Annotated in this window: 55 protein-coding genes and 1 pseudogene (2 of these 56 cut by a window edge); 21 read left to right on the top strand and 35 right to left on the bottom strand. The window is 59.2% G+C overall.

The features are described 5' to 3' along the window. A protein-coding gene (gene rlmM, locus BW686_RS15465) for a 23S rRNA (cytidine(2498)-2'-O)-methyltransferase RlmM (RefSeq protein ID WP_084918304.1) crosses the window boundary here: on the bottom strand, positions 1-2 show a 2-nt sliver of it. Its footprint begins 1072 nt before the window's first position; just 2 of its 1074 coding nucleotides fall inside the window; the start codon is cut by the window's left edge — 2 of its three bases fall inside, at positions 1-2; the stop codon falls past the left edge of the window. A 190-nt stretch (positions 3-192) separates the two neighbouring features. Here rlmM and acnA point away from each other — a divergent pair, with 190 nt between their 5' ends. From acnA to BW686_RS15445, 4 genes are all read left to right on the top strand, one after another. Beyond that, positions 193-2937 carry an aconitate hydratase AcnA gene (gene acnA, locus BW686_RS15460; RefSeq protein ID WP_084918302.1) on the top strand — a complete coding sequence of 915 codons (2745 nt, stop codon included), beginning with the start codon at positions 193-195 and terminating at the stop codon, positions 2935-2937. Between the two features lie 165 nt (positions 2938-3102). Then, positions 3103-4668 carry a methyl-accepting chemotaxis protein gene (locus BW686_RS15455; RefSeq protein WP_084918300.1) on the top strand — a complete coding sequence of 522 codons (1566 nt, stop codon included), beginning with the start codon at positions 3103-3105 and terminating at the stop codon, positions 4666-4668. A gap of 330 nt (positions 4669-4998) precedes the next feature. Then, positions 4999-5253: a hypothetical protein gene (locus BW686_RS15450; RefSeq protein WP_143514194.1), complete on the top strand. Its 255-nt coding sequence runs from the start codon at positions 4999-5001 to the stop codon at positions 5251-5253. A gap of 428 nt (positions 5254-5681) precedes the next feature. Beyond that, positions 5682-6215 carry a hypothetical protein gene (locus BW686_RS15445; protein WP_179149277.1) on the top strand — a complete coding sequence of 178 codons (534 nt, stop codon included), beginning with the start codon at positions 5682-5684 and terminating at the stop codon, positions 6213-6215. A gap of 65 nt (positions 6216-6280) precedes the next feature. On the opposite strand, the gene BW686_RS15440 is transcribed toward BW686_RS15445, so the two are convergent. Continuing rightward, positions 6281-8581 (bottom strand): autotransporter outer membrane beta-barrel domain-containing protein, encoded by a 2301-nt coding sequence (locus BW686_RS15440; protein ID WP_218775753.1) that lies wholly within the window; start codon positions 8579-8581, stop codon positions 6281-6283. A 321-nt stretch (positions 8582-8902) separates the two neighbouring features. Between BW686_RS15440 and BW686_RS15435 the strand changes: the two genes are divergently transcribed. From BW686_RS15435 to BW686_RS15425, 3 genes are all read left to right on the top strand, one after another. After that, positions 8903-10783: a hypothetical protein gene (locus tag BW686_RS15435; RefSeq protein ID WP_084918296.1), complete on the top strand. Its 1881-nt coding sequence runs from the start codon at positions 8903-8905 to the stop codon at positions 10781-10783. 51 nt (positions 10784-10834) lie between these two features. Beyond that, positions 10835-12739: an Ig-like domain-containing protein gene (locus BW686_RS15430; RefSeq protein WP_084918294.1), complete on the top strand. Its 1905-nt coding sequence runs from the start codon at positions 10835-10837 to the stop codon at positions 12737-12739. Positions 12740-12915: 176 nt separating this feature from the next. After that, positions 12916-13317, top strand: a complete 402-nt coding sequence (locus BW686_RS15425) for a hypothetical protein (protein WP_373271025.1) — start codon at positions 12916-12918, stop codon at positions 13315-13317. 1 nt (position 13318) lies between these two features. Here the strand turns inward: BW686_RS15425 and BW686_RS15420 are convergent, their stop codons facing one another. Beyond that, entirely contained in the window at positions 13319-14008 is a 690-nt protein-coding gene (locus tag BW686_RS15420) for an alpha/beta family hydrolase (protein ID WP_102048016.1), read from the bottom strand. A 671-nt stretch (positions 14009-14679) separates the two neighbouring features. Here BW686_RS15420 and ccoN point away from each other — a divergent pair. The 12 genes and pseudogenes from ccoN to hemN all read left to right on the top strand — a co-directional run bounded on the left by ccoN (position 14680) and on the right by hemN (position 25572). Further along, the gene (gene ccoN, locus BW686_RS15415) at positions 14680-16125 is read left to right on the top strand and encodes a cytochrome-c oxidase, cbb3-type subunit I (protein WP_084918288.1); all 1446 of its coding nucleotides are present in this window, start codon (positions 14680-14682) and stop codon (positions 16123-16125) included. Continuing rightward, a complete protein-coding gene (gene ccoO / locus BW686_RS15410; protein ID WP_084918286.1) occupies positions 16122-16730 on the top strand; it encodes a cytochrome-c oxidase, cbb3-type subunit II in 609 nt (202 codons plus the stop codon). The genes ccoN and ccoO overlap by 4 nt, the downstream gene beginning before the upstream one ends. Before the next feature lie 5 nt (positions 16731-16735). Then, complete coding sequence (locus tag BW686_RS15405) at positions 16736-16927, top strand: cbb3-type cytochrome oxidase subunit 3 (RefSeq protein ID WP_084918556.1); 192 nt, start codon at positions 16736-16738, stop codon at positions 16925-16927. Further along, a complete protein-coding gene (ccoP, locus tag BW686_RS15400; RefSeq protein ID WP_084918283.1) occupies positions 16924-17907 on the top strand; it encodes a cytochrome-c oxidase, cbb3-type subunit III in 984 nt (327 codons plus the stop codon). Before BW686_RS15405 ends, ccoP begins: the two co-directional genes overlap by 4 nt. A 137-nt stretch (positions 17908-18044) precedes the next feature. Beyond that, positions 18045-18296, top strand: a complete 252-nt coding sequence (locus BW686_RS15395; RefSeq protein ID WP_084918280.1) for a type II toxin-antitoxin system Phd/YefM family antitoxin — start codon at positions 18045-18047, stop codon at positions 18294-18296. After that, on the top strand, positions 18296-18748 hold the full coding sequence (locus tag BW686_RS15390; protein WP_084918278.1) for a type II toxin-antitoxin system VapC family toxin: 453 nt from the start codon (positions 18296-18298) through the stop codon (positions 18746-18748). Before BW686_RS15395 ends, BW686_RS15390 begins: the two co-directional genes overlap by 1 nt. Positions 18749-18812: 64 nt before the next feature. Further along, on the top strand, positions 18813-20228 hold the full coding sequence (gene ccoG, locus BW686_RS15385; RefSeq protein WP_084918275.1) for a cytochrome c oxidase accessory protein CcoG: 1416 nt from the start codon (positions 18813-18815) through the stop codon (positions 20226-20228). Positions 20229-20238: 10 nt separating this feature from the next. Next, the gene (locus BW686_RS15380) at positions 20239-20775 is read left to right on the top strand and encodes a FixH family protein (protein ID WP_084918273.1); all 537 of its coding nucleotides are present in this window, start codon (positions 20239-20241) and stop codon (positions 20773-20775) included. Further along, a pseudogene (locus BW686_RS15375) lies at positions 20768-23243 on the top strand (heavy metal translocating P-type ATPase). Before BW686_RS15380 ends, BW686_RS15375 begins: the two are co-directional and overlap by 8 nt. After that, positions 23222-23419 carry a cbb3-type cytochrome oxidase assembly protein CcoS gene (ccoS, locus tag BW686_RS27150; RefSeq protein WP_084918270.1) on the top strand — a complete coding sequence of 66 codons (198 nt, stop codon included), beginning with the start codon at positions 23222-23224 and terminating at the stop codon, positions 23417-23419. The pseudogene BW686_RS15375 and the gene ccoS overlap by 22 nt, the downstream one beginning before the upstream one ends. After that, on the top strand, positions 23412-24101 hold the full coding sequence (locus BW686_RS15365; protein WP_084918268.1) for a sulfite exporter TauE/SafE family protein: 690 nt from the start codon (positions 23412-23414) through the stop codon (positions 24099-24101). Before ccoS ends, BW686_RS15365 begins: the two co-directional genes overlap by 8 nt. Before the next feature lie 88 nt (positions 24102-24189). Continuing rightward, entirely contained in the window at positions 24190-25572 is a 1383-nt protein-coding gene (hemN, locus tag BW686_RS15360) for an oxygen-independent coproporphyrinogen III oxidase (RefSeq protein ID WP_084918265.1), read from the top strand. Positions 25573-25587: 15 nt separating this feature from the next. Here the strand turns inward: hemN and BW686_RS15355 are convergent, their stop codons facing one another. Next, positions 25588-26055: a chemotaxis protein gene (locus tag BW686_RS15355; RefSeq protein WP_084918263.1), complete on the bottom strand. Its 468-nt coding sequence runs from the start codon at positions 26053-26055 to the stop codon at positions 25588-25590. 151 nt (positions 26056-26206) lie between these two features. Here BW686_RS15355 and fnr point away from each other — a divergent pair, with 151 nt between their 5' ends. Together fnr and BW686_RS15345 are read left to right on the top strand one after the other, a co-directional pair. Further along, positions 26207-26938, top strand: coding sequence for a fumarate/nitrate reduction transcriptional regulator Fnr (gene fnr / locus BW686_RS15350; protein WP_084918261.1), 732 nt, complete (start codon positions 26207-26209; stop codon positions 26936-26938). Positions 26939-26999: 61 nt separating this feature from the next. Continuing rightward, complete coding sequence (locus tag BW686_RS15345) at positions 27000-27548, top strand: adenine phosphoribosyltransferase (protein ID WP_084918259.1); 549 nt, start codon at positions 27000-27002, stop codon at positions 27546-27548. A 174-nt stretch (positions 27549-27722) separates the two neighbouring features. Here BW686_RS15345 and BW686_RS15340 read toward each other — a convergent pair whose 3' ends face one another. The 31 genes from BW686_RS15340 to fliF form a co-directional block, all read right to left on the bottom strand. Then, on the bottom strand, positions 27723-28124 hold the full coding sequence (locus tag BW686_RS15340; protein WP_084918257.1) for a DUF2802 domain-containing protein: 402 nt from the start codon (positions 28122-28124) through the stop codon (positions 27723-27725). Then, positions 28125-28604, bottom strand: a complete 480-nt coding sequence (locus BW686_RS15335) for a chemotaxis protein CheW (RefSeq protein WP_002554262.1) — start codon at positions 28602-28604, stop codon at positions 28125-28127. It lies immediately after the preceding gene. Positions 28605-28661: 57 nt separating this feature from the next. Continuing rightward, complete coding sequence (locus tag BW686_RS15330; RefSeq protein WP_084918255.1) at positions 28662-29576, bottom strand: CheW domain-containing protein; 915 nt, start codon at positions 29574-29576, stop codon at positions 28662-28664. Between the two features lie 75 nt (positions 29577-29651). Next, positions 29652-30440 (bottom strand): ParA family protein, encoded by a 789-nt coding sequence (locus BW686_RS15325; protein WP_084918253.1) that lies wholly within the window; start codon positions 30438-30440, stop codon positions 29652-29654. A gap of 42 nt (positions 30441-30482) precedes the next feature. Further along, positions 30483-31373 (bottom strand): flagellar motor protein MotD, encoded by an 891-nt coding sequence (gene motD, locus BW686_RS15320; RefSeq protein ID WP_084918251.1) that lies wholly within the window; start codon positions 31371-31373, stop codon positions 30483-30485. A 6-nt stretch (positions 31374-31379) separates the two neighbouring features. Further along, a complete protein-coding gene (locus BW686_RS15315; protein ID WP_084918249.1) occupies positions 31380-32120 on the bottom strand; it encodes a flagellar motor protein in 741 nt (246 codons plus the stop codon). Continuing rightward, positions 32120-33304 (bottom strand): protein-glutamate methylesterase/protein-glutamine glutaminase, encoded by a 1185-nt coding sequence (locus BW686_RS15310; RefSeq protein ID WP_084918247.1) that lies wholly within the window; start codon positions 33302-33304, stop codon positions 32120-32122. The genes BW686_RS15315 and BW686_RS15310 overlap by 1 nt, the downstream gene beginning before the upstream one ends. A gap of 50 nt (positions 33305-33354) precedes the next feature. Then, entirely contained in the window at positions 33355-35637 is a 2283-nt protein-coding gene (locus BW686_RS15305; RefSeq protein ID WP_084918244.1) for a chemotaxis protein CheA, read from the bottom strand. Positions 35638-35669: 32 nt separating this feature from the next. After that, positions 35670-36455 (bottom strand): protein phosphatase CheZ, encoded by a 786-nt coding sequence (locus BW686_RS15300; RefSeq protein WP_084918242.1) that lies wholly within the window; start codon positions 36453-36455, stop codon positions 35670-35672. A 19-nt stretch (positions 36456-36474) separates the two neighbouring features. After that, on the bottom strand, positions 36475-36849 hold the full coding sequence (locus BW686_RS15295; protein WP_162234937.1) for a chemotaxis response regulator CheY: 375 nt from the start codon (positions 36847-36849) through the stop codon (positions 36475-36477). A 254-nt stretch (positions 36850-37103) separates the two neighbouring features. Continuing rightward, a complete protein-coding gene (fliA, locus tag BW686_RS15290) occupies positions 37104-37844 on the bottom strand; it encodes an RNA polymerase sigma factor FliA (protein ID WP_003378731.1) in 741 nt (246 codons plus the stop codon). Then, positions 37841-38674, bottom strand: coding sequence for a flagellar synthesis regulator FleN (gene fleN / locus BW686_RS15285; protein WP_003412391.1), 834 nt, complete (start codon positions 38672-38674; stop codon positions 37841-37843). Before fleN ends, fliA begins: the two co-directional genes overlap by 4 nt. 115 nt (positions 38675-38789) lie before the next feature. After that, on the bottom strand, positions 38790-40118 hold the full coding sequence (gene flhF / locus BW686_RS15280; RefSeq protein WP_084918239.1) for a flagellar biosynthesis protein FlhF: 1329 nt from the start codon (positions 40116-40118) through the stop codon (positions 38790-38792). A gap of 11 nt (positions 40119-40129) precedes the next feature. Then, a complete protein-coding gene (gene flhA, locus BW686_RS15275; RefSeq protein WP_084918236.1) occupies positions 40130-42259 on the bottom strand; it encodes a flagellar biosynthesis protein FlhA in 2130 nt (709 codons plus the stop codon). Positions 42260-42687: 428 nt separating this feature from the next. After that, entirely contained in the window at positions 42688-43824 is a 1137-nt protein-coding gene (gene flhB, locus BW686_RS15270; protein WP_084918233.1) for a flagellar biosynthesis protein FlhB, read from the bottom strand. 1 nt (position 43825) lies between these two features. Then, positions 43826-44611, bottom strand: a complete 786-nt coding sequence (fliR, locus tag BW686_RS15265; protein WP_084918230.1) for a flagellar biosynthetic protein FliR — start codon at positions 44609-44611, stop codon at positions 43826-43828. A gap of 6 nt (positions 44612-44617) precedes the next feature. Then, positions 44618-44887, bottom strand: coding sequence for a flagellar biosynthetic protein FliQ (locus BW686_RS15260; RefSeq protein WP_002554277.1), 270 nt, complete (start codon positions 44885-44887; stop codon positions 44618-44620). A 25-nt stretch (positions 44888-44912) separates the two neighbouring features. Beyond that, positions 44913-45665, bottom strand: a complete 753-nt coding sequence (fliP, locus tag BW686_RS15255; RefSeq protein ID WP_005890114.1) for a flagellar type III secretion system pore protein FliP — start codon at positions 45663-45665, stop codon at positions 44913-44915. Then, complete coding sequence (gene fliO / locus BW686_RS15250) at positions 45665-46105, bottom strand: flagellar biosynthetic protein FliO (RefSeq protein WP_084918228.1); 441 nt, start codon at positions 46103-46105, stop codon at positions 45665-45667. The genes fliP and fliO overlap by 1 nt, the downstream gene beginning before the upstream one ends. Next, a complete protein-coding gene (gene fliN, locus BW686_RS15245) occupies positions 46106-46567 on the bottom strand; it encodes a flagellar motor switch protein FliN (protein ID WP_084918225.1) in 462 nt (153 codons plus the stop codon). A 60-nt stretch (positions 46568-46627) separates the two neighbouring features. Further along, positions 46628-47596 (bottom strand): flagellar motor switch protein FliM, encoded by a 969-nt coding sequence (gene fliM, locus BW686_RS15240; protein ID WP_084918222.1) that lies wholly within the window; start codon positions 47594-47596, stop codon positions 46628-46630. Positions 47597-47605: 9 nt separating this feature from the next. Continuing rightward, positions 47606-48106: a flagellar basal body-associated protein FliL gene (gene fliL / locus BW686_RS15235; RefSeq protein WP_084918220.1), complete on the bottom strand. Its 501-nt coding sequence runs from the start codon at positions 48104-48106 to the stop codon at positions 47606-47608. An 878-nt stretch (positions 48107-48984) separates the two neighbouring features. Then, a complete protein-coding gene (locus tag BW686_RS15225) occupies positions 48985-50385 on the bottom strand; it encodes a flagellar hook-length control protein FliK (RefSeq protein ID WP_084918218.1) in 1401 nt (466 codons plus the stop codon). A 132-nt stretch (positions 50386-50517) separates the two neighbouring features. Next, positions 50518-50874, bottom strand: coding sequence for an Hpt domain-containing protein (locus tag BW686_RS15220; RefSeq protein WP_084918215.1), 357 nt, complete (start codon positions 50872-50874; stop codon positions 50518-50520). 33 nt (positions 50875-50907) lie between these two features. Then, a complete protein-coding gene (locus tag BW686_RS15215; RefSeq protein WP_084918213.1) occupies positions 50908-52614 on the bottom strand; it encodes a fused response regulator/phosphatase in 1707 nt (568 codons plus the stop codon). Between the two features lie 4 nt (positions 52615-52618). Continuing rightward, entirely contained in the window at positions 52619-52921 is a 303-nt protein-coding gene (locus tag BW686_RS15210) for an STAS domain-containing protein (protein ID WP_084918210.1), read from the bottom strand. A gap of 83 nt (positions 52922-53004) precedes the next feature. After that, positions 53005-53454, bottom strand: a complete 450-nt coding sequence (fliJ, locus tag BW686_RS15205; protein WP_084918207.1) for a flagellar export protein FliJ — start codon at positions 53452-53454, stop codon at positions 53005-53007. A gap of 6 nt (positions 53455-53460) precedes the next feature. Further along, positions 53461-54819: a flagellar protein export ATPase FliI gene (gene fliI / locus BW686_RS15200; protein ID WP_084918204.1), complete on the bottom strand. Its 1359-nt coding sequence runs from the start codon at positions 54817-54819 to the stop codon at positions 53461-53463. Then, on the bottom strand, positions 54809-55627 hold the full coding sequence (gene fliH / locus BW686_RS15195) for a flagellar assembly protein FliH (protein ID WP_084918202.1): 819 nt from the start codon (positions 55625-55627) through the stop codon (positions 54809-54811). The genes fliI and fliH overlap by 11 nt, the downstream gene beginning before the upstream one ends. Before the next feature lie 15 nt (positions 55628-55642). Continuing rightward, positions 55643-56659 (bottom strand): flagellar motor switch protein FliG, encoded by a 1017-nt coding sequence (fliG, locus tag BW686_RS15190; protein ID WP_005890098.1) that lies wholly within the window; start codon positions 56657-56659, stop codon positions 55643-55645. Beyond that, positions 56652-57671, bottom strand: the 3' portion of a protein-coding gene (gene fliF, locus BW686_RS15185) for a flagellar basal-body MS-ring/collar protein FliF (protein ID WP_084918199.1). The gene runs 768 nt beyond the window's last position; 1020 of the gene's 1788 nt are visible here — the last part of the coding sequence; the start codon falls outside the window, past its right edge — the gene reads right to left on this strand; it ends in the stop codon at positions 56652-56654. The genes fliG and fliF overlap by 8 nt, the downstream gene beginning before the upstream one ends.

The following is a 57671-nucleotide window of genomic DNA, read 5'->3' as shown; positions in this document are numbered from 1 at the left end:
ATGGGTCATTCCTGGGCAATGGGCGCTCGGGCGTAACCCCGCAGACTTGAAAGCCGCGCATGATAGCCCAATCAGGAACCACTGACGCTGCCCGACAGTCCACAGAACCTGAAGCCTGTTGCGGCGCTCCCGACCTGAAGCACATGGAGCCCGCCATCAGAAGTGTGGAGAACATTCCAAAAGGAGACATTCATGCCCTCCCTCGATAGCCTGAAGAGCCTGAAAACGCTCGAAATCGACAACAAGACCTACCACTATTTCAGCCTGCCCGACGCCGCCCGATCACTTGGCAATCTGGACAAGCTGCCCATGTCGCTCAAGGTGCTGCTGGAAAACCTGCTGCGCTGGGAAGACAACAAGACCGTCACCGGCAATGACCTCAAGGCCATCGCCGACTGGCTGACCGAGCGCCGCTCGGACAGGGAAATTCAGTACCGCCCTGCCCGCGTGCTGATGCAGGACTTCACCGGCGTGCCGGCGGTGGTCGATCTGGCCGCCATGCGCGCGGCAGTGGCCAAGGCGGGTGGCGATCCGCAACGCATCAACCCGCTCTCGCCGGTTGATCTGGTGATCGACCACTCGGTGATGGTCGACAAGTTCGGCGACCCCGACGCGTTCGGTGAAAACGTCGACATCGAAATGCAGCGCAACGGTGAGCGCTACGCCTTTTTGCGCTGGGGCCAGAGCGCCTTCGATAACTTCAGCGTGGTGCCGCCCGGCACCGGCATTTGCCATCAGGTGAATCTGGAGTACCTGGGCCGTACGGTCTGGACCAAAGAAGAAGACGGTCGCACGTACGCCTTCCCTGACACGCTGGTCGGCACCGACTCGCACACCACCATGATCAACGGCCTGGGCGTACTCGGCTGGGGTGTCGGCGGGATCGAAGCCGAAGCCGCGATGCTTGGCCAGCCGGTGTCGATGCTGATCCCTGAAGTCATCGGTTTCAAACTGACCGGCAAATTGAAAGAAGGCATTACTGCTACCGACCTGGTGCTGACCGTCACGCAGATGCTGCGCAAGAAAGGCGTGGTCGGCAAATTCGTCGAGTTCTACGGCGACGGCCTGGCCGATCTGCCGCTGGCTGACCGCGCGACCATTGCCAACATGGCGCCGGAGTATGGCGCGACCTGCGGGTTCTTCCCGGTTGATGAAGTGACGCTGGACTATCTGCGCCTGTCCGGTCGGCCCGATGAAACCGTGAAACTGGTCGAGGCCTACTGCAAGGCACAAGGCCTGTGGCGTCTTTCAGGTCAGGAACCGGTGTTCACCGACAGCCTGGAACTGGACATGAGCACGGTGGAAGCCAGTCTGGCCGGCCCCAAACGCCCGCAAGACCGCGTAGCATTGCCGAATGTGTCCAAGGCGTTCACTGATTTTCTCGGTTTGCAGGTCAAGCCAGCCAAGGCCGATGAAGGTCGTCTGGAAAGCGAAGGCGGTGGCGGTGTCGCGGTGGGCAACGAGGCCCAGGTCAGTGGCGAAACGCAGTATGAATACAACGGGCAGACCTATCACCTGAGAGACGGCGCCGTGGTGATCGCAGCGATCACCTCCTGCACCAATACCTCCAACCCCAGCGTCATGATGGCGGCCGGGCTGGTTGCGAAAAAAGCGGTTGAGAAAGGCCTGCAGCGCAAACCGTGGGTGAAAAGCTCCCTGGCACCCGGCTCCAAGGTCGTCACCGATTACTACGACGCCGCCGGTCTGACCCCGTATCTGGAAACGCTTGGCTTCAATCTGGTGGGCTATGGCTGTACCACTTGCATCGGCAACTCCGGGCCATTGCTGGAGCCTATCGAGAAAGCCATTCAGCAGTCCGACCTGACCGTCGCGTCCGTGCTGTCGGGCAACCGCAATTTCGAGGGACGCGTCCATCCGCTGGTCAAGACCAACTGGCTGGCCTCGCCACCGCTGGTCGTTGCCTACGCGCTGGCGGGCTCGGTACGCATCGACATCAGCAGCGAACCACTGGGCGAAGGCTCGGACGGCAAACCGGTGTATCTGCGTGACATCTGGCCGACTCAGAAGGAAATCGCCGACGCGGTCGCCAATGTGAACACCGGCATGTTTCACAAGGAATACGCCGAAGTCTTCGCCGGTGACGAACAGTGGCAGGCCATTGAAGTCCCGCAGGCTGCCACTTATGTCTGGCAGGATGACTCCACCTACATCCAGCACCCGCCCTTCTTCGAAGGCATCGGCGGTCCGTTGCCGGTGATCGAAGACGTGCAAGACGCGCGCATCCTGGCGTTGCTGGGTGACTCGGTGACCACAGACCACATCTCCCCTGCGGGCAATATCAAGGCTGACAGTCCGGCCGGGCGCTACCTGCAGGAAAAAGGCGTCAAGTCTCAGGACTTCAACTCTTACGGTTCGCGCCGTGGCAACCACGAAGTGATGATGCGCGGGACATTTGCCAATATCCGCATCCGTAATGAAATGCTTGGCGGCGAGGAAGGTGGCAACACGGTGCATGTGCCGTCCGGCGAAAAGATGGCGATCTACGACGCTGCCATGCGCTATCAGGCTGAAAGCACGCCGCTGGTGATTATCGCGGGCCTGGAATACGGCACCGGCTCAAGTCGCGACTGGGCTGCCAAAGGCACCAATCTGCTGGGCGTCAAGGCCGTCATCGCCGAGAGCTTCGAGCGGATTCACCGTTCTAACCTGGTGGGCATGGGCGTACTGCCGTTGCAGTTCAAAAACGGGCAAACCCGCAAGACACTGGGCCTGACCGGTAAGGAAACGCTGAAAATCACCGGCCTGACCCATGCAGAGGTGCAACCGGGCATGAGCCTGACGCTGCACATTACCCGTGAGGACGGCAGCAAGGAAACTGTCGACGTACTGTGCCGCATCGATACGCTCAATGAGGTCGAGTACTTCAAATCGGGGGGCATTCTTCACTATGTCTTGCGGCAACTGATCGCTTCCTGAAGTCATCGCGCAGCGTCCAGTGCGCAGGAGTTGTCGCGGTGTCAGGTACACCGCGATCCATTCCTGCCGCACTGACTGATCGGTCATTTGGCGTGCAACACTCAATTTATCGGCTTTCCTGCCGATAACACGCCATCGTCTTCAGGATCGAAGGATCGAACTCCTATGCGCAACAACCAGCCTGTCACTCAACACGAGCGGACATTTCCTGCCGAACAGCGGCTGATCTCCACCACTGACACCCGGGGCACCATCACGTACTGCAACGATGCCTTTATCGACATCAGCGGTTACAGCGAAGTGGAATTGCTCGGCGCGGCCCATAACACGGTGCGCCATCCCGATGTCCCGCCTGCCGTTTTCGAACACATGTGGACCACGCTCAAAAACGGTCAGCCGTGGATGGGCATCGTCAAGAACCGTTGCAAGAATGGCGATCATTACTGGGTTAACGCCTATGTGACGCCGGTGCTGGAAAATAGCAAGGTGGTGGGTTTCGAGTCGGTGCGCATCAAACCGACGGCCGAACAGATACGCCGTGCCGAAGCGCTTTATGCCCGTATCAACAAGGGCAAGAGCGCGGTGCCGGGCCAGGATAAATGGCTGCCGGTGGTTCAGGACTGGCTACCGTTCATTCTGGTCAGTCAGTTGAGCTTCCTGATCGGTGTGTGGCTCAACTCGCCTTGGGGGTTTGCGCTGGCGGCGGCTTTGTCGGTGCCACTGGGCCTGCTGGGGCTGTCCTGGCAGCAGCGTGGCATCAAACGCTTGTTGCGTCTGGCCGAACAGACCACCTCCGACCCGCTGATCGCGCAGATGTACACCGACAGCCGAGGCCCGCAGGCGCGCCTGGAAATGTCGATCCTCAGCCAGGAAGCACGCCTGAAAACCTGCCTGACGCGCTTGCAGGACACTGCCGAACACCTGAACAGTCAGGCGCGTCAGTCCAACTCGCTGGCCAATGCCAGTTCGATCGGGCTGGAGCGTCAGCGGGTGGAAACCGAGCAGGTTGCCGCCGCCATCAACCAGATGGCCGCGACCACGCAAGAGGTTGCCAGCCATGTGAATCGCGCCGCAGATGCCACTCAGCAGGCCAATGAGCTGACCCGTCGTGGCCGTAATATCGCCGGTGAAACCCGAGAAGCCATTCAGCGCCTCTCCACCTCGGTGGGCGAAACCGGCCTGACAGTGACGCAACTGGCCAGGGACAGCGATGAAATCGGTGGCGTGGTCGACGTGATCAAAGGCATTGCCGATCAGACCAATCTGCTGGCGCTCAACGCCGCCATCGAAGCGGCGCGTGCCGGCGAGATGGGCCGAGGCTTTGCGGTGGTCGCCGACGAAGTGCGCCAACTGGCGCAACGCACCGCCGAATCCACCGGGCAGATTCATGGCCTGATCGCCAAGCTGCAACAGACCGCCAACGATGCCGTACAGACCATGGACACAGGCCGACGTCAGGCCGAGGAAGGCGTGGCCCGGGTCCTGGAGGCGGATAAGGCGCTGGTGGGTATCAGCGAAGCCGTCGCCAATATCACCGACATGACCACTCAGATCGCCACCGCCACTGAAGAACAGAGCGCCGTGGCCGAAGAGATCAACCGCAACATCTCCACGATTGCCAGCCTGGCCGACACCACCTCCGATGAAGCCCGTCGCTCTGCGGTGTTGAGTGGAGAGCTGACTGATACGGCCAACTTGCAATACTCGCTGGTGGAACGCTTTAATCGCTGAATCCGACAGCGTTTGCAAAGCCTCGACAGACATGAGTGTGCCGGGGCTTTTTTAATGGATTCTGCCAGGTATACCCTTTTAATAACTGCGCCCATCTGACAGGTTTTAAAAATCGCTCTTAAGGAAATGTAGGATTTTTCTTTAACACTATAAAAACAGATCAAACAGCCCGCCCTGTCATTGACACCTCATACACACTCCTATTAGTTGAAATTCAGATGCCACGCGGTAGTTATGTATTACCCCTTGCGACTATCGCGTGTCGTCCGAGCTAAAACTTCAGCCCTGCGTCATCCGGCGTCGGGCTTATTAATGGGAGAGACGTGTGCTTTGGGACTCTCTATCCACAGCTATGCCGACATGCAACCCGGCGACCGGATTCAGACCTTCTGCAACGACCGGGAAGGACCGACGTGCGTGGTACTTCCCGAGCACCTGACTGACCACCCTGTGCAGGTTGTTTTCAGCAAGGAATGGCTGCTGAGCCTGAACAACGACTTCGTCATGATCAGCTATCAGGTCGTTGACCGTGCAGGCAATACTTCGCAGATGGCCCGCTCCGTGACCCTGTCGATGCAGGTTTGAAAAGCCCGACCTACATTTCTGACTTCTGAACCTGAAGGTTTCGCACGCTGAGGCGTGCGAGACCCTAATGATAAAGCTGAGTGAATATTCCCACGACCCAGTAGGAATTTATACAAATCGCCCTATTTTTCAATTTGTAAGAATCATCTGTAGTTAGCATCCTACAAACACCGGGTATAAAAATAACTGTCAAAAAACACTGATACCAGGCAATACCCTTCATTTACAGCACCCACAACACTAAGAGCCGATAATTTAGTGCCAATATGAAACCAAATGTAACTGCACTACCACACTCAAACCTTACACAACCTTGAACATTCCAGACGACTTGACCTGAGCACTTGAGTGACTTGTAATATTTCTCGCGCTGACAACTGTTGGCGCCAATACGACAACTCAAATTAATGCCAATTAAAGAGTTTACGATGGATAAGAAGCAATCCACGGATGTCACTGCGCGCGTCCCACAAGACATCGCTCCCCAAGACGCGAGCATTATTCAAGAGGCCCCACCGAAAGGGAGTACCTATCGACAAACCCCTCTCAACCACATTCCATCCGACATTTCAGACACGCTGAAGCCACCTGTACTGCCCAACATCGATCCTGAGGCCATCAGTGACGAACAGGCGCATGCGGGTATCACCATACATATCCCCGGATCGGTCAAGATGTGCTGGGGAGATGAAATCCGTTTCTATTGGGGGAAAAACCTATCGTCAACAACCCTTTTTCATCGCGTGGGCGAGAACAGCGTCGTGCGCGTGCTGTGTATTTCCTACAACTTTACGCCCTACATTCAGTACGGCCTGGTGGACCTGTATTACGAGCTTTATCGTGATAATCGACTGATCGGCACCTCGCCGGTGCTGCGGGTGAATGTCAATTATTCGGTGCCCGTCACTTCCAGGCAGCGGCAACGCAAGCGCCTGATCAATCGCAGGTTTTTCGACACGTAACTGAAAAAGCCCCCGGTGATCACTCACCGGGGGCTTCAGGTGTTACCCGTCTTCAGACTGAACGATCAGAATGCAAAGCGCAGTCCTGCGTTCACGCCCCAGGGTTGCTCGATGTGTCGGCCTTTCATGTAGTCGAGGTCCGCGTGCAATTGCACACGCTCGGACAATGAAACCGACACCCCTGCACCCAGCTCGGCACGCGAACCGAACAGGCTGTTATCGAACGTCGTGTCATTGACCCTCACCTCGTTGCGACGTGAAAACTCCTGCGCGAACGCAGCACGCACGTAAGGTTGCACCACTCCGCCGTCCTTGAGCGCAACGGTGCGCCCCAGCGATGTACCGACCTTGCCCAGTATTGACTGAGTGCGATCGCTCTTCGCCTTCATGCCGTTGTCCAGGCGCATGTCCTGCCCCTGCACCACGACGCTGGACAACTGAGCGAACGGTTCAAGAAAGTAATCGTCCGCAAGCTTGAGGTGTCGACCCACCTCCACCCAGCCACCGATACCGGTATTGGTGTAGTCACCTTTGGATTTGCTCGCATCACTCATGGCCACGTCCGCCTTGTTGCGAAAGCGGTTAAGCTTCAGCGCGCCGTCTACGTAGTAACCCTCATCCGACAACCAGGTGCCGTAAGCGCCGGCGTAGAAACTGTCGACTTTGCCCGTCGTACCTCGGCTCATGTCCAGACCCGAAGAACTGTAGCCACCCAGAACACCCACCACCAACCGCCCGCCGTTGACGTCGACAGGCGCATCAGCCCCCAACGACAGACCACTTTGCTTCTGTTGGTAGCTGACGCCCTCGCGGGTGGTGGCATTGAGCCGATTGCCATAAGCACGCATCCAGCCACCGGCCTTGCCGCTGGCACGAACCTCGCCCATGCGCGAGCGCAGGGTTGAAAGCTCACTCCTCCAGATGGCAGGTGCCGCGCTGTACAGCGCAAGCGCGCTCTGTGTGGAAGGACTTATCACCTTGTCCTTGCCGACAACAAACCAGTCATTGCCCTGCTGCTCCAGCAGATAGGAATAGGCCCCGAGGTCGACCCGCCCGCCTATCAGACTGAATTGCGCATCGCCACCTTCGGTATGCACCACCTTGAGCGGCTCCATGTCAGCCGATATCACCTCCACGCCGGTATTGCGCACCTGCAGCGCGAATTGCCCGCTGGCCTGACCATTGACGTCGATCAGATCACCCACCCCGTTGTCCAGGTCCACTCGCATGCCGAAGGTGCCCGACCCGGACAGCGCGTTCAGCGACAGGGTGTGGAACCCGTCCTCGGCAAACCCGACGCTTCCACCCTCCATCGCGAGCGAATTGATCGCATTGTCACCCTGCATCTGCCACTGACCGCCAGAGGTGATGGCCAACGCGTTACCGTTGACGATGTCCCCTGTCAGTTGCGCGCCGTTTTGCAGCGTCACGTTCAAGGTGCTGGTGTCATCGGCGACGAGATTGCCGTTGAGGGTGCTGTTATCGACCTGGAACCTGACAGTACTGCTGTCTGCCACCTCCAGAAGGTTCCCGTTCCCGGACCGTAATTCGGCATGATTTTGCACAGCAATATCGGCTTCGATATCAAGCGCCACACGAAGATCGACTTTGATGGCCGCTCCATTCAAGCCTTCGACAATAGATTGATCAATGACCGTAGAGGATTTGTTTCCCACAATACCCTTGGCTTCCGACCCATCTACGAGGTTGATTCCATTCATGTCACCTGTCACGTGACTGTTCTCGGCGATGAGTACGTTCGCGCCCGAAGCAAAAATACCTTGACCACTTTTACTGTTCGATGCAAATCCGCGCACATCGGTGCTGAAGAGGCTCAGCTGCCCCCACACCCCGACAGCAATACCGTTCCCAGCCCCCGATATATCGCTTGAACGAGCAGACACTGTAGAGCCGGGTCTGATACCGAGCCTGTCTGCCTGAAGAACGATCCCGATGCCTGCCTCATTTTTCACCGTCGCACCTTCAAGATGTGCCACAGCATCAGTAAGACCGATACCACCTTCCACCCTTCCAGACTGAACATTTATAGTAGCGTTTTTTGCCAACGCCCTGTCTACTCGCCCCCCAACTATATTAAGGATACCTTGATCGCGAACAGCGTAAGAGTCGAACGCTGTGTCGGGGCCCACGGTGATTATTTCACCCGTCAAACCAATGGCCTTAAACTCCTCTCCGCTTGGCGAAACCAGCGTGATTCTTTCATAGCCCGGCCCCATCGACTCATCTCCGCCTCGCATCTCTGCTGATGCCTGGGCAGTCGCTAACGCTAAAGCTCCAAACGCGATCACTGCACGCTGCGAAGCACCACCCCGTAAATCCATGACGTTATTTACTCTATAAGACACCGTCCATCTCCTCGGTTAGTGAGAGTGGAAAGTAGCCTGCTTAACGCACAAACAAGCATGCTATTCAACACTGAAGACGTAGGACGGATCCCAAATATCTATAAGTAATTTCGTACAACATATACTTAGTGAATTGCCGACTATAAAAGCCATCAACAAAAATAACCTTTCCTCTTGACCTGCCTCCAAAAAGCCTATTACGTCCAATCGTGACTGAAATACTGAAAACCGTTCAGCTGCCGGTCACCTGAACCCGCTTCACTCAGACACTTTAATAAAGTAGGAAAAACCCTACACACGCATCACTCAATGGACTCTTATATGAAAAACACTTTGAAAAACAACCTGCCTACTCCGATACCCTTTCAGAAAAAAGGACATCGAAACCTGAACCTTGAATTGGCCGCACCCGATATTGCAGTCGCGTTTCACGATGAGGATACGCCAGGACTTATACCGGTCACTGAAGTGCCTCAGCCCCTGATTGTCGATCTAAAGGTATGGCCAGCCGCACGCCCTGACTACACTTACCAGTTGCTGTTCGATAATCATAAAACAGGGCCAGAAAAGCTGATCCTGGCTTCACATGCGCCAGGAGATGCACTGACACTGGAGATCCCGCCGGAACTATTGCTGGAAGGGTTCCATGAGGTGGCCTACCTGGTGACCAACCCGATCAACAACGTGTCGCAACCATCAGAAGTTTTCCGAATTCAGATTGATAAGACCGCTCCAGGTGCCCCTGAGCTCGCGGCAATACAGTTTCCAACCGACATCCAAAACGGCCTCACAGCCGCAGAGCTTGATCAACTTGGTGGCCAACTCGATGTACAAATAGCTGGCTACACCGGTATGGCCAAGCATGACCGCATCCTGACAAGGTGGGGGGACATCGCAGGTCCAAGCGCTGTCGTCAACGAAACCGACATGGGACTGGACAGGGTGGTGGTTACCTTCACAAAAGAGTTCCTGCGAACCTTAGGGGAAGACGAAAAACTGGTCTGTTATCAGGTCATCGATCGTGCGGGCAACCCCTCGATGCTCTCGAATACCGAGCCTGTAAAATTGAAGCTGCAGGAATTGCCCTCCAATTACCCGGCACCTGTCATTGATCGCACGGTGGGCAGCCAGGTCGACTATCTGGAAGCTCAGGCAGGCGTAGTGGTCGACATTCCACATTATCCGGGTGCAGCAGCGCTTGATAACATCCAGCTATTCTGGGGTATTAATAATCCTTTGACCCCGGTGCCGGTCGCCGTGGGGGATGAAAATGACGCCGTCGTATTAGCGTTGAAATTACCGTTCGAAGCCATTGCCCGGGGGCCACAAGGAAACACCACTGTCCATTATGAAGTTATTCGCGATGGAGAATTGGCGGGCACGTCGCTGGATACCCGCATAGACGTCTTTACAACGCTTCCTCTCGCGGAGCCATTGGAACACCTTACGGTACAGGGCTCGAGCGTACAAAACCCTAATACTCAGGACAATTTCATCGATGAAGATGATTATGAGTTGAATGGCAGAGGTTTGATCAGGTGGAACGCCGGCTTTGAAGTCAATGACGATCTGAACCTGCACTGGGGCAATCAGATAACGCCGCAGTGGTACCAACTAAAATCGAGCGACGTGCTGTCGGGGAGAGACCTTATCATTCCGATTGATAACGAAATCATGAAGTTGCAAGGTACGGGGGCGTCAATCCCTGTTTACTTCACTGCGACCCGAACGGGCAACCCCAATGCGGTAACGAGTCCGACCCAATCTGTAACGGTGCGTTCTCGAGAAGATCAGCCCGGCGGCCAAGATGGATTGATGGGGCCTTCATTTAACCTGACATCAAATGGGGTGTTGGGGCCTAATGAAAACCCGAACGGTGCGAATGTCAAGGTCTCGCCGTATGCAAACATCGCGGAGGGCCAAAGAATCACATTCACCTTCAAAGGGTTTGATGACTTTAACAACCCCATTGAGGCAGCCACCTACGTGACCACTCGAAAGCTGGATGAAATTGACGTTCTGCAAGGGCATACGTTTACCGTCCCGCTGCTCAATACCTTACTTATCTGCACGGGCTTTGCAGAGGCTACCTATACCGTCGAACCCGTGGAAGGGAGCAATCAAAGCCAGGCTAACTCCACAACGACCCGTGTGATTGTCCATATGCTTCGCCCGTCAGACCTTACCTGCCTGGCTCGCTGATAAGCGGCGGGTCTGAAAGACCCGCGCGCTTCATAAATACAAGGAGTAAACATGCACCCCTTCGCTAATAACAGACGAAAAAGCGTGCTCGCAGCACCTGTCCTCCCAGCAGCCCTGAGTAACGGTGTATTACCCACCGTCTCTTTAAACGCGCCTGTTGAAGTAGAACTGAATGTTTGGCCAGGCGCACGCCCAGGGTATAGATACCAACTTCATGTCGACGATTCTTTTATCGGACCTCAAGAAGAAATTCTGGACACTCAACGCCCCGGTGACGTACTCAGGCTTGAGATCCCAAAGGGTGTATTGAAAGAAGGCCATCACTCAGTCGCCTACGCCATTGAAAACCCTGAAAACATGTTTGTCGAGTTTTCTGAAAGTACATTGATATCCGTGGACCTTACGTCCCCCGGTACGCCGATTCTGGCCCCCCTCATTCTTCCCATCCAGATCCAGGACGGCCTTACCTCCGAAGAACTGGAAAACATGGGCGATGTGCTGACGGGCATCATTGCTGGCTACAACGGCATGCAGGAAGGCGACGTCATCCATACTTACTGGAACGGCATCCCCGGACCGATGGCGGTGGTGAGCAAGGACGATATGGGTCTGAAGCAAATCAGGGTCGACTTTGTCCGATCGTTTCTGGCGCGAATCGGCGATATTGAGGCGCCGGTGCATTACACGATCACGGATCTCGCGGGAAACCTTTCCATCGAGTCCGAGCCGTTGAGGGTAAAACTTCAGCTCGCGACCATGACGCCTCTCCCCATCCCAACCGTTAAAGAAGCCACCGGCAGCACCCTCGACCCAGGCGATGCATTGTCCGGTGCAACGGTGGTGATCAGTGCCTCCGCCAACCTGAAAACCGGCGACCAGGTGATCGTGCAATGGCAAGGGCCGAAAGGCAGCGATACCAAGGAAAAGACCTTGACCAGTGCAGAAGCCGGCAAGGCGCTGGAGATGCTGTTTGCCGCTGTTCTGGTAGCAGCCAACGCCGGGCAGACGGTTGCGGTGTCTTACGTCGTCAATCGCACCAATGGCCGGGTCCAGGTATCCGACACATTGGCCCTGCAGGTGCTTGACGGGCTTACCGAACTGCCTGCCCCTCGCATGGACACGGTCGGCGAAGACGGCGTGGTCACGCCCTCACTCATCCCCGACTCCGGCGCCACGGTACGGGTGCGTTATCCGGGCATGGGGGCGCAGGACAGTGTGGTGGTCAACTGGCGCGGTGCGTCCAGTCATGACACGGCGGCGCAGGTCGCAAGCGGCAGCGAGTTGCAGTTTAGCGTCCCTAAAGCCTTGATCAGCGCCTCTGCGGGAGGTTCGGCAACAGTGACCTACACCGTCACTCGTGCAGGAAAACCAACGGTATCGGCATCGCTGACGCTCAACGTCCGCCAGGAACTGGTGCTGGACACTTCGCCCGTCACACTGGCCGGCAAGATCTACCTGCTGACCAGCTACCCGGATCTGTTGCCGGACTTCCCTGCCGACACCACTGTCCTGCGCCAGGCGAGCGGTGGGCTGGCGCCTTACACTTACGTCTCGGACAATCCATTGGTGGCAAAAGTGGATGCCAACGGCCTGGTCTCGGTTCGGGGAAAGGGCACAGCAACGATCACGGCAACCGACTCTCTGGGTGAAAGCAAAGGTTATCAGGTCACTGTCACCGGAGTGATCCATTGCCTCGGCGTGGGCAGCGGCAGCTATGCCCAGATGAACAGCGCGGTGGTGAAGAATGGCGCACGGATTCCATCCATCCACGAACTGGTGGAGATTTACAACACCTACGGCAACCGTTGGCCGATGGGCAACGGGAATTACTGGTCGTCCACGGTATCGAGCGCCGGTATTGCAGGATGGAACTGGTATTACGTGAAAAATCTGGTCACAGGCGGCAACTTCAAATTGAAGAGCCACAATGCCAGTCTTGGCGTCGGCATCAAATAATTCGACAGCCGACAGCGCCGTAGACAATCCATGATCATCGAACGGGGCGTTAGCTGAAGAGGCTAACGCCCTCTTCGCATTGTCAGGCGCTGATACAGCGCCCTTCTGACCCAGAGACTCAAACCATGCGCAGTCCCGCCAGCAAACGTTTCTTACCGCCCATGTCAGGTGAAGGAATGTTCGACGCCCGTGTCAATAAAAGACCGTTTGTGATGACATCCCTGACGGCACGACTGGCCCTGCGCCCTGAACTCGAACGCGCGCCTGATCAGTGGATCTGGAAAGTCATTGCCGAAGGCAAGGCAGATCGCAAGCCGACCCGCATGGGCCTGTTTCTGAACAGGGACCTTGAGCCGGGCACCCACAACCTGATCGACAACGAGCACATCAGCGTGATTTACAACGAGCGGTGCCACGGGCAAAGCGTCATCTATCACTCGGCACACTTTCAGGAAGGCATGCTGACCCTGCTTGAAGCCAATCCCTACAGCCTGAAGCTCCGGGGAGCATTCAGTTTCCGCATGTCGGCGATAAATCTTGAGGTGACTGACGGCGTTTTTGACGTGTACTGCAGGTGATTCACGCGCGCAGAAACCCGGCGATCACCCGGGCGGATTCGGCCAGACACTGATCATGGCTAAGGCCGGCTACTTTCAGCGGTTTGAGGTCATGATTCGCGGTCGGCAACCAGTGCAGGCGGATAGCACTCGACAGCGCATAGCCCTCCACGGTTTCCCGGTTGCCCAGCGCATCGCGTTCACCCTGAACAATCAGGGCAGGCGTTTTCAGTTCAGCCAGATGAGCCACACGAGGTTTTTCCGGCTTGCCGACGGCATAGAACGGATACCCCAGACACACCAGCGCATCGGCCTCGAGTTCATCGGCAATCAGGCTGGCCATCCGCCCGCCCATTGACTTGCCGCCGACGGCCAGCCGCCCTGTCACCCCGGAGCGTACACATTCATGAACCTCTCGCCAGCACGCCAGCAGTTGCGCCTGAGGATTGGGGGGGCGCTTGCTGCCGCCCTGACGTCGCTGAGCCATGTAGGGAAACTCGAAACGCAGGACGCTGATGCCTTGTGCCGCCAGGCCATCAGCCATGTTGTTCATGAAGTCGCTGTCCATCGGTGCGCCCGCACCATGCGCCAGCAGCAATGTCACCGCTGGCCCCGTACCCGAAGGCTGACCCGGCGTCCATAACCAGCCTCTCTCGCTGATCCGTTGTTGCCACTGATGTTCGCCGTCACCGGGCTTCACGCCTTTGCTCATGCCTGCCTCGTCAAGATGAATCCGTGGTAGCCCGCCACTATACCTGTCCATGAGCCGCGATTCGCCCCTGTGCGGCCAGGCCAACCGGCGCCAGGCAAGGGGGTGCCCGCCTTTTCGGACAGCGACTATTCAGGTCTGTCTGCGTAAATTGTCAGGGTGCAGATGAAACGTGCCAAGGCAATGAGCGCCCCAACCCTGACACAACCGGGCGGTTTCATTGGCGGTACGGGCCTCGCACACGTTGCAACAAGACCGCTGGGGCGGTCGCCAGAGTCATATGCCTGCTCAGGCCGGTTTGCCGGGCAATGACACCTGCAATCGCTGGCACACAGCACGTTGCAGCCTTTGCGTGAGTCCTGATCAACTCGTGGTACGTGAAGGCCCTCACCGTTTTGTCTACACCCAGCGGTCATGTGTGAGCTCCGCACCCTGCAACGGGGTGCGGAATACTCACTCGTACAGGTGCAAATTGCCGCTTTGCCACGACTTCCCACACCCCCCTTTCAAAGCTAAACTCGCTGACACGCGTCTGTTGCAACCCTTTGACGCGCGTTAACTTGCCTGTGTGTTCCTGCCCCTGCCTTTTCGGTCTGCTTCGGAGCCCTGTCCAACGCTGCACCGCCCGAGCCCGATTACGTCTCTGGTCACTCTCTGAATCGTGGAAGTCTGCAATGAGTACAACAATCAGCCCGACTGCCTACAACTACACCGTGGTGCGCCAGTTCGCCATCATGGCGGTGGTCTGGGGTGTGATCGGTATGGGGCTGGGTGTGTTCATCGCCTCGCAACTGGTCTGGCCGGGGCTGAACCTCGAACTTGAATGGACCACCTTCGGCCGCCTGCGACCGCTGCACACCAACCTGGTGATCTTCGCGTTCGCCGGTTGTGCGCTGTTTGCCACGTCTTACTATGTGGTGCAGCGAACCTGCCAGACGCGACTGATTTCCGACGGGCTGGCAGCGTTTACATTCTGGGGCTGGCAGGCGGTCATCGTCGGCGCGATTGTCACGTTGCCGATGGGCTACACCACCACCAAGGAATATGCCGAGCTCGAATGGCCAGTGGCGATTCTGCTGGCAATCGTCTGGGCCGCCTATGCCGCCGTGTTCTTCGGCACCCTCGTCAAACGCCGGACCCGGCATATTTACGTGGCCAACTGGTTTTACGGCGCGTTCATCGTCGTGACCGGCATGCTGCATGTGGTCAACCACATCTCGTTACCGGTCAGCCTGTTCAAATCCTACTCGGCTTATGCCGGGGCGACCGACGCCATGATCCAGTGGTGGTACGGGCACAATGCCGTGGGGTTTTTCCTGACCACCGGCTTTCTCGGGATGATGTATTACTTCGTGCCCAAGCAAGCCGAACGGCCGGTGTATTCCTACCGTTTGTCCATCGTGCATTTCTGGGCATTGATCACCCTGTATATCTGGGCCGGCCCGCACCATCTGCATTACACCGCACTGCCGGACTGGGCACAGTCACTGGGCATGGTGATGTCAATCATTCTGCTGGTGCCGAGCTGGGGCGGCATGATCAACGGCATGATGACGCTCTCAGGCGCGTGGCATAAGTTGCGGACCGATTCGATTTTGCGCTTTCTGGTGGTGTCGCTGGCCTTCTATGGCATGTCGACCTTCGAGGGGCCGATGATGGCGATCAAAACCGTCAACTCACTGTCGCATTACACCGACTGGACCATAGGCCATGTGCATGCCGGTGCGCTGGGGTGGGTCGCGATGATTACCATCGGCTCGCTCTACCACATGATTCCGAGGCTGTACGCCCGTCCGCAGATGCACAGTGTCGGCCTGATCAATGCGCATTTCTGGCTCGCGACCGTGGGCACCGTGTTGTACATCACCTCGATGTGGGTCAACGGCATCACCCAAGGCCTGATGTGGCGTGCCGTGAATGACGACGGCACGCTGACGTACTCCTTCATCGAGACCTTGCAGGCCAGCCATATGGGTTACATCGTGCGAGCGATCGGCGGTGCGATCTTCACCAGCGGCATGTTGCTGATGGCCTACAACGTGCTGCGTACCGTGCGAGCATCGGACCCGCAGGCCGCGCAAGCCGCTGCCCGGATCAACGTCGCGGGAGCACACGCATGAAACACGACGTGCTCGAGAAAAACATCGGCCTGCTGGCGTTCTTCATGGTCATCGCCGTGAGCATCGGCGGGCTGACCCAGATCGTCCCTCTGTTCTTTCAGGATGTAACCCAACAACCGATTGAAGGCATGAAGCCTCGCAACGCGCTGGAAGTGGAAGGCCGTGACGTCTTCATCGCCAATGGTTGCGTAGGTTGCCACTCCCAGATGATTCGCCCGTTACGCGCCGAAACCGAGCGCTACGGGCATTACTCGGTGGCGGGCGAAAGCGTGTGGGATCACCCGTTCCTGTGGGGCTCCAAACGCACGGGGCCGGACCTGGCGCGCATCGGCGGTCGCTACTCGGACGAGTGGCACCGTGCGCATTTGAACAACCCGCGCGATCTGGTTCCCGCCTCGATCATGCCGGCCTACCCGTTTCTGAACGAGAAAAAAATCGACAGCACGCAGACTGCGAAAAAACTGCAGGTGTTGCGCACCCTGGGTACGCCGTACACCGATGCGGATATTGCCGGCGCGGCGGCAGCCGTACAGGGCAAGACCGAAATGGACGCGCTGGTCGCCTATCTGCAAGGCCTCGGCACGCTCATCAAGAGCAAACGGTGATGACGATGGACATCGGAATGATTCGAGGCCTCGGCACGCTGGTGGTGATGATCGCGTTCATCGGCCTGATGCTGTGGGTATTCAGCCCGGCACGCAAGGCGCACTTCGATGACGCCACCCTGCTGCCTTTCGCAGACGACCCCGAGGCCATCAGCAAGGTCAAACACGCGCCGACCGACAAGGAGGACGGGGCATGAATACGTTCTGGAGCCTGTACATCACGGTACTGACGCTGGGCACACTGATTGCGATGCTCTGGCTGCTTCTGTCTACCCGCAAGGGCCAGCGCGACGAGCCGACGGATGAAACCGTCGGCGAGTCGTTCGATGGCATCGAGGAGTACGACAATCCGCTGCCAACGTGGTGGTTCAAGCTGTTCCTGGCGACCCTCGTCTTTTCGCTCGGTTACCTGGTGCTGTATCCGGGCCTGGGGAGCTGGCAAGGCCTGCTTCCGGGCTACGAGTACCGGGACAAGACCGGCAACGTGCAGTTTTCCGACGGTCAGCAGGGCTGGACCAGCGTTCACGAATGGGAGCGTGAGGTCGCGAGTGCCGAAGCCCGCTACGGCCCGCTGTTCGCAAAGTACGCGGCGATGCCTGTCGAGGACGTGGCCAGGGATCCGCAGGCGCTGAAAATAGGTGCGCGCCTGTTTGCGTCGAACTGTTCGGTGTGCCACGGATCGGACGCCAGAGGTGCCTACGGCTATCCCAACCTGACCGACGCAGACTGGCGCTGGGGCGGCGATCCGCAGTCGATCAAAACCTCGATCATGGCCGGCCGCATGGGCGTGATGCCTGCCTTGGGTGAAGCCCTTGGCGAACAAGGTGTACGCGATGTGTCAGCCTACGTGCTGACCCGACTGGACGCTCGGCAACTGCCCGAAGGTGCCAATGCCGACCCGGTCGCCGGTCAGAAGACCTTCACCACGCTCTGCGCGGCCTGCCACGGCCCGGAGGGCAAAGGCATGCCCCTGCTGGGCGCGCCTGACCTGACGCACCCCAATGCGTTTATCTACGGCTCCAGCTTCACACAGCTGCAACAGACCATTCGCGCCGGACGCCAGGGCCAGATGCCTGCCCAGCAAGCACTGCAAGGCAGTGACCGGGTTCATATCCTTGCGGCTTACGTCTACAGCCTGTCCCACCAGGAGAAAGCGGCCGAGCCACAACCGAAGTGACAGGCTCTACCGGTCCTGAACCGGCCATTCAGCGTTGTTGCAATTTGAAAGAGTACACATATTGTAGTTACTTCTCTACATAACTAGACTCGCTCATGACCACGACGACACACTTGTCCCTTCTGGAGGCCGCATTCATGACCACCACGCTCTCGAGCCGCGAATTCAATCAAGACACCAGCGGGGCCAAGAAGGCCGCGAATGATGGTCCGGTTTTCATTACCGACAGAGGTCGGCCTGCCTTTGTGCTGCTGTCTATCGAGGCCTATCTGCAACTGACCGGCAGTGCGGAAAATATCGCTGACATGCTGATCATGCCGACGGGCATGGATATCGAATTCGAACCGCAACGGGCTGTCATCACACCCCGACCGGTTGATCTGTCCTGATGTTCCTGCTCGACACCAACGTGGTCTCCGAACTCAGAAAACGCAACGCCGACGCGAATGTGCTCCGTTGGTCGAGAACCCGGCTGGCCTCCAGCCTGTTCATCTCGTCCATCACGATTCTCGAGCTTGAAACAGGTATCCTGCGAATCGAGCGCCGTGATCCGACTCAAGGCGCAGCCCTGAGAATGTGGCTTGACCACCATGTGCTGAAAGCGTTCGCTGGCCGCATTCTGCCCATCGACACTCAGGTCGCCAAACGCTGTGCCCGACTGCACGTTCCCGACCCGCGCAGCGAATGCGATGCACTGATCGCGGCCACCGCTCTGGTGCATGGGATGACCGTGGTGACCCGTAACACGGCGGACTTTCAATCGTGCGGGGTCGCCTTGCTCAATCCGTGGATCAGCCAGTTGAACGAAGACGCTGCCCGCTATGCAAGTACGTCGCGTTGAAGGCGTATGCGAACCTGCATGACGGGTATCGGCCCGTGCTGCGCCACCGCCGCTGGACGCACCCATGAGCAACCAGATTCCCGTACACGACATCACGCCGCCACCCGAGGGAAGCGGCGATTACGTCGATCTTTATGCCTCGCGCGAGAAAATCCACACACGCGCCTTCAAAGGCCTGTTTCGCACACTGCGCATGGCGAGCGGTGCAGTGCTGCTGTGCATTTTTTTCGGTACGGTCTGGCTGAGCCGAAACGGGCACCAGGCCGTGTGGTGGAACCTGCCGGAGCGCAAGTTCTACATCTTCGGCGCGACCTTCTGGCCTCAGGATTTCATCCTGTTGTCGGGCATTCTGATCGTGGCGGCGTTCGGACTGTTCTTTATCACGGTCTATGCCGGGCGGGTCTGGTGCGGCTATACCTGCCCGCAGAGCGTCTGGACCTGGATCTTCATGTGGTGCGAAAAGGTGACCGAGGGCGACCGCAATCAGCGCATCAGGCTCGACCACGCCCCGATGAACGCCAACAAACTGCTGCGCAGGCTCGCCAAGCACAGCCTGTGGCTGCTGGTCGGTTTCGCCACCGGGGTGACCTTTGTCGGCTATTTCGCACCGATTCGCGAACTGTGCATCGACCTGTTCACGGGCGAGGCGGACGGCTGGGCGTATTTCTGGGTCGGTTTTTTCACCGTAGCGACCTACCTCAACGCAGGCTGGCTACGCGAGCAAGTGTGCATCTACATGTGCCCGTATGCACGATTCCAGAGCGTCATGTTCGACAGGGACACATTGATCATTTCCTACGACCCGCGCCGTGGAGAGCCGCGCGGGCCGCGTAAAAAGGAAGCCGAACGCCCGGTTGACGGCCTCGGTGACTGCATCGACTGCACGATGTGCGTTCAGGTCTGCCCGACCGGCATCGACATTCGCGACGGTCTGCAGGTCGAGTGCATTGGCTGCGCGGCCTGCATCGATGCCTGCGACACGGTGATGGACAAGATGAACTACCCCCGCGGGCTGATTCGTTACACCACCGAACACAATCTGTCCGGGCAGCGCACCCACACCTTACGCCCACGCCTGATCGGTTACGCGCTGGTCCTGCTGCTGATGACCGGGCTGTTGGCCGGGGCCTTCTACGTGCGGCCGCTGGTGAGCATGGACATCGGCAAAGACCGGGCGCTGTACCGGGAAAACGCCGAAGGCCGGATCGAAAACGTCTACAGCGTCAAGGTCATGAACAAGGATCAGGTGAGCCACCGTTACGTACTTGAAGCCAGCGGCCTGCCTGATCTGCGACTGCAAGGCCCGCAGGAGATAGAAGTCATGGCAGGCGAGAGCGTCAGCCTGCCGGTGGCGTTGTCCAGCGCCCCGGACAAACTCCCGGCAAGCAGCAACGAAGTCACCTTTATCCTCAAGGGCATCGACGACAGCGACACCCGTGCAGAGACCAAAAGCCGCTTCCTTGGCCCACCTATTCGTTAAGAGCACTGCCATGCCCGTCGCGACAACTTCAAGCCCCTGGTACAGGCATCTCTGGCCCTGGATCATAATCGGTGTGCTGACCTGTTCGGTCACGTTGAGCCTGTCGATGGTCTTCATCGCCGTCTCCCACCCGGACCCGCTCGTCACCGACAATTACTACGAGGCAGGCAAAGGCATCAGTCGCTCGCTGGACCGCGAACTGCTGGCTCAGACCCTGAAACTGCGCGCCCGTATTCACCTGGATGACCTGACAGGCGAAGCCGTATTGCGCCTGAGCGGCAACAGCAACCCCGAACGTCTGGAGCTGAACCTCATTTCGCCTACCCGACCTGACAGCGATCGCCGTGTATTCCTGACCCGCAGCCCGTCCGAGCCGGGTCGATACGTCGGCCAATTGCAGGACCGGGTGGCCGGCCGACGCTTTGTCGAACTGCTGGGTGTCGAAGGCGACCAAACCTGGCGCCTGTTCGAGGAAGAGCAGGTCGGCGCTGATGATCTGACCTTGGGCGACGAACCGCTGCAAGCCGCGCAACATCGGGATGACTGACGTGGCGACACTCGGCCCATCCGCCCCGCGGCCCTGCTACCACTGCGCCCTGCCCGTTCCGCCCGGAAGCCGCTTCACGGCGGTGGTGTTTGGCGAAATACGGGCGTTGTGCTGCCCCGGCTGTCAGGCGGTGACCGAGACCATTGTCGCCAGCGGCCTGGAAAGCTATTACCGCCATCGCAGCGAGACATCGGCCAACCCGGAAAGCCTGCCCGCACAGTTGATCGATGAGCTGACACTCTTTGACCGCCCTGAAGTCCAGGCGCCTTTCGTGCGCCACGAGGGCGAATTATCGGAAATCATTCTGCTCGTTGAAGGCATCAGTTGTGCAGCCTGTGGCTGGCTGATCGAAAAGCGCCTGAGCCGGTTGCCCGCGGTGGCCGAGGCACGCATGAACCTGTCCACCCATCGCCTTCAGGTGCGCTGGCAAAGTGATCAACTGGCCCTCAGCCAGCTGCTGAGCGAGCTGCACGCTATCGGTTATGTCGCCCATCCCTGGCAGGCAGACCGGGCCGCAGAGCGGCTGGCCAGGGAAAACCGGCTGGCGTTGCGCCAACTGGGTGTCGCCGGCCTGCTGTGGTTTCAGACCATGATGGCAACCATGGCGACCTGGCCGGAGTTCAACGCCGACCTCAGCCCCGAGTTGCACACGATTTTGCGCTGGGTGGCGCTCTTCCTGACCACTCCCATCGTCTTTTACAGTTGCGCGCCCTTTTTTCGCGGTGCGTTACGCGACCTGCGCAACCACCAGTTGACGATGGACGTTTCGGTATCGCTGGCGATTGGTGCAGCCTATGTCGCCGGTATATGGACGGCCATCACCGGCTCCGGCGAACTGTACGTCGATGCAGTCGGCATGTTTGCACTGTTTCTGCTGGCCGGGCGATATCTGGAACGCAGGGCCCGCGAAGGCACAGCGACGGCAACCGCGCAACTGGTCAACCTGCTGCCGGCTTCGTGCCTGCATCTGGGCAACGACGGCCAGAGCCAACGCATCATGCTCAGCGACTTGCAGTTGCATGACAAGGTGCTGATCCCTCCCGGCGCGATCATTCCGGCTGACGGCACGGTCGTTGAAGGGCAGTCCAGTGTCGATGAATCCCTGCTGACCGGTGAATACCTGCCACAGCTGAGGCGTGTCGGTGATGCCGTGACCGCCGGAACACTGAATATCGACAGTCCGCTGACTGTTAAGGTTACGGCGCTCGGCCATGAAACGCGCCTTTCGGCCATCGTCCGGCTATTGGAGCGGGCACAGGCAGAGAAGCCTCGGCTGGCGCAGATCGCAGACCGTGCGGCACACACTTTCCTGCTGGTTTCGCTGATCGCCGCAGTGCTGATCGGGGTGATCTGGTGGCAGATCGATGCATCGCGAGCGCTGTGGATCGTGCTGGCGATGCTCGTCGCCACCTGCCCCTGCGCATTGTCACTGGCAACACCGACCGCCCTGACCGCAGCCACCGGCACGCTGCACAGGCTGGGCTTGCTGCTGACCCGCGGCCACGTGCTCGAAGGTTTGAATCAGATCGATACCGTGATCTTCGACAAGACCGGCACCTTGACCGAGGGACGGCTGATGCTGCGCAGTGTTCACCCGCTGGGCGAGCTGGATGCCGACCGCTGCCTGGCAATGGCAGCGGCGCTGGAGAACCGTTCCGAGCACCCCATCGCCCGTGCATTCGGCCGGGCTCCGTGCGCTGCCGAGGACGTGCGCAGCACACCGGGGCTGGGGCTGGAAGGCACTGTCGATGCACGCCGCCTGCGTATCGGCCAGCCAGCCTTTGTGTGTGCCATGAGCGGCGCCGACATCCCGCTGGCACCCGATCAGGCCGGTCAGTGGCTGCTGTTGGGAGACACGCTCGGGCCGCTGGCGTGGCTGGTGCTGGATGACCGGCTGCGCGCAGACGCCATTACCCTGTTGCAGGCCTGCAAGGCACGCGGCTGGAACACCTTGCTGCTGTCCGGCGACAGCTCACCGATGGTGGCCAGCGTCGCAAAGACGCTAGGAATCGAGGACGCTCGCGGCGGTTTGCAGCCCGACGATAAACGGGTTGTGCTGCGCCAATTGCAAGCGCAAGGGCGCAAAGTACTGATGATCGGTGACGGTGTGAACGATGTGCCGGTCATGGCCGCTGCGGACGTCAGCATCGCGATGGGCTCGGCGACGGACCTGGCAAAAACCAGCGCCGACGCCGTATTGCTGTGCAACCGCTTGCCGGTGCTGATCGATGCCTTCGATCTGGCCCGACGCACACGACGTGTCATTATCGAAAACCTGCTCTGGGCCGGTCTGTACAATGGCCTCATGTTGCCGTTTGCAGCGCTGGGCTGGATCACTCCGATCTGGGCAGCAATCGGCATGTCGGTCAGTTCATTGATCGTGGTGCTTAATGCATTGCGCCTGACGCGTTCGCCGCGAATCGCCCATTAACGCCCCGGAGGTTGCATGCCCGCGCTTTACATCATGATCCCGGTCGCGCTGCTGCTGGTGGGCGTCGCGATCTATGTGTTTTTCTGGGCCGTGGACAGCGGCCAGTACGATGACATGGAAGGCCCGGCACACAGCCTGTTGTTCGATGATCCGCCGGTGGCGGATCAGAACGCATCGGTACGGCCGAAGCCGGACGAAAAACACGATGTTTGAACTGGCCCCGGTGTTGCTGTCAGCGCTCGTTCTCGGCCTGTTGGGAGGCGGCCATTGCCTGGGCATGTGCGGCGGGCTGATGGGCGCACTGACCCTGGCCATCCCCAAGGAGCATCGCAGCCGACGGTTTCGGCTGCTGTTGGCCTACAACCTCGGGCGCATCTGCAGCTACACACTGGCGGGGTTTGCTTCCGGGCTGGTCGGCTGGGCCGTCGCACAAAGCCCGTTGGCAACAGGCTTGCGAATCATGGCCGCGGTGCTGTTGATTGTCATGGGGTTGTACCTGGCCGGTTGGTGGAGCGGACTGACCCGCATCGAACGTCTGGGCCGAGGCCTGTGGCGCCACCTGCAACCGCTGGCCAGCCGCTTGTTGCCGGTGTCCAGCCTGCCTCGCGCACTGCTGCTCGGTGCCCTGTGGGGCTGGTTGCCGTGCGGGCTGGTCTACAGCGCCCTGCTCTGGGCCGCCAGTCAGGGCAACGCTGTCGACAGTGCCCTGCTGATGCTGGCTTTCGGGCTGGGCACCTGGCCTGTTCTGCTGGCCACCGGGCTGGCCGCCGAACGCATCACCGCCTTGCTGCGCAGGCGTGGCGTTCGTGTGGTGGGCGGAGTGCTGGTGATCGTGTTCGGGCTATGGACACTGCCCGGCCCGCATCAGCACTGGTTGATGATGATGTCGCATTGAGATACCGGGCACCTGACCCACATCAAGATTCTCCCTGCGTGCCCTGCGTATGCTCACGACATCGCCAGCCTGACCAGGAAACGCGCGCATGTTCGACGCCATTCGTTGGGATTCAGATCTGATCCGTCGCTATGACGTGGCCGGACCGCGCTATACGTCCTACCCGACCGCCGTGCAATTTGACACCCGGACAGGCGCGTTCGAGCTGTTGCAGGCGTTGCGCGAGAGTCGCAAAGCGTTGCGGCCGCTGTCGCTGTATGTGCATCTGCCCTTCTGCGCCAACATTTGTTACTACTGCGCTTGCAACAAAGTCATTACCAAGGACCGTGGGCGGGCACAAACCTACTTGCAGCGGCTGGAGCACGAAATACACATGCTCGCCTGCCATCTGGCGCCCGGCCAAGTGGTGAAGCAACTGCACTTGGGAGGCGGCACACCCACCTTCCTCAGCCATGACGAACTTCGCCGGTTAATGGCACAACTGCGGGCCTGCTTCAATCTGCTGGACGATGATTCCGGCGACTACAGCATCGAGGTCGATCCTCGCGAAGCAGACTGGGCGACCATGGGCCTGCTGCGCGAGCTGGGATTCAACCGGGTCAGCCTGGGCGTTCAGGACCTGGACCCGACCGTGCAACGCGCGATCAACCGCCCGCAGAGCTTGGAAGAAACCCGTACCCTCGTCGAAGCCGCACGCACGCTGCAGTTTCGCTCCGTAAACATCGACCTGATCTATGGGCTGCCCAGGCAGACTCCGGAGACCTTCAGTCAAACGGTGAGTGAAATCATCCGCTTGCAACCTGACCGGCTGTCCGTGTTCAACTATGCCCACCTGCCGGAACGTTTCATGCCCCAGCGGCGCATCGAGGGTGCCGACCTGCCGAATGCACACAGCAAACTGATCATGCTGGAGCGCACCGTCGAACAATTGACCGGCGCTGGCTATCGCTACATCGGCATGGACCATTTTGCCCTGCCCGACGATGATCTGGCCATTGCTCAGGAAGAGCTGACCCTGCGACGCAGTTTTCAGGGTTACACCACCCACGGCGATTGTGACCTGATCGGGCTGGGTGTCTCGGCCATCAGTCAGGTCGGCGAGCTGTACTGCCAGAACAGCAACGACCTGAACGACTATCAACGGCTGCTGGACAGCGATCGACCGGCCACCCGACGAGGGCTGGTCTGCAACAGGGATGACCGGATCAGGCGGGCCGTCATCCAGCAGTTGATCTGCCATTTCACGCTGGATTTCAGCCAGATCGAGTCGGCATTCGGTATCGATTTCAAGGGCTATTTTGTTGACGTGTGGCCACACCTGACCGGCATGCAGGAGGACGGACTGATTGCGCTGAGCGAGACAGAAATCGACGTCAAACCGGCAGGCAGGCTGCTGGTACGCTCAGTGTGCAGTGTCTTCGATGCGTACCTGACCCGGCAAAACCGCCAGCAGTTCTCCCGGGTCCTGTGAAACGGCGCTGCCGCACTACATTTTGGCCAGGACCAGCATGCCGGCCTTTGTCTTGTCGGCATCGCTGGAACGCAGGCTGTTCATCAACGACGACAGATCTGCGGTGGAGTTGCTCACCTGCGCCTGCAACGTGCTGAGCACCGTTTGCAGCGCACCGGCCTTGGTACGGCGCTCCTCGGGGCTCAGGCTCTGGTCGTTCAACGCCTTCTGAATCTGCTCCATGGTTTCTTCGATCCTGCGTTGCAACTCGCGAATACCCTTGAGGATCTTCTGCACGGAAGCAGGCAACCCGCTCTGCTCGATGTCCGCGTTGCTCGAGGACGCCGCGGCGGCAGCCTTGCCTTCCGAGGACAGATTGACCTCCACGCCCTTTGCCTCGCTCACCGTTTTTTCGGCACCGCTTTCGCTGGTCTGGCTGTAGGTCATCTGCGAGGTCGCAGTTCGTATCGTAATACTGCTGATCAACGGTAGAGTCGTTGACATGCAAGAGATCCTGAGTGGATGAAGGAGATACAGATGTATCGGCGCGTTGAGCGGAAACTTGATGAAACAGATGGCCCTTGACGCTGGCCCCCTCTGGTAAGGGTGAGTTACCCTTATGACTTATGTGTGATTTCCCACAAGGAATTAAGTGATGTCCGAGCCAGTAAAACGCGCTCATACCCAAGCCCACTGCAAGGATTGCAGCCTCGCACCGCTCTGCCTGCCCCTCTCGCTGAATCTCGAAGACATGGACTCTCTGGACCAGATCGTCAAGCGAGGCCGTCCTCTGAAAAAAGGCGAGTTTCTGTTTCGTCAGGGCGATACCTTCGAATCGGTGTACGCCGTACGCTCCGGCGCCTTGAAAACCTTCAGCATCAGCGACAACGGCGAAGAGCAGATCACCGGTTTTCATCTGCCCAGCGAACTGGTGGGCATGTCCGGCATGGACACCGAGGCTTACCCGGTTTCAGCGCAGGCGCTGGAAACCACCTCGGTGTGCGAAATTCCGTTCGAGCGTCTGGACGAACTCTCGGTGCAGTTGCCGCAACTGCGTCGGCAACTGATGCGCGTGATGAGCCGCGAGATCCGTGACGATCAACAAATGATGCTGTTGCTGTCGAAGAAAACCGCTGACGAGCGCATTGCCACTTTCCTGATCAATCTGTCCGCGCGCTTCCGGGCGAGAGGCTTTTCGGCCAATCAGTTCCGGCTGAGCATGTCACGCAACGAAATCGGTAATCACCTCGGGCTGGCGGTGGAAACCGTGTCGCGGGTGTTCACGCGGTTTCAGCAAAATGACCTGGTCAACTCAGAAGGCAAAGAGATCCATATCCTTGCCCCTATCGACCTGTGCGCGCTGGCAGGCGGTTCGATGCAAACCTGAGGCGTGCGATCTTTGGCAGGTCGGCTTAAACTGTCAGCCAAAACCGCCATGGATTCTCCCGATGACTTTCGATCAACCGAACTTCAAAGCCCTGATACGCCCGGTCGTAGACTTCCCCAAACCGGGCGTGGTGTTTCGCGACATCACCCCTCTGTTCCAGTCGCCAAAAGCCACCCGGCAGGTCATCGACAGCTTCGTGCAGCGTTATATCGAAGCCGACTTCAGCCACATCGGCGTCATGGACGCGCGTGGTTTTCTGATCGGTTCGGTCGTCGCGTATCAATTGAACAAGCCGCTGGTACTGTTCCGCAAACAGGGCAAGCTGCCCGCTGACGTGCTGTCCGAAGGCTATCAGACCGAATACGGCGAAGCCTATCTGGAGGTCCATGCAGACAGCCTGTGCGAAGGTGATTCCGTGGTGATGTTCGATGACCTGATCGCCACCGGCGGCACCTTGATTGCCGCTGCCAATCTGATCCGGCGCATGGGCGCCAAGGTTCACGAAGCAGCGGCGATCATCGACCTGCCGGAGCTGGGCGGTTCGAAACGCCTGCACGGCCTGGAAATCCCCACATTTTGCCTGACGGAGTTTGCACTGGACGAACAGTAAGCGCGCTGTACGCTCACAGTTGCACACGTCCTGAAGCCTCGGGAAAACAGCCGTTCTGCAGGAGCGTCGCACGATAGTTGAGGCTATCGTTCAGCACGCTCCAGCGTCGGAATGCAGTCTGGGCGCTCTGCGTCCGACCCTTGAGTGTGCAGCGAAGAGGTGTAGCGAGAGAGGCTAGCCCGCGGTATTACCGTGCAGCTTGGTCATCAACTGCGCTTCAGCCTGGGTGAGGCCGCAGGACTGGGTGAGTTCGTCGATGCTGGCACCCATGCCAACCAGCCGGGCGGCCTGGGCGAAGGACAGCGTGGAGGGATCGCGCTGTTCCAGTGCGGTGAGCTTGTCCGGCAACGGCGCAACGGTGGCGCGCAGTTCGTGCAAGGCTTCGCCCATGCGCACCGTACCGTTCTGGTAGTTGTCCAGACGCCTGGCCAACTCCTTGATCCGCTGATCACGCAAGGCAGCCGCCTCATCACGCTCGGCATCAAGCTTGCGCTGACGCCTGGTATGGGCCAGGAACATGAACAGGGTCACGCCCCAGAGAATGGCCAGAAAGACGACAGCTACCTCAACGATCAATCAGATGCTCTCCAGTTCGGACCACTCTTCTTCGGACATCATTTTGTCCAGTTCGACCAGAATCAACAGCTCGCCGTTCTTGTTGCAGACGCCCTGAATGAACTTGGCCGACTCGTCGTTACCGACGTTAGGCGCGGTTTCGACTTCAGACTGGCGCAAGTAAACCACTTCCGCCACGCTGTCGACCAGAATACCGACCACTTGCTTGTCGGCTTCGATGATCACGATACGCGTGTTGTCGCTGACTTCAACCGGTGCCAGGCCAAAGCGCTGACGGGTGTCTATCACGGTCACGACATTACCGCGCAGGTTGATGATGCCCAGCACGTAGCTTGGAGCACCCGGAACCGGAGCGATTTCGGTGTAGCGCAGCACTTCCTGCACCTGCATGACATTGATGCCATAGGACTCGTTGTCCAGGCGGAATGTAACCCATTGCAGGATCGGATCTTCGGAACCTTGTGCAGACGACTTATTCATAACCCCAACCCCTCACGTGTGTTCTTTGCGGGTAACGCCACTGGCGCCTGCCCATGATTATTTAGACTTGTTCAACTGCTTGACCGCGCCACTGGCTATCAACTCGGCCAACTCTGCAACATCCAGCAACGCGCACATGTGTTCAATCACCGTACCCGCCAACCATGGGCGCTGACCGCGTTGCGTGCGCCATTTGATCTCGTTCGGATCAAGACGCAACGAACGACTGACCTGATGCACCGCCAGCCCCCACTCGTATCCCTGCACCGAGATCACATACTGCAATCCCTGGCGAAAATCGTCGCGGTAGCGATCAGGCATGATCCAGCGCGCGGTATCCAATACTTTCAGGTTGCCTGCCTGGCTGGGCAGGATCCCGAGAAACCAGTCCGGCTGACCGAACAGCGGCGTCAACTCCTGGCCTGCCAGCGGATAAATCGATCCCAGACAGACCAGTGGCACCGCCAGTGTCAGACCGGCCACGTCGAACAACAGGCATTCAAACGGTTCGGCAGCCCACGCCGGGCGACCATCGCTGGTCGGTGGCGGCGTCGGAGTCCGCTGGGTCACCAGCGTGCTCAGTTCAGCGACAGGCTCGACCAGATCTACTGTCGGCACCGCCGTTTCAACCTTTAGCGTTTCAACCTGCACCGCCTCGGCAACGATCACCGGAGCGACTTCAATCACTGGCGCCGGCACCGCAACAGGCGCCGCTACCTTGACAGCCACGGCCACCGCTGCCGGTGCGGCTACGGCGGCCGCCAAAGGCTTGAGCTGCGCTTGCATCCGCGCATCAAACGCCTGCTCTTCGAGCACGGCGGCCTGAAATTCGTCGATGCTGTCGGAGAGCGTTTCAGGCTCTTCGGTCGCGTCGTACAGCAATGCGTCCAGATAGGACTGCAAAGCCAGCTTGGGTCGTGTTGCAACTTCTACAGGGCGGTTCATACCGGGGCCCAACGAAAAATGGAGCATGTGCAGCCTGATAGAGTTATCGGCCGCATTGAGGCATCACTTGAGCGAACTGTGCAGAAAGAGTAGACGTTCACGTCAGGCCACCTGAGCATTGAGCTGCTCGGCGAGCATGTGTTTAAGCAAGGCGCGGTAAGCAATCACACCGCGGCTCTTGCTGTCGTTTTGCGACGGTGTCAGGCCCAGACGGCTCGCGTCCCGAAGGCGTGTATCCACCGGCACGTAGGCCTGCCAGACATGCTCGGGGAAACTGTCACGCAACAGCTTCAGGGTGCCCATCGACGCCTGGGTACGGCGGTCGAACAGCGTCGGCACGATGGTGTAAGGCAACGGCACCTTGCGCGAACGGTTGATCATCGCCAACGTATTGACCATGCGCTCCAGGCCTTTTACAGCCAGAAACTCGGTCTGAACCGGAATTGCCAGCTGCTGGCTTGCGGCCAGCGCATTGACCATGAGTACGCCCAGCAACGGCGGACTGTCGATCAGCGCATAGTCAAAATCCTGCCATAACTGGGCAAGACTCTTGGCGATCACCAGACCAAGACCGCTCTGGCCAGGCGATTGCCGCTCAAGCGTGGCCAGCGCGGTACTCGACGGGATCAGGGAAATACGCTTGTCGCTGGTAGGCAACAGCAATTGCGCAGGAAGACCGTCCGGCACCGCGCCTTTGTGCAAAAACAGATCAAAAGCGCTGTGTTCCAGTTCGTCCGGATTGTGCCCGAAATAACTGGTCATGGAGCCGTGGGGATCCAGATCGACAACGACCACACGCTTGCCTGCATCGGCCAGCAAACCGGCCAGGGCAATGGTCGTGGTGGTCTTTCCGACTCCACCTTTCTGATTGGCTACTGCCCACACTCTCATTGATGTTTTTCCTTCCGTACAGCGAAGACCATACCGATACGATTATTGGAGGGCGGGTGACGGAGAATTGACGGCGTTCGCACGTACCGGCGGCTTTGCTGGCACCGGTGCAGTTTGTGTGCCAGCACGCCTTAACGCCGCATCAGGTTGCACATTGGCTGAGCCGGCACTGGTCAAACTGCGGCGAACGTCCAGGTTTCGCGAGATAACCAGCACCACACGGCGATTTTTGGCACGCCCGGCAGCGGTGGCATTAGACGCAATGGGTTGAAACTCACCGTAACCGACAGAGGCAAGCCGCGCCGGATTGACGCCGTCCATGGCCAGCATGCGCACGATGCTGGCAGACCGCGCCGAAGACAGCTCCCAGTTGGTCGGGAACTGTGCAGTGCTGATCGGCTGGTCGTCAGTAAACCCCTCGACGTGGATCGGGTTGTCGAAGCGTTTGACGATGCCGGAGACCTTTTCGATGATGGTGAACGCCTTGTCACTGGGCATGGCATCGCCACTGACAAACAAAAGACTGGAGTTGAGTTCGATCTCGATCCACAGCTCGTTGCCGCGCACGGTCATCTGATCGGACTTGATCAGGTCCCCGAACGCATCGCGCACATCCTGAGCGATGGTCTGCAACGGGTCATCAGAGGCCTGGCCGATACCGGCGTCGGTCTGCTCGCTGTCCTTGAGCAAGGGTTCGGCAGGCTTTACCGACACCGGACGCTGCTCGCCGATGGGGATCGGCTTCATGGTCCGTTCGGTGTCGTTGAACACCCCCACCAGCGCCTGGGACAGGATTTTGTACTTGCCTTCGTTGATCGAGGAAATCGAATACATCACCACGAAAAACGCGAACAACAACGTAATGAAGTCGGCATAAGACACCAGCCAGCGTTCATGATTTTCGTGTTCCTCGGGCTGACGTCGGCGAGCCATGCACTGTTACTCCATGAAGCCTTGCAGCTTGAGTTCGATGGAGCGCGGGTTTTCACCCTCGGCGATGGACAACAGGCCTTCCAGCAGCATTTCGCGGTAACGCGACTGACGATGGGCAATACCCTTGAGCTTGTTGGCCACGGGCAGCAGGATCAGGTTGGCAACGGCCACGCCGTAGATGGTGGCGACGAAAGCCACTGCGATGCCGCTGCCCAACTGACTCGGGTCAGCCAGGTTGCCCATCACGTGAATCAGCCCCATCACCGCGCCGATGATGCCCACGGTCGGCGCATAGCCGCCCATGCTTTCGAAGACCTTGGCAGCCTGAATATCGCGGGTTTCCTGAGTGATGAAATCAACTTCCAGAATGCTGCGAATCGCCGCAGGCTCAGCCCCGTCGACCAACAGTTGCAGGCCTTTGCGGGCATAGCTGTCAGGCTCGGCATCAGCCACTGTTTCCAGCCCCAGCAAACCTTCCTTGCGGGCGGTCATGCTCCAGCCTATGACCCGGTCGACTCCGCCGGGCAGATCGATACGAGGGGGGAAAAGAATCCATCGGACGATCTTCATGGCACGCATGAACGCGCTCATCGGTGACTGCAACAGCGACGCGCCGAGTGTACCGCCCAGCACGATCAAAGCTGCCGGGCCGTTGAGCAATGCCCCCAGGTGGCCGCCTTCAAGGAAGTTACCGCCGATGATCGCGACAAAGGCCAGGATCAGACCGATAAGACTCAGTACATCCATCAGAGACAGGCCTCGACCAGGTGCCGGCCGATGTCATCCAGGCTGTAGATCGCGTCGGCGAGCTCCGCCTTGACGATTGCCATTGGCATGCCATAGATCACGCAGCTTGCTTCATCCTGCGCCCACACGGTACTGCCGGCCTGCTTGAGCAAGCGAGCACCCTCGCGGCCATCAGCGCCCATGCCGGTCAAGACCACCGAGAGCACTTTGTCTCCGTAGGATTTGGCTGCCGAGCCGAAGGTGATGTCCACACAGGGCTTGTAGTTCAGGCGTTCGTCGCCTGGCAGGATCTTCACCGTGCCACGAGCGTCCACCATCATCTGCTTGCCGCCAGGCGCCAGCAACGCCAGACCCGGACGCAGCACATCACCGTCTTCCGCTTCCTTGACGCTGATCTTGCACAGTTTGTCGAGACGCTCGGCAAAGGCCTTGGTGAAGGCTGCCGGCATGTGCTGGATCAGCACCAGAGGTGCCGGAAAATTGGCTGGCAGCTGGGTCAGTACCCGTTGCAGGGCAACCGGACCGCCCGTCGAGGTGCCGATGGCGACCAGCTTATAGGCTTTGCGCTTGGCGGTGCCGGTGGTTACCGGGTGCGCAGGCGCATGATGAGCATGTCCATGAGCCGCCGGGGCCGGCGCTGGCGCGGCCGTACGAGCCGGTGCGGTTCGGGCCGGCGCGGTTGCCGAGGGCGCAGGCGCAGCGGCGCGACTGGACAGGGTCGAAGGCGTGGCGGCCGCCGGTGCCGACGAGGCAGCGCTCGCCGAGCCGAAACCGCTCGAACGACGGTTGCTGCGCGAAATGCTGTTGATCTTCTCGCACAGCAGTTGCTTGACCTTCTGCGGATTGCGCGAAATGTCTTCGAAATTCTTGGGCAGGAAATCCACGGCGCCGGCATCGAGCGCGTCCAGCGTCACGCGCGCACCTTCGTGCGTCAGCGACGAGAACATCAAGACCGGGGTGGGAATGCGCTGCATGATATGGCGGACTGCCGTAATGCCATCCATCATCGGCATTTCGTAGTCCATGGTGATGACGTCAGGCTTGAGCGCCAGCGCCTGCTCAATCGCTTCCTTGCCGTTGGTGGCGGTGCCGACAACTACGATGTTGGGGTCCGAAGAAAGAATTTCCGTGACGCGGCGGCGGAAGAAACCGGAATCATCCACCACCAGGACCTTGACTGCCATAAACACTCCAATAGGTGCTGCAGGCAGCCAGGCTGCCCGCAACCCCGGATTCAAATACGCCGTGCGGCGTAACGCTTGAGCATGCTGGGTACATCGAGAATCAAGGCAATACGACCGTCACCGGTAATGGTGGCGCCCGACATACCTGGCGTACCCTGCAGCATCTTGCCCAGCGGTTTGATAACCACCTCTTCCTGACCGACCAGCTGATCGACAACGAAGCCGATCCGCTGAGTGCCCACCGTCAGAATCACGACGTGCCCTTCTCGCTGCTCTTCATGAGCGGCCGAACTGACCAGCCAGCGCTTGAGGTAAAACAGCGGCAAGGCCTTGTCACGAACGATCACCACTTCCTGACCGTCAACCACGTTGGTTGTCGACAGGTTCAGGTGGAAGATTTCGTTGACGTTGACCAATGGGAAGGCGAATGCCTGGTTGCCCAGCATCACCATCAGGGTCGGCATGATCGCCAGGGTCAACGGGACCTTGATGACGATCTTGGAACCCTGGCCCTTGGTCGAGTAGATATTGATCGAGCCGTTGAGCTGGGAAATCTTGGTTTTCACCACGTCCATGCCCACACCACGGCCAGAGACGTCGGAAATCTCGGTCTTGGTCGAGAAGCCCGGGGCAAAGATCAGGTTGTAGCAATCGGTGTCGCTCAACCGATCAGCCGCATCCTTGTCCATGACGCCACGCTTGACCGCAATGGAGCGCAGGACGTTAGGGTCCATGCCTTTGCCGTCATCGGAAATCGACAGCAGGATATGGTCGCCTTCCTGCTCTGCCGAAAGAATGACCCGACCGCCGCGAGACTTGCCGGTGGCTTCGCGCTCTTCCGGGGTTTCGATACCGTGATCGACCGCGTTGCGCACCAAGTGGACCAGCGGGTCGGCAAGCGCCTCTACGAGGTTCTTGTCGAGGTCGGTTTCTTCGCCGACCAGTTCCAGGTTGATCTCTTTCTTGAGCTGGCGGGCCAGGTCGCGAACCAGACGCGGGAAGCGACCGAACACTTTCTTGATCGGCTGCATGCGGGTTTTCATCACCGCGGTCTGCAGGTCGGCGGTCACCACGTCCAGGTTGGAAACCGCCTTGGACATGGCTTCGTCGCCGCTATTGAGACCCAGACGAACCAGACGGTTACGCACCAGGACCAACTCGCCGACCATGTTCATGATCTCGTCCAGGCGGGCGGTATCAACACGAACAGTGGTTTCAGCTTCGGTCGCGACCGGTTTTTCACTCGGAGGCGCGGCAGCGCGTGCCGGTGCCGGAGCAGCAGCGGGCTTGGCTGGCTCGGCCTTCGCAGCCGGTGCAGGCGCTGCGGCAGGCTTGGCAACAGGCGCCGGAGCGGCAGCCACCGGGGCTGGTGCCTTGGCAACAACAGCTCCAGGTTCGAATTTGCCCTTGCCATGCAGCTCGTCGAGCAGGTTTTCAAATTCGTTATCGGTGATTTCGTCCGATGCCTTCGCGGCAGGCGGAGCCTTGGCAGCAACGGCTGCGGCCGCCGGTGCAGCGGCCACCGGAGCGACTACTGCGGCGTCGAAAGAACCTTTGCCATGCAACTGATCCAGCAGGGCCTCGAATTCATCATCAGTGATTTCGTCACCGGCAGGCGCTGCGCTTGCGCTCTTGGCAGCAGGTGCCGGAGCGGCGGCGGCGTCGGGCGCAAATTTGCCCTTGCCGTGCAACTGATCGAGCAGCGATTCGAATTCCTGATCGGTGATTTCATCGCCCGCGGGTGCAGCAGCGGCGGCAGTCGCGGTGGCCGTTGCTGGCGCAACGGCGGCTACCGGGTTGGCGCCGTGCAGCGAATCCAGCAATTGCTCGAACTCGTCGTCAGTGATGTCGTCACCACCGGCCTGAGCCGCCGCCGGGGCAACAGCCTCGACCACTGGTTCTGGCTCCGGTTCTGGCTCAGGCGCTTCGACCACGTCGGCAGACTGTGGCTCGGCCAGCCGCGACAAGGCGGCCAGCAGCTCTGGCGTCGCCGGCGTGACGTCAGTCCGCTCACGTACTTGACCGAACATGCTGTTGACGGTGTCCAGAGCCTCCAGGACCACATCCATCAGCTCGGAATCAACGCGACGCTCACCCTTGCGGAGGATGTCGAACACGTTTTCGGCGATGTGGCAGCACTCCACCAGCTCATGGAGCTGGAGGAAGCCGGCGCCGCCTTTTACAGTGTGAAAACCGCGAAAAATTGCATTGAGCAGATCAGCATCATCCGGTCGGCTTTCCAGCTCGACCAATTGTTCTGACAACTGCTCCAGAATTTCGCCGGCCTCTACCAGAAAATCCTGAAGGATTTCTTCATCGGCGCCGAAGCTCATGGGGTGCTCCCTAAATTAACCGTCAACAGACCTTAGAAGCCGAGGCTCGATAGCAGATCGTCTACATCATCCTGTCCGGATACGACGTCTTCACGTTTATCGGCATGAATCTGCGGACCTTCACCCTTGGCGAGATGTTTTTTAGGATCTTTTTCTGCAAGGATGGATTCTTCGTCATGTTCGATGCCTGCGAAGCGATCGACATGGCTGGCCATGAGCACCAGCTTGAGCAGATTGCTCTCCACTTCAGTGACGAGCTGCGTGACACGCTTGATGACCTGACCCGTAAGGTCCTGGTAATCCTGAGCCAGCAGAATGTCGTTGAGGTGGCCGGCAACCTCGTGGGTTTCCTTCTCGGTGCGCGTCAGAAAACCATCGACCCGCTTGGCCAGTTCACGAAACTCTTCGGCACCGATTTCGCGGCGCATGAAACGTCCCCAGTCATCGCTCAATGCCTTGGCATCGGTGCTCAGACCGTTCATGACCGGCGTACTTTCCTCGACCAGGTCCATCGTGCGGTTGGCCGCATTCTCGGTCAGCCTTACCACGTACGACAGGCGTTCGGTGGCGTCAGTGATCTGCGACACTTCCTCGGCCTGAGGCATGTGTGGATCAATCTGAAAGTTGACGATTGCACTGTGCAGCTCACGGGTCAGCTTGCCCACTTCCTGATAAAGGCCGCGGTCACGCGTCTGGTTGAGCTCATGGATCAGTTGCACAGCCTCGCCAAAACGACCCTTTTCAAGGCTGGTGACGAGTTCTTGCGCGTGTCTCTTTAGGGTCGACTCAAAGTCGGCCATCGAATCATTGTTATCCATAGCGCCCTCGCGGCATGCATCAGCTATTGACGCGTTCAAAGATCTTTTCGATCTTCTCTTTCAGCGCTTGAGCCGTGAATGGCTTGACTACATAACCGTTCACCCCGGCCTGAGCCGCTTCGATGATCTGCTCGCGCTTCGCTTCGGCGGTGACCATCAGCACGGGAAGACTCTTGAGACGCTCATCTGCACGAACTTGACGCAACAGATCGATACCGGACATGCCAGGCATGTTCCAGTCGGTGACCAGAAAGTCAAAAGCACCGCTTTGCAGCATCGGCAAGGCGGTCAGACCATCATCCGCTTCCGATGTGTTGGTAAACCCCAGATCACGCAACAGGTTCTTGATGATCCGCCGCATCGTTGAGAAGTCATCAACGATGAGGATTTTCATGTTCTTGTCCAATTCGACCTCCAAGCAGTCTTTAACGCGTTCAGCACCTGAACACGCTGTTCACTCAATACTGGCACAGCACACCCCCAGCTGTACGAAACGACGACGGGCTTGGCACAACGACAGGCAAAGATCCTGAACGAAAACCCATCGAGACATTGCTCGACGGGCTCGCGCCTTGTCTATCCTGTTACCACGTAACGCTTTGCACAGCCGGCATGCAGACAACCCGCGACCTGAGCCGCGGAATGCCGTCAACGCGCTCGCCACTCCCCCAAACGCCCTCGCAAACGAGCTGCGCACTGGCTGTGTAACTGACTGACTCGAGATTCGCTGACCCCAAGAACCTCTCCGATTTCCTTGAGGTTCAGCTCTTCGTCGTAGTACAGCGCCAACACCAGACGCTCGCGCTCTGGCAAATTGGCGATTGCATCGGCCAACGCGGCCTGGAAGCGCTCGTCTTCCAGGTCGCGCGACGGCTCAAGCGAACCGCTTGCGCCGTCCTCGTGCAGCCCTTCATGATCGCCGTCCTGCAAAAGGTCGTCGAAACTGAAGAGGCGGCTGCCCAAGGTGTCATTCAAAATCCCGTAATAATCATCAAGACTCAACTGGAGTTCGGCAGCAACCTCGTGATCTTTAGCGTCACGTCCGGTTTTTGCTTCAATTGCCCGAATTGCGTCACTGACCATGCGGGTATTGCGGTGTACCGAGCGCGGTGCCCAGTCGCCCTTGCGGACCTCATCGAGCATCGCGCCACGAATCCGGATGCCGGCATAGGTCTCGAAACTCGCACCCTTGGTGGAATCGTATTTGGTAGACACCTCAAGCAGGCCGATCATGCCGGCCTGGATCAGGTCTTCTACCTGCACGCTGGCAGGCAAGCGCGCCAGCAAGTGGTAAGCAATGCGCTTGACCAGAGGCGCATAGCGCTCGATCAGCTCATATTGTGAGTTACGAGAAGTTTTGCTGTACATCTGGTAGCCGCTCGCAGTCATTGCACAGGCCCCGCACTGGTCTGGTGAACGAGTCGCTCAACGAAGAACTCGAGATGACCCCGCGGATTGGCCGGCAATGGCCAGGTATCGACCTTCTGCGCAATGGCCTTGAACGCCAATGCACATTTGGAACGCGGGAATGCTTCGTAGACGGCACGCTGTTTCTGCACGGCCTTGCGCACGCATTCGTCATACGGCACAGCGCCCACATACTGCAGGGCAACATCAAGAAAACGGTCAGTCACTTTGGTGAGCTTGGCGAACAGGTTGCGCCCTTCCTGAGGGCTCTGGGCCATGTTGGCCAGTACCCGGAAGCGGTTCATGCCGTAGTCGCGATTGAGCAGTTTGATCAGGGCGTAGGCATCGGTGATCGACGTGGGCTCGTCGCACACCACCAGCAACACTTCCTGAGCAGCGCGTACGAAGCTCACCACTGATTCGCCGATACCCGCAGCCGTGTCGATCACCAGCACATCGAGGTTGTCGCCAATCTCGCTGAACGCCTGGATCAGGCCGGCATGCTGGGCCGGGGACAAATGCACCATGCTCTGGGTGCCAGACGCCGCAGGCACGATGCGAACACCGCCCGGCCCCTGCAACAGAACGTCGCGCAGTTCGCAGCGACCCTCTATGACATCGGCGAGCGTCCGCTTCGGCGTCAGACCCAGCAGAACGTCGACATTGGCCAGACCAAGATCGGCATCCAGCAGCATGACGCGCCGGCCGAGTTCGGCGAGGGCCAGTGAGAGATTCACTGACACGTTAGTCTTACCGACGCCACCCTTGCCGCCGGTCACCGCGATCACCTGTACGGGATGCATGCTGCCCATGTTATTTCTTTACCTTGTCTTGCGTAGACCGAAACCACACCGAGAACCGCACGTTCGCTAATGAACAATGCCTGGCAGACCGTTGATGCAGGGACATTCCAATACTATCCATCACTTAACCCACTCTCTTGCCAGGGGTGTGATAGAGGTCGGCAAACATATCAGCCATCGCTTCCTCACTTGGCTCATCCTGCATCTGCACACTCACCGCACGACTCACCAGTTGATGACGGCGTGGAATGTGCAGATCCTCAGGAATGCGTGGACCGTCCGTGAGGTAGGCCACTGGTAATTCATGACTGATTGCCAGGCTCAGGACTTCGCCGAGGCTGGCGGTTTCATCAAGCTTGGTCAGAATGCATCCGGCCAGGCCACAACGTTTGTAACTGTGGTACGCAGCGGTCAGCACCTGCTTCTGGCTGGTAGTGGCCAGGACCAGGTAGTTACGTGACTTGATGCCGCGCCCTGCCAGGCTTTCCAGTTGCATGCGCAGTGCAGGATCGCTCGCTTGCAGCCCGGCGGTATCGATCAGCACCACACGCTTGCGCAGCAGCGGCTCCAGCGCCTGAACCAGAGACTGGCCCGGATCAACGTGGGTCACCGGCACATTGAGAATGCGCCCGAGCGTCTTGAGCTGCTCCTGAGCACCGATGCGGAAACTGTCCATGCTGACCAGCGCGATATTCTGCGGGCCGTACTTCAGTACGTAACGGGCCGCCAGCTTGGCCAGCGTGGTGGTCTTGCCCATACCCGCCGGGCCGACCATCGCGATCACGCCACCCTCTTCGAGCGGTTCGATATCAGGCACGGCAATCATGCGCGCCAGGTGGGCCAGCAGCATGCGCCATGCCTGACGCGGCTCGTCGATGTCCGGGATCATCGACAGCAGGTCCCGGGACAACGGGCCGGACAAGCCGACGCGTTGCAGGCGGCGCCACAGATTGGCCTGCTGCGGACGGCTGCCCTGCAGTTGATTCCAGGCCAGGGAGCCCAGCTGGACTTCCAGCAGCTCGCGCAGGCCATTGAGTTCGGAGCGCATCGAGTCAAACGCACGCTGGCCACCGGCAGGCTCGGCAACAGGTGCCGGCGCGTAGGCAAACGGGCGTGGCGGTTCTTCGAGCGTCGGTTCGATATGAGTGTCGGCCGGACTGGACGGCTTGCCGGAGAACAACTGGAGGTTGACCGACGCGTCGCTGTCGCTGCGATTGTTCAATTCTGCCTGAGCGGAGACGATGCGCGACTGAGTCTTGCGCAGCTCGTCCTCCAGCTCCATGTTGGGCACGCGCGGGGCCAGGGCGGAAAGCTTGTAATCCAGAGCAGCAGTCAGCTCTACGCCACCGGCAATGCGCCGGTTACCGATGATGGCCGCCTCGGCGCCCAGCTCATCGCGAACCAGCTTCATGGCTTGACGCATATCGGCGGCGAAAAATCGCTTAACTTGCATGACTCACTACCTCAGCCGTTTGGCCCGACAGTCGCTACGATGGTTACTTGCTTGTTGTCCGGAATTTCCTGATACGCCAGAACATGCATGTTCGGTACAGCCAATCGTCCAAATCGTGACAGCATCGCCCGGACAGGCCCTGCTACCAGAAGAATAACCGGCAACCCTTGAATCTCCTGACGCTGGGCGGCCTCAATCAACGAACGCTGGAGCTTTTCAGCCATGCTGGGTTCAAGCAAAACGCCTTCTTCCTGACCCTGACCAGCCTTCTGTAGACTATTGAGCAATATCTGTTCCAACCTTGGCTCCAGAGTGATAACAGGCAGCTCCGGCTCAATGCCTACAATGCTTTGGACGATTGCGCGGCTCAGACCGACCCGCACTGCCGCCACCAAAGCGGCGGTATCTTGACTCTTGCCGGCGTTGTTGGCGATAGCCTCTGCAATGCTGCGGATGTCACGCACCGGCACATGCTCGGCCAACAGGGCTTGCAGCACGTTGAGCAGCGACGACAGGGACAACACACCCGGCACCAGCTCTTCAGCCAGCTTCGGCGAGCTTTTGGCCAGCAATTGCATCAGTTGCTGGACTTCTTCATGGCCGATCAGCTCATGGGAATGCTTGTACAGAATCTGGTTGAGGTGCGTCGCCACCACGGTGCTGGCGTCCACCACGGTGTAACCCAGCGACTGCGCCTGGCTGCGCTGGCTGATTTCGATCCAGACGGCCTCCAGACCAAACGCCGGGTCTCTGGCGGTGATACCGTTCAGCGTGCCGAACACCTGACCGGGGTTGATGGCCAGCTCGCGGTCCGGGTAAATCTCGGCCTCGGCCAGAATCACGCCCATCAGCGTCAAACGATAGGCGCTGGGCGCCAGGTCAAGGTTGTCGCGGATGTGTACGGTCGGCATCAGGAAACCAAGCTCCTGGGAGAGCTTCTTGCGCACGCCCTTGATCCGCGCGAGCAACTGACCACCCTGGTTGCGATCCACCAGCGGAATCAGGCGGTAACCCACTTCCAGGCCGATGATGTCGATCGGGGTAACGTCATCCCAGCCCAACTCCTTGGAGTCCTGAACGCGGGTTGGCGAGGGCAGCAGGTCTTGCTGGCGCTGCACTTCGGCGATGGCTTCAACCTTCACCTGATTTTCTTTCTTCCACAGCAGGTAGGCGCCGCCAGCGGCCACCAGACCGAGACTGATGAAGGAGAAGTGCGGCATGCCGGGGACCAGGCCCATTACGATCATGATCGCGGCGGAAACGCCCAGCGCTTTGGGCGAGGCAAACATCTGACGGTTGATCAGCTTGCCCATCTCTTCCGAACCGGAAGCACGGGTCACCATGATCGCGGCCGCGGTGGACAACAGCAGTGATGGCAATTGCGCCACCAAACCGTCACCGATGGTCAGCAGGGTATAAACACGACCCGCATCGGCGAACGTCATGTTGTGTTGCAGAATACCGACCAGCATGCCGCCAATCAGGTTGATGAACAGGATCAGCAAGCCGGCGATGGCATCACCGCGCACGAATTTGCTGGCACCGTCCATAGAGCCATAGAACTCGGCTTCCTGAGCGACTTCGGCGCGACGGCGTTTGGCTTCCGGCTGATCGATAAGTCCGGCGTTGAGGTCGGCGTCGATGGCCATCTGTTTGCCGGGCATCGCATCGAGGGTGAAGCGCGCGCTCACCTCGGAGATACGGCCGGCACCTTTGGTGATCACCACGAAGTTGATGATCATCAGAATCGCGAACACCACGATACCCACGACATAGTTGCCGCCGATCACCACTTCACCGAACGCTTGAATCACCTTGCCCGCAGCGGCGTGACCGTCCTGACCGTGCAGCATGACCACCCGCGTGGACGCAACGTTCAGGGCCAGACGCAGCAGCGTGGCCACCAGCAGAATGGTCGGGAAAACCGAGAAGTCCAGCGGCCGCAGTGCATAGACGCAGACCAGCAGGACGACGATGGACAGTGCGATGTTGAACGTGAAAAACACGTCCAGCAGGAACGGCGGCATGGGCAACATCATCATTGCCATCATGACCAGCAACAACAACGGAACACCCAGCTGGCCACGACCCAGGCCCGTGATATTGCTGCGTGCGCTACTGAGTAATTGAGAGCGATCCACTGATTCGTTACCTGCGCACTAGATCAAAACATTGACGCCGATGGCGACCTGTATCGACCCTGTTGCAAAAAGCTGTCCAACTTTTACAAAGCCAGTGGTGGCGGGTTTTAGAGACAGAAGTCGCGTAAATCCTTCGCGCTGAGCGCAGTCAGGAAATCTCTCGTTTGCCTGTGCAAGAGCGGATGCGGAGCGTCTGAAACCAAGGCCTTCCAGATTTCTGCCCGAACGGCTCGGGAGGGAAACGGGCGACGCTCTCTTGTCCGCGAAAGTGTCTGTGTAGTCGCCGAACATGTATCGACTGAAATGCCGTCTTCGCGAACACGTTCGCTCCCACGGCCTCCGGCCAGAATCAAAAGCGGACTTGTGCATAACGATGAACGCGGAGCATGGGCACAATCGCGGTCTGCCAGCAACGAAGGGGGAATGGACTAAGCGTCGCGCTGCAGGTCCGGGGGGATTTTAACGTCGCCCAGTGGATCCGGGCGCTTGCCCTGCCCGGCGTGGAACTGGCGGATCTGGTAGACGTAGGCCAGCACCTGGGCAACGGCCAGATACAGGCCGGCCGGGATTTCCTGGTCCAGCTCGGTGCTGTAGTAGATGGAACGGGCCAAGGCCGCAGATTCCAGGATGAGTATCTGGTTGTGCGCACCGATTTCGCGAATCTTCAGGGCGACGAGGTCGGTCCCCTTGGCCAGCAGCATGGGCGCCCCGCCCTGTTCAGGATCGTATTTCAGGGCCACGGCAAAGTGTGTCGGGTTGGTGATGATCACATCGGCTTCGGGGATCGACGCCATCATTCGCCGCTGAGACATTTCGCGCTGCAACTGACGAATGCGCTGCTTGACCTCCGGGCTGCCTTCGCTGTTCTTGTGCTCGTCGCGCACTTCCTGCTTGGTCATCAGCAGCTTCTTGTGCGCCTCATACAGCACAAACGGGACGTCCGCCGCCGCAATGAATATCAGGCCGCAAGCCATCCAGAAGCTGCTCCACCCCACCACCATCAGGCTGTGGATCATGGCCTGCTCGAGCGGTTCGTGGGCGATGGCAACCAGGTCCTTGCGCTCGCTGCTCAATACCGCCAGCGCCACCGCCAGAATGATCAGGAATTTACCCAATGACTTGAGCAGTTCGACCAGCGCATGAGGCGAGAACATGCGTTTGAGCCCTGCTGCCGGGTTCATCCGGCTGAACTTGGGCATCAGCGATTTGGTTGCAAACAGCCAGCCGCCGAGCATGATCGGCCCTACCAGCGCCGCCACCAGCATGGCAATCAGAAACGGCAACACCACCACCAGCGCGTGCAGGCCGGAACTGAGCAGCGCCTTGCCCATGTACGACTCATCCATCAGCGTTTCACGCGTTATCGTGAAATTGTCGCGCATCAATGCAGACATCATCTGGGCGATGTCGGAACCGAACATCAGCAAGCCGCCCGCGCCCATCAACATCACCACCAGCGTGGTCAGCTCCTTGGAGCGCGCAATCTGACCTTCGGCCCGCGAGTCCTTGACCTTCTTTTCCGTGGGGTCTTCTGTTTTATCCTGACCATTCTCGTTTTCTGCCATCTCAACGAGCCCTCACCATGTCGCGCAACGTCTGCAATGCCTGGGTGGCAATCGGCTGATACTGGTTGAGAATGTCACCCATCGTCATCCACAGAATGACCATGCCCATCACCAGGGTCAGCGGGAAGCCGATGGAAAAGATGTTGAGCTGCGGTGCCGCGCGGGTCATTACGCCAAAGGCGATATTGATGATCAGCAACGCGGTGATCGCCGGCAACACCAGCCTCAGCGCGGAGCCCAGCACCCAGCCCAGACCATTTGCCAGCTCCCAGAAGTTATTGACCAGCAGACCGCTGCCGACCGGCATGCTGGTAAAGCTCTCGACAAGGATTTCCAGGACCACCAGATGCCCGTTCATGGACAGAAACAGCAGGGTCACCAACAGCGTGAAGAACTGACCGACCGTGGCCGACGAAACACCGTTGGTGGGGTCGACCATCGACGCGAAGCCCATGCCCATCTGCGTCGAGATAATCTGCCCCGCCATCACGAAGATGTGGAAGAACAGCTGCAGTGAAAGGCCCATCGCGGCGCCGATGATGATCTGCTCGCCGATCAACAGCAACGCGCTCAGGTCAAGCGCCTCGACCGGCGGCATGGCGGGCAAGGCAGGTGCGACGACGACGGTGATGGCGACGGCCAGGTACATGCGCACCCGGCGGGGAACCAGTGTCGTGCCGATGATCGGCATGGTCATCAGCAGCGCGATGATGCGGAAAAGCGGCAGCATGAAGGCCGCAACCCAGGTACTGATCTGGGTATCGGTCAGCGCAAGCATCGGCTGCATTCGGCGCTAGCCGATCAGCGTCGGAATACTGGTGTACAGCGACAGCATGTATTCCATGAATATTTTCAGCAGCCAGGGGCCGATGACGATCAACGTGACGAGCATCACCAACAGACGCGGCAGGAAGCTCAATGTCTGTTCGTTGATCTGCGTGGCAGCCTGAAACATCGCCACCAGCAGACCGCACAACAGGCTGGGCACCACAAGAATCGCCACCAGCACGGTGGTCAGCCACAGCGCTTCGCGAAACAGATCGACGGCTACTTCCGGCGTCATCGGGCAGACTCCTCAGTAAAACGGCTCATACGCCACCAAAACTGCCAGCCAGGGTGCCGACAATCAGCGCCCAGCCATCCACCAGAACAAACAGCATGATCTTGAACGGCAAGGAAATGATCAGTGGCGACAGCATCATCATACCCATCGCCATCAGCACACTGGCCACCACCAGATCGATGATCAGAAACGGAATGAAGATCATGAAACCGATCTGAAAGGCCGTCTTGAGCTCTGAAATCACGAACGCCGGAACCAGAATGGTCAGCGGGGCCGCGTCCGGCGTGGGGATGTCAGTGCGCTTGGAGAGGCGCATGAACAGCTCAAGGTCGCTGGTGCGCGTCTGCGCCAGCATGAAATCCTTGATCGGCACCTGCGCCTTGGCCACCGCATCCTGCGCCGAAAGCTTTTCAGCCAGGTAAGGCTGCAAGGCGTCCTGATTCACACGATCGAAGACCGGCGCCATGATGAACATGGTCAGAAACAGCGCCATGCCCGTCAGGATCTGGTTTGAAGGGGTCTGCTGCAGGCCCAAGGCCTGACGCAAGATCGAAAAGACGATGATGATCCGGGTGAAGCTGGTCATCAGCATGACGAACGCCGGAATGAAACTCAGCGCAGTCATGATCAGCAGGATCTGCAGGCTGACCGAATACTCCTGCTGTCCGTCAGTGCTGTTGGACAGCGTAATCGCCGGTATCGACAACGGATCGGCCGCCAGCACAGCCGGCGCCACCATGACCAGCATCAGCAGTATCAGGAAACGCAAGGCGCCCATCACTTCTTGTCCTTATCCTTGCCCATCAGCTCCATCAGGCGCTGAGCGAATTCGGGTGTCGCCTGCTCGCGCACCGGCACCTGTACCGGCTCCTTGAGCACATGCAGAGGCGTGATTCGCCCCGGCGTGATACCCAGCAGCACTTGTTCGTTGCCGACCTGAACCAACACCAGACGATCACGCGGGCCCAGTGCGCGCGTGCTCACCAGTTCGATGACCTGCCCGTTGTTCGGCCCCACGCGCTGGACACGGCGCATCACCCATGCCAGCACGAAAATCAGGCCGACCACCAGTATCAAGCCGAGCAACAATTGCAGTAACTGCCCGCCCATACCGCCAGACACCGTGTTGGCCACTTGCGCAGGCGCCGCCTGAACCGCGGGCTCGATAGCCCAGGCCAGCGACGGCCACGTCAGCAGAACACTCAGCCAGCGCTTCATTCAGCGCAGCTTCTTGATGCGTTCGCTCGGGCTGATCACGTCGGTGAGACGGATGCCGAACTTCTCGTTGACCACAACCACTTCGCCGTGAGCGATGAGTGTGCCGTTGACCAGTACGTCCAGCGGTTCGCCAGCCAGACGATCCAGCTCGATGACCGACCCCTGGTTGAGCTGCAACAGGTTGCGGATATTGATATCGGTACTGCCCACTTCCATGGAGATCGACACCGGAATGTCCAGAATCACGTCCAGGTTCGGACCGTCCAGCGTGACCGGCCCCGTGTTCTTCGGCACACTGCCGAATTCTTCCATCGTCAGACGGCTGCCCGAGTTCCCCGCATCCGCAGCCAGCAACGCGTCAATATCCGCTTGCCCGCCGTCGCCGGCCTCGCCCAGTGCCGCAGCCCACTCATCGGCCAGTGCCTGATCTTCAGCAGACGTCATATCGTTTTCATCAGCCATCGGTATTCCTCTGCACGCAGTCTTTCAATTACGCAAAATGTTCGACGTCGACCTGACCGGTCAACGTCGTGCTATGGGTTCGATTACTTGCAGGGCCATCTTGCCCTTGTGGGAGCCAAGCTTGACCTTGAACGAAGGCACGCCGTTGGCACGCAGGACCAGCGATTCACTCAACTCCACCGGAATCACATCACCAGGGCGCATGTGCAGGATGTCCCGCAACGGCAGCTGGCGCTGAGCAATCGTAGTCGTGAGTGGCACGTTGACGTCCAGCACGTCTTCCTTGAGCGCGTTGACCCAGCGCTCGTCCTGATCATCGAGGTCAGACTGGAAGCCGGCATCGAGCATTTCGCGAATCGGCTCGATCATCGAATACGGCATGGTCACGTGCAGGTCGCCGCCGCCGCCATCCAGTTCGATGTGGAAGGTGGAGATCACCACGGCTTCGCTCGGCCCGACGATGTTGGCCATGGCCGGGTTCACTTCCGAGTTGATGTACTCGAAGTTCACTTCCATGATCGCCTGCCAGGCTTCCTTGAGGTCGATGAACGCCTGATCCAGCACCATGCGCACGACGCGCAGTTCGGTCGGGGTGAACTCGCGGCCTTCAATCTTGGCGTGACGTCCGTCGCCGCCGAAAAAGTTGTCCACCAGCTTGAACACCAGCTTGGCGTCGAGAATGAACAGCGCCGTGCCACGCAACGGTTTGATCTTGGCCAGGTTGAGGCTGGTCGGGACGTACAGCGAATGCACATATTCGCCGAACTTCATGACCTGAACCCCGCCCACTGCCACATCCGCCGAGCGGCGCAGCAGGTTGAACATGCTGATACGGGTGTAGCGGGCGAATCGCTCGTTGATCATTTCCAGCGTCGGCATGCGCCCACGGACGATCCGGTCCTGACTGGTCAGGTCGTAACTCTTGACGCTACCAGGCTCGCTGGCGTTGTCAGTCTGGACCATCCCGTCGTCCACGCCATGCAGCAGCGCGTCGATCTCATCCTGGGAGAGCAGGTCTTGCACGGCCATGTGAGGATCCTACTGCAATACGAAGTTAGTGAAGAGCAACTGTTCGATCACGGTTTTGCCGAGTTCTTTCTGAGCCACTTCCTGAATGCTCGCGGTGGCCTTCTGACGCAGCATTTCCTGGCCGATCGGCGAGGCCAGCGATTCAAAAGGGATGGCCGCGAACAGCATGACCAGATTGTTGCGGATCAATGGCATGTGTACTTTCAGGGCTTCCATGTCGGCAGCGTTGCGCCCCAGCATGGTGATGCTGACTTGCATGTAGCGCTGGCGGCCGTTGGCGTTGAAGTTGACCACGAAGGCCGGGGTCATCGGTTCGAACACCGCCACTGGCTTGACGTTGGCCGCAGCCGCTGCGGCGGCCGGGTCTACTTTGCTCTCACTCTTGTGCATGAGGAACCAGGTCGCGCCTACCGACAGACCTACCGCCAGCAGCAGCGCCACGACGGCGATAATGATGAGCTTGAGTTTGCCTTTGGGCGCGGGGTCTTTAACTTCTTCGCTCTTCGCCATGCCAATAATCCGTCACTATTCAAGAGGTTCTTCAATACGTGACAGAGGCAGAGCAAGTGTTATGCCAGAGTTGTACGAAACGGGAAGGTATTGGACACAAGCGGTTACGTGCGGGCGTTTGACTGAACAGCCATCCTGAAACAGGCCATTGACTCTCAAGGCCCCTTTTCGCCACTCCTGACTATCGTGCCGACGCTCTGCGTCGGCATGCAGTTCGTGACGCTCTGCGTCACACGGCGGTTCTGCGACTTCAGGTGGATTGAGGTTCGACTCAGGTCACCTTTTCGCAACTCCTGACTATCGTGCCGACGCTCTGCGTCGGCATGCAGTTCGTGACGCTCTGCGTCACACGGCGGTTCTGCGACTTCAGGTGGATTGAGGTTCGACTCAGGTCACCTTTTCGCAACTCCTGACTATCGTGCCGACGCTCTGCGTCGGCATGCAGTTCGTGACGCTCTGCGTCACACGGCGGTGCTGCGACTTCAGGTGGATTGAGGTTCGACTCAGGTCACCTTTTCGCCCCTCGGCGAGTTACTTTGATGGGGCCAAAGTAACCAAAGCCCCTGGCTCCGTTTCCGGCCCGACTTCGTCGGGTTCCTTCGCCCTGTCACTGATCCGGGGGTCGCCGCAACGGGCCATCCATGGCCCGGTGCGGCTAGCCTGGCGTCCTGCCAGGCTACCCCCGGATCAGCGCCAGGACTCAGCCGTCACTTACGTCGCACTCTGCGTCGTCAGTGCCATCGCTGTAAAAAAGCACTGCTTTTTGAGCCACTGATGACCGGCAAAGCATGACGCTGTGCAGCATGTGGATTTGTCACGCAGGGCGTCACAAATTGCGTACCCACGCGTTGGCATGAGAATCAAAAAACACGCTGTCATCACGCGTAATAGTCAATCTCGCTGGTGCCGATCACGCGTGCCGCAGGCTGACTGACCGGCACGGCCGCGTCGATGCCTGCGATTTCATCCGAGGCGTCACTGGTGCCCATGCCGTTGCCACGGCCGCTGCGTTGGGCGCGGCTGGCTTGTTCCTGGGCCTGTTGCTGGGCCTGCTGTTGCGACTGATCGGACACATTGACGTCGACGTTGCCAAGCCCTTGCTGAACAAACGACTCACGCAATTTCGACATCTGGTTTTCCAGCGCGTCGCGAACGCCCAGATGGGCACTCATGAAGGTCACTTGGGTCTGCTGATCCGGCGCCATGTTGATGCGAATGTCCAGACGGCCCAGTTCGGCAGGCTCGAGCTTGATGTCGGCGGTCTTGAGGTTCTGGCTGGACAGGTACATGACGCGGTCGACAATGCCCTCGGTCCAGCCGCTTTGATGCATGGACAGTGGCTGGTTCATCAACGGCGCGGCAGGTGCAGCTGCCGCACGGGCAGGTTGCGCAGCCTGGCTCAGGGCGGCCAGACGATCCGCGAAGTTGTCTATGCGCGTGTCGCCCGCGGCGCCTTTGACGTCTTTCAGACCTTCGCCGATCAGCCCGCTGAACGATTTGTCGCCGGTTTCCGTACTGCTGTCTTCCGAGGGCAGTTGCTCGCTCAAGGCCGACAGGTTATTGACTAAATTCTGGGTTGGATCGGCTTCTGCGTTCGTAGGCGTCGCCTTGTTGGCGGCCTGGGCATTCTGTGCGGCGAGTTGTGACCTGGCCGTGGCGTTTTCAAGCGCCAATTGCACGGCCTCCAGGCCATCCAGCGGATCTGCATCCGGATTGAAAGCTTCTTCGGCCGCAGCAGGAGCTGCCACCGGGGCCGACGTCAGGGCTGCGATAACCGGTGCGGCGCTGGCGTCTGGCGCCTGCGGCTTGACCGCTGGCGCGGCTGGCGATGCCGGTAGCTGAGCGGCCATTGCCTGCAAAGCCGGGTCCAGAGCAGGATCGACAGCCACTTGCGCGTCGGCCAGCGCCGGATCAACCGATGCCTGTGCATCATCCGGGGCGGCATCAGACTTGACGGATTCGTCAGCGGGCTTGGCAGGCAAGCCATTGCCGCTATCGGCAACGGTCGACTGGTCAGCGGCAGTCGATTGATCGTTTACCGGCTTGTCCTTGCCAGCGGCAACCTTGTCTTTTTCAGGCGCAGACTTGTCGCGGCTCTGCTTGACCGGCGCATCGTCACGTGACGGAACGGAATCCCGAGCCTGCTTCGCATAGACGTTGGAAAAGCTCGAAGCCCCGTCTTTGCTGCTGTCGGCGGATTTGACCGAATTATTGACAGCACCGGACCTGGCGGTCGCAGTGTTCGTGGCCTGAAGAAGTGCATTCGTGGCAAGGGGCATTTCGGTCTCCGCATAAGCAGCTGGTAATCGCCTTACCACCAGAACTTAGCAATATGCGGGCCAACTCGAAAAAGGCGCCTGACCGGAAAGGAACCCTGATTTAAAAGGGCTATGGTTTGAAAGGGGCCAGGCTCAACTGACGAAGAACTGCCGTTCGGCATTGAACAGGCCACGGATGGTCAGGTATTCGCTGTCAATCTTGCCGACCAGCTCTGCCAGACCCGAGGATTGGTGCTCGCGTGCCCGGTCTTCGAGTTGCCTGCACAGGTCGGAAAGACGCAGGGCGCCCATGTTGCTGCTGCTGCCTTTGAAGCTGTGAGCCGTGAGACTCAACTCTTGCAGATCCAGGCTACCGGTTTCAACAGCCTGGCGCAGTTGCGCGATGCGCTGTTCGGAATCCTTGAGAAACACATCCAGCAACGTCGGATATTCGTCCTCCATGACTTCCTGCAAAGCATTCAACACGCTGTAATCCAGATGAATCGACACTTGTTCACTCCTTGATCAAGACTCCAGGACGGATTATGCCACTCCCTCCCAGGTAAATTCCACGCAGGCGATCCTGCCATCCCTGGACCACCGGGCCTCATGACTCAATTCGCGCACCAGGCGCAGACCTCGACCGTACAGCTTATTGCTGGCGGGTACCAACATGTGGACCTTGTCGACATCAAATCCACCGCCACTGTCTTCGACACTCAGGGTCAGCCGGCCACCCTCTCCGACAGGTTCGACGCACAGCGTCATGCGGATAAATCCAGACTCCAGCGCGTCCAGACGCTCGGCCCGGCGCTGGTAATAACGCGCAAAACCGGCCGCATCGTCTTTAAGTGCAGAATCCAACCCTAGCACACCGTGCTCCAGTGCATTGCTGTACAACTCGCCAAGCACCATATGCAGCGCCGCGCCCTGGTTGCGCAAACCATGCACCTCCAACAGCAATTGGAGCACATAAGGCAGCGGATTGAAGCGCTTGAGGGTCGACGCGCGAAACTCGAAGCTCGACGACCAGTCCAGCGGACTCGACGCACCACTGTCGGAATACATCAGCGCCGGCAAGCGCTCAAGCGGTTCTTCAACGGCGCTGATTTCCAACAGGCTGACATCATCGCGCGCCTTGCCGCCGAAATCGTTGAGCGCCTGAAGAATTTCCTGAATCAGCAGATGAGGCTCGCGATTGGCGGACAAAACCCCACGCAATCGTTGCACGCCGAACAACTCATCCCGGCTGTCACTGGTATCGAGCACACCGTCGGACAGCAGGAAGATCCGGTCCCCCGGCGCCAGCGGGTAGACCTGAGTGCGCGCGTCGAAGGCCTCCACACTCAAGATGCCCAGAGGCAGGTGATTCGACACCAGCGGCACATGCTCGCCTTCGGCACCCCGCAACAAATAGCCGTCCGGCAACCCGCCGTTCCACACCTCGACCTGACGCTGCTGAAGGTTGACGCACAACAGCGTTGCGCAACAGAACATGTCCACCGGCAAGATACGCTTGAGCTTGGCGTTCATCTCACGGAGGATTTCCACCAGGCCGTAGCCTTTGGCAGTCATGCCATAGAACACGTCAGCCAGCGGCATGGCCCCCACGGCAGCCGGCAGACCGTGGCCGGTAAAGTCACCGAGCAACACCTGCATGTGCCCGGCCGGCGTGTAGGCAGCCAGCATCAGGTCACCGTTGAACAGCGCATAAGGCGACTGCAAGTAGCGGATATTGCTCGCCCCCAGACACCCGGCATGCGCCACCTGATCAAACACGGCTTTGGCGACACGCTGTTCATTGAGCAGGTATTCATGGTGCCTGGCGATCTGGTCACGCTGCTGGCGAACGGTTTCGTGCAGCACTCGCAAACGGTTCATGGCGTTGATCTTGGCAGCCAGCACCAGCGGGTTGTAAGGCTTGGACATGAAGTCGTCACCGCCGGCATCCAGGCAGCGCGCCAATGCTTCACCCTCGGTCAGCGAGGTCAGGAAAATGATCGGCACCAGCGATTCCCCCGACAGCGCCTTGATTCGCCGCGCGGCCTCGAAACCGTCCATGACCGGCATCATGGCGTCCATCAGGATCAGATGCGGGTTTTCAGACCTGAAGATGGCCACCGCCTCGACGCCATTGGCAGCACTCAACACTCTGTGCCCCTGACGCGCAACGATGGTCGACAGCAGCAATCGGTCACTGGTGCTGTCGTCGGCGATCAGGATGCAGAGGTTTTTCAGAGAGGGCTGCAAGGGGTCAGCCTATCTGGAACAACTTCGAAAAATTGGAGATGGCGAGGATGGTGCGGACGTCCGGCGTGCAGTTGATCAGACGAACAACAGCCTTGTCACCGCCGGCATGATCACGCAGCAGCAACAGCATTCCCAGCGCAGAACTGTCCAGGTAATGCGTGCCAAGCAGGTCCACCACGTAGCTCAGGTCCTGCGGAGATTCCTCATACGCCGCGCGGAAATCCTGGTGCGCAGCAAAATCGAAGCGTCCCTCGATGAAAAGGGTCAACTGGCGACCATCGGCCGAAAGTTCGGAAGTGACTGTCATGGGGACTCCGAGGTGTTTCATCAACGAGACAATGTGAGCGTAGACCAGACCGAGAGTGAGCCGGGCCGGATTGAGTCAAAAAATCAGAATTGTTCATGACGGGGCAAACGCTGGGACAACTCGTCCAGCAGCTTCTGCTCCCGCTTGTCCTCAAGCCTGCGTGCTTCGTCCATGTAGCGCTGCACCAGCTTGCGCAAACCCTCGACCCGTGCGTAGCAATCCTGCCAGGCGGTGCGCGCCCTATCGAGGTTGGTCTTGTGCCACTCCAGACTCTTGTATTGCTGGGCGACGGCGACGTCAAGCTGGCTGAGAAAACGTTGATAGCCGAGCAACCACTGGCCGGAAACCCCGGCGCTGCCGCGCTGCAGCCATTGCTGCTGATAATCCTGCCGAAACTGGTCCAGCTCCTGCAATTTGTTGTTGGCCAGATTGACCTGCCCCTGAAAGTGCCCGAGCCGCTGAGCCGCTGTCCGCTCGGCGGCTTCGGCCATCTCGACCACGGGCGCCAGACGCGCTGCTCGACTCTGGGCCATGACCTATCAGCCGCCAGGTGCCGGGGCGAATATCGACGCCAGGGCATCGCCGCTGCCCTGCATGCTTTCATTCTCGCGCAGGGCCTGACGCTGATAACGCACCAGCACCGGGTGCAAGGCAATGGCCATGTCGGTTTCACGGTCGCCACCGGCCACATAGGCCCCCACACTGATCAAGTCGCGGGTCTGCTGATAACGCGACCACAGCTGCTTGAAATGTTGCGCCCGGGCCATGTGCTCGGGGCTGACCACAGCGGGCATGACCCGGCTGATGGACGCTTCGATGTCGATGGCCGGGTAATGCCCCTCTTCGGCCAGACGCCGGGACAGCACGATGTGGCCGTCGAGTACACCCCGTGCGGAGTCCGCTATCGGGTCCTGCTGGTCATCGCCTTCCGACAGCACCGTGTAGAACGCAGTGATGGAGCCACCGCCCTTTTCGGCATTGCCGGCGCGCTCGACCAGTTTCGGCAGGCGGGCGAACACTGACGGCGGATAACCCTTGGTCGCCGGCGGCTCGCCGATGGCCAGGGCGATTTCACGCTGAGCCTGTGCGAAACGTGTCAGGGAATCCATCAGCAACAGAACGTTTTTGCCTTTGTCACGAAAGTATTCGGCAATGCGCGTGCAGTACATCGCCGCACGCAGACGCATCAGAGGCGCATCGTCCGCCGGCGAGGCGACCACCACCGAGCGCTTGAGGCCCTCTTCGCCCAGAATATGCTCGATGAACTCCTTGACCTCCCGGCCCCGTTCACCGATCAGGCCGACGACAATAATGTCCGCCTCGGTAAAGCGCGTCATCATGCCCAGCAACACGCTCTTGCCCACGCCCGTACCGGCAAACAGCCCGAGACGCTGGCCGCGACCGACCGTCAATAAACCGTTGATGCAACGAATGCCGACATCCAGTGGCTGGCTGATCGGGTCACGCTTGAGCGGGTTGATGGTCGGGCCGTCCATCGGCACCCAGTCTTCGGCCTTGATCGGCGAACGGCCGTCCAGCGGCCGCCCCGCGCCGTCCAGCACGCGCCCCAGCATGCTCATGCCCATCGGCAGACGACCGGTGTCGGCAAGCGGCACGACGCGCGCACCTGGCGCGATACCGGCCACGCTGCCGACTGGCATCAAAAACACCTTGCCGCCCGAAAACCCCATCACCTCGGCCTCGACTTCCACCGGATGATGGCTGTCGTCGTTGATGACCATGCAACGACTGCCCATTGCCGCTCGCATGCCTTCGGCTTCGAGTGTCAGGCCGACCATGCGCAGCAGGCGCCCTTCCACGACTGGCTGGGCAGGCAGGCTGATCGACTCGGCGTACGAGCCGAGCCGTTTGCCGAAGCTGGTGCGATCAAGGCGCATCGAGGGTGTCCGCGTCAGATTCTGCAGGGCCGGAGGCTTTTATCGGCGCGGTCTCCAGATCAACGCTCAGGTCTGCGGCAGCAGGATGAGTAACCTGCTCGTGCAACTGATCGTGCATCTTGGAAATCGCCAGCGCGATGCGTGTTTCAACGCTGGCATCGATACGGCTGTGTTCGGTTTCAATCCGGCAACCGCCCGGCAGCAAGTCTTCGTCTTCGACAATCTTCCAGGCCTCTTCATGACGCTCGCGCATGGCCTTGACCAGCAGGAAGTCCTGAGGATTGATAAAGATTCGCAGGTTCTGCGCGCCCATCGGCAGCAGCTTCAGCGCGTCACGCAAAACACTGGCGATCTGCCCGGAGTCGGTCAGCAACTCGCGCTGAATCACCTTGCGCGCGATGTGTTCGACCAGATGGATGACGGCTTTTTCGATCTGCGTGTCCTGCTCGGCAATGGGCTCCAGCAGGTGACCCATCAACTGTTCGAGGCTGGCGATCTTCGCCGTCAGGGCAACTTCCGCTTCCTGACGGACCTTGAGCTGAGTGCTGTGAAAACCTTCTTTTTCACCCGTGGCAAAGCCTTCGTTCCAGGCTTCCTGGCGAATGCTTTCCAGCTCTTCCAGGGTCAGCGGCTGAACTTCGTCCAGCGGCACCTCTTCCATCTCGACCGGTTCGTCGACAGGTTCTGGCTCGGGTTCAGGCTCGGGCTCCACATGAGGATCGAAGCTGGGTAACGCCCAGATATCGAGCGTCCCGGCGTCCTTGGCGCGAATGAGGTCGCTGGCCAGTTCTTTATTGGGAGTGGACATGAGTCAGCTGAATCCTTAGATCATTTCCTCGCCACCTTTGCCACCGAGTACGATCTCGCCGGCCTCGGCCATACGACGCGCAATGGTGAGGATTTCTTTCTGGGCGGTTTCCACATCGCTGACACGTACAGGACCCTTGGCTTCCAGGTCGTCGCGCAGCAGTTCGGCAGCACGCTTGGACATGTTCTTGAAGATTTTTTCCTTGATCGCCTCGTCCGAACCCTTGAGCGCCAGCACCAGCACGTCCGAGGACACTTCGCGCAACAGCGCCTGAATGCCGCGGTCGTCGACGTCGGACAGGTTGTTGAAAACGAACATGAGGTCTTCGATCTGCACCGAAAGGTCTTCGTCGACCTCGCGAATCGAATCCATGAGTGCGCCTTCGATAGAGCTGTCGAGGAAGTTCATGATATCGGCCGCACGCTTGATGCCACCCAGGGTGGTACGCGACGTGTTGGCATTACCGGAGAACTGCTTCTCGAGAATCTGGTTGAGTTCTTTCAGTGCCGCAGGCTGCACGGTGTTGAGCGACGATACGCGCAGAATGATATCCAGCCGGACCTTGTGATCGAAATGCCCGAGTACTTCACCGGCCTGATCGGCATCCAGATACGCCACCACAATGGCTTGAATCTGCGGGTGCTCGAAACGGATCACGTCAGCAACCGCGCGCGGCTCCATCCACTTGAGGCTGTCCAGGCCGCTGGTGTTGCCACCCAGCAGAATACGGTCGATCAGACCGTTGGCCTTGTCCTCGCCCAATGCCTGAGTCAGCATTTTGCGGATATAACCATCGGAACCGACACCGAGGCTGGTCTGATCGCCGACGATGTCGACAAACTCGCTCATGACCTCTTCAACCTGCTCGCGATGCACATTGCGCATCTGAGCCATGGCCACACCCACCTTCTGGACTTCCTTGGGGCCCATGTGCCGTAGCACCTGCGCCGCGTCGGTTTCACCCAGTGAGAGTAACAGTACAGCCGCTTTTTCAACTTTGGAGAGTTTGGCTACCATGGCTCGTTCATTCATCAGTGTTGATCCACTCTTTCACAACCTGAGCCACGCGGCCAGGGTCCTCAGCCACCAAACTCTTGATTGCATTCAGCTGTGCGTCATAACCCTCGGTCGGGCTAGGCAGCAAGATACTCTGCGGACCGCCCAGGCTTACACGGTCGTTGGACAGTTCGCCGTCCAGCCCGCCCATGCCACCGAGTTCGGCGTCGCCGCCACCGAACGCGGCCAGTTGCTTGCTCTTGCCGTTGGTGATGTTGTTCAACACCGGACGCAGCACACCGAACACCAGGATCAGGATGAAGATCACACCCACGGCCTGTTTGATGATGTCCCAGAACCAGGGTTGCGAGTAGAACGAGGCTTCGGGCAAGACTTCCGCGCGCTCACTGGAGAACGGCACGTTGATCACGCTGACGCTGTCACCACGGCTGGCGTCGAAACCGACCGCATCCTGTACCAGACGCGTGAAGCGGGCCAAGTCTGCGGCGCTCCACGGCGCACGGGTAACTTCGCCGTTGGCAGCATTGGTCTTGACCATGTCATCGACCACCACCGCCACCGACAGACGGGTCAAACGGCCCTGCTGCTGTTTGGTGTGGCTGATGGAGCGGTCCAGTTCAAAGTTCTTGGTCGACTGCACACGCTTGTCAGCCGGGAACGGCGCCAGCGCTGGCTGACCGGTGGCCGGGTCCATGATCTGCTGACCGTTGGCGTCGAGCAGCGGCTGACCCGGCGCGATTGGACCGGCCGCACCCGCCGCACCGCCTCCGGCAGTCTGCGGAGCGGTCGCCGGACCTGGCGGTTGATTGCTCAATGCCCCCGGAACGCCCCCCGAGCTCGAGCTGCTGGAGCGTTGTTCATTGACCGATTGCTCGCTGCGCAAGGCCGGCTGGTCAGGGTTGAAACTTTCGGCTGTTGACTCGACAGCACTGAAATCCACCACTGCCGACACTTCAGCTTTGTAGCGATCATTGCCCAGAATCGGCTGCAGAATATTCTGCACGCGCTGGGTCAGCATGCCTTCCAT

It is taken from the genome of Pseudomonas syringae (assembly GCF_002157375.1).
GTDB classification, from domain to species: Bacteria; Pseudomonadota; Gammaproteobacteria; order Pseudomonadales; family Pseudomonadaceae; genus Aquipseudomonas; species Aquipseudomonas syringae_T.
Note: the sequence above shows the minus strand (reverse complement) of the source record. Positions and strands in the feature narration are given on the sequence as shown.

Bases quoted from the DNA above. Each gene is read 5' to 3' on its own strand.
- acnA (WP_084918302.1), top strand. From the start codon at position 193: ATGCCCTCCCTCGATAGCCTGAAGAGCCTGAAAACGCTCGAAATCGAC.
- BW686_RS15455 (WP_084918300.1), top strand. From the start codon at position 3,103: ATGCGCAACAACCAGCCTGTCACTCAACACGAGCGGACATTTCCTGCC.
- BW686_RS15445 (WP_179149277.1), top strand. From the start codon at position 5,682: ATGGATAAGAAGCAATCCACGGATGTCACTGCGCGCGTCCCACAAGAC.
- BW686_RS15435 (WP_084918296.1), top strand. From the start codon at position 8,903: ATGAAAAACACTTTGAAAAACAACCTGCCTACTCCGATACCCTTTCAG.
- BW686_RS15430 (WP_084918294.1), top strand. From the start codon at position 10,835: ATGCACCCCTTCGCTAATAACAGACGAAAAAGCGTGCTCGCAGCACCT.
- BW686_RS15425 (WP_373271025.1), top strand. From the start codon at position 12,916: ATGTTCGACGCCCGTGTCAATAAAAGACCGTTTGTGATGACATCCCTG.
- BW686_RS15420 (WP_102048016.1), bottom strand. From the start codon at position 14,008: ATGAGCAAAGGCGTGAAGCCCGGTGACGGCGAACATCAGTGGCAACAA.
- ccoN (WP_084918288.1), top strand. From the start codon at position 14,680: ATGAGTACAACAATCAGCCCGACTGCCTACAACTACACCGTGGTGCGC.
- ccoO (WP_084918286.1), top strand. From the start codon at position 16,122: ATGAAACACGACGTGCTCGAGAAAAACATCGGCCTGCTGGCGTTCTTC.
- BW686_RS15405 (WP_084918556.1), top strand. From the start codon at position 16,736: ATGGACATCGGAATGATTCGAGGCCTCGGCACGCTGGTGGTGATGATC.
- ccoP (WP_084918283.1), top strand. From the start codon at position 16,924: ATGAATACGTTCTGGAGCCTGTACATCACGGTACTGACGCTGGGCACA.
- BW686_RS15395 (WP_084918280.1), top strand. From the start codon at position 18,045: ATGACCACCACGCTCTCGAGCCGCGAATTCAATCAAGACACCAGCGGG.
- BW686_RS15390 (WP_084918278.1), top strand. From the start codon at position 18,296: ATGTTCCTGCTCGACACCAACGTGGTCTCCGAACTCAGAAAACGCAAC.
- ccoG (WP_084918275.1), top strand. From the start codon at position 18,813: ATGAGCAACCAGATTCCCGTACACGACATCACGCCGCCACCCGAGGGA.
- BW686_RS15380 (WP_084918273.1), top strand. From the start codon at position 20,239: ATGCCCGTCGCGACAACTTCAAGCCCCTGGTACAGGCATCTCTGGCCC.
- ccoS (WP_084918270.1), top strand. From the start codon at position 23,222: ATGCCCGCGCTTTACATCATGATCCCGGTCGCGCTGCTGCTGGTGGGC.
- BW686_RS15365 (WP_084918268.1), top strand. From the start codon at position 23,412: ATGTTTGAACTGGCCCCGGTGTTGCTGTCAGCGCTCGTTCTCGGCCTG.
- hemN (WP_084918265.1), top strand. From the start codon at position 24,190: ATGTTCGACGCCATTCGTTGGGATTCAGATCTGATCCGTCGCTATGAC.
- BW686_RS15355 (WP_084918263.1), bottom strand. From the start codon at position 26,055: ATGTCAACGACTCTACCGTTGATCAGCAGTATTACGATACGAACTGCG.
- fnr (WP_084918261.1), top strand. From the start codon at position 26,207: ATGTCCGAGCCAGTAAAACGCGCTCATACCCAAGCCCACTGCAAGGAT.
- BW686_RS15345 (WP_084918259.1), top strand. From the start codon at position 27,000: ATGACTTTCGATCAACCGAACTTCAAAGCCCTGATACGCCCGGTCGTA.
- BW686_RS15335 (WP_002554262.1), bottom strand. From the start codon at position 28,604: ATGAATAAGTCGTCTGCACAAGGTTCCGAAGATCCGATCCTGCAATGG.
- BW686_RS15330 (WP_084918255.1), bottom strand. From the start codon at position 29,576: ATGCTCCATTTTTCGTTGGGCCCCGGTATGAACCGCCCTGTAGAAGTT.
- BW686_RS15325 (WP_084918253.1), bottom strand. From the start codon at position 30,440: ATGAGAGTGTGGGCAGTAGCCAATCAGAAAGGTGGAGTCGGAAAGACC.
- motD (WP_084918251.1), bottom strand. From the start codon at position 31,373: ATGGCTCGCCGACGTCAGCCCGAGGAACACGAAAATCATGAACGCTGG.
- BW686_RS15315 (WP_084918249.1), bottom strand. From the start codon at position 32,120: ATGGATGTACTGAGTCTTATCGGTCTGATCCTGGCCTTTGTCGCGATC.
- BW686_RS15310 (WP_084918247.1), bottom strand. From the start codon at position 33,304: ATGGCAGTCAAGGTCCTGGTGGTGGATGATTCCGGTTTCTTCCGCCGC.
- BW686_RS15305 (WP_084918244.1), bottom strand. From the start codon at position 35,637: ATGAGCTTCGGCGCCGATGAAGAAATCCTTCAGGATTTTCTGGTAGAG.
- BW686_RS15300 (WP_084918242.1), bottom strand. From the start codon at position 36,455: ATGGATAACAATGATTCGATGGCCGACTTTGAGTCGACCCTAAAGAGA.
- BW686_RS15295 (WP_162234937.1), bottom strand. From the start codon at position 36,849: ATGAAAATCCTCATCGTTGATGACTTCTCAACGATGCGGCGGATCATC.
- fliA (WP_003378731.1), bottom strand. From the start codon at position 37,844: ATGACTGCGAGCGGCTACCAGATGTACAGCAAAACTTCTCGTAACTCA.
- fleN (WP_003412391.1), bottom strand. From the start codon at position 38,674: ATGGGCAGCATGCATCCCGTACAGGTGATCGCGGTGACCGGCGGCAAG.
- flhF (WP_084918239.1), bottom strand. From the start codon at position 40,118: ATGCAAGTTAAGCGATTTTTCGCCGCCGATATGCGTCAAGCCATGAAG.
- flhB (WP_084918233.1), bottom strand. From the start codon at position 43,824: ATGGCAGAAAACGAGAATGGTCAGGATAAAACAGAAGACCCCACGGAA.
- fliR (WP_084918230.1), bottom strand. From the start codon at position 44,611: ATGCAGCCGATGCTTGCGCTGACCGATACCCAGATCAGTACCTGGGTT.
- BW686_RS15260 (WP_002554277.1), bottom strand. From the start codon at position 44,887: ATGACGCCGGAAGTAGCCGTCGATCTGTTTCGCGAAGCGCTGTGGCTG.
- fliP (WP_005890114.1), bottom strand. From the start codon at position 45,665: ATGGGCGCCTTGCGTTTCCTGATACTGCTGATGCTGGTCATGGTGGCG.
- fliO (WP_084918228.1), bottom strand. From the start codon at position 46,105: ATGAAGCGCTGGCTGAGTGTTCTGCTGACGTGGCCGTCGCTGGCCTGG.
- fliN (WP_084918225.1), bottom strand. From the start codon at position 46,567: ATGGCTGATGAAAACGATATGACGTCTGCTGAAGATCAGGCACTGGCC.
- fliM (WP_084918222.1), bottom strand. From the start codon at position 47,596: ATGGCCGTGCAAGACCTGCTCTCCCAGGATGAGATCGACGCGCTGCTG.
- fliL (WP_084918220.1), bottom strand. From the start codon at position 48,106: ATGGCGAAGAGCGAAGAAGTTAAAGACCCCGCGCCCAAAGGCAAACTC.
- BW686_RS15225 (WP_084918218.1), bottom strand. From the start codon at position 50,385: ATGCCCCTTGCCACGAATGCACTTCTTCAGGCCACGAACACTGCGACC.
- BW686_RS15210 (WP_084918210.1), bottom strand. From the start codon at position 52,921: ATGACAGTCACTTCCGAACTTTCGGCCGATGGTCGCCAGTTGACCCTT.
- fliJ (WP_084918207.1), bottom strand. From the start codon at position 53,454: ATGGCCCAGAGTCGAGCAGCGCGTCTGGCGCCCGTGGTCGAGATGGCC.
- fliI (WP_084918204.1), bottom strand. From the start codon at position 54,819: ATGCGCCTTGATCGCACCAGCTTCGGCAAACGGCTCGGCTCGTACGCC.
- fliH (WP_084918202.1), bottom strand. From the start codon at position 55,627: ATGTCCACTCCCAATAAAGAACTGGCCAGCGACCTCATTCGCGCCAAG.
- fliG (WP_005890098.1), bottom strand. From the start codon at position 56,659: ATGAATGAACGAGCCATGGTAGCCAAACTCTCCAAAGTTGAAAAAGCG.